The organism is Paraburkholderia sp. MM5496-R1, from assembly GCF_050436205.1.
GTDB classification, from domain to species: Bacteria; Pseudomonadota; Gammaproteobacteria; order Burkholderiales; family Burkholderiaceae; genus Paraburkholderia; species Paraburkholderia tuberum.
In genome coordinates this window covers 115,344-172,863 of record NZ_JBNDLT010000001.1, presented here as the reverse complement: position 1 = coordinate 172,863, position 57,520 = coordinate 115,344, and the positions used below count along the sequence as shown (strand labels likewise).

Annotated in this window: 47 protein-coding genes, 1 tRNA gene and 15 pseudogenes (2 of these 63 only partly in view); 20 read left to right on the top strand and 43 right to left on the bottom strand. The window is 61.1% G+C overall.

The genetic code is table 11. From position 1 onward, the window contains the following. Window positions 1–638 carry the end of a glycoside hydrolase family 15 protein gene (locus tag OKW38_RS00850; RefSeq protein WP_429359564.1) on the top strand. 1,813 nt of this gene lie to the left of the window's left edge, so only the last 638 of its 2,451 coding nucleotides appear in the window; its start codon lies beyond the left edge, outside the window; the stop codon is at window positions 636–638. Here OKW38_RS00850 and OKW38_RS00845 read toward each other — a convergent pair. From OKW38_RS00845 to OKW38_RS00820, 6 genes and pseudogenes are all read right to left on the bottom strand, one after another. Next, window positions 635–883, bottom strand: coding sequence for a hypothetical protein (locus OKW38_RS00845; RefSeq protein ID WP_429332383.1), 249 nt, complete (start codon window positions 881–883; stop codon window positions 635–637). The genes OKW38_RS00850 and OKW38_RS00845 overlap by 4 nt on opposite strands. Window positions 884–1,152: 269 nt before the next feature. Then, a complete protein-coding gene (locus OKW38_RS00840) occupies window positions 1,153–1,956 on the bottom strand; it encodes a transglutaminase-like domain-containing protein (protein ID WP_090811454.1) in 804 nt (267 codons plus the stop codon). A gap of 310 nt (window positions 1,957–2,266) precedes the next feature. Continuing rightward, complete coding sequence (locus OKW38_RS00835; RefSeq protein ID WP_184058717.1) at window positions 2,267–2,503, bottom strand: hypothetical protein; 237 nt, start codon at window positions 2,501–2,503, stop codon at window positions 2,267–2,269. Window positions 2,504–3,017: 514 nt separating this feature from the next. Beyond that, the gene (locus tag OKW38_RS00830; protein ID WP_429359562.1) at window positions 3,018–3,719 is read right to left on the bottom strand and encodes an IS6 family transposase; all 702 of its coding nucleotides are present in this window, start codon (window positions 3,717–3,719) and stop codon (window positions 3,018–3,020) included. A 37-nt stretch (window positions 3,720–3,756) separates the two neighbouring features. After that, window positions 3,757–4,782: an IS630 family transposase gene (locus OKW38_RS00825; RefSeq protein ID WP_429359560.1), complete on the bottom strand. Its 1,026-nt coding sequence runs from the start codon at window positions 4,780–4,782 to the stop codon at window positions 3,757–3,759. Window positions 4,783–4,857: 75 nt separating this feature from the next. Next, window positions 4,858–5,283 (bottom strand): annotated as a pseudogene (locus OKW38_RS00820) (IS110 family transposase); the annotation flags it as partial. A 950-nt stretch (window positions 5,284–6,233) separates the two neighbouring features. Here OKW38_RS00820 and OKW38_RS00815 point away from each other — a divergent pair. Then, window positions 6,234–7,259, top strand: coding sequence for an IS630 family transposase (locus OKW38_RS00815; protein WP_429359560.1), 1,026 nt, complete (start codon window positions 6,234–6,236; stop codon window positions 7,257–7,259). A gap of 42 nt (window positions 7,260–7,301) precedes the next feature. Here the strand turns inward: OKW38_RS00815 and OKW38_RS00810 are convergent, their stop codons facing one another. From OKW38_RS00810 to OKW38_RS00775, 8 genes are all read right to left on the bottom strand, one after another. Further along, window positions 7,302–7,664 (bottom strand): type II toxin-antitoxin system RelE/ParE family toxin, encoded by a 363-nt coding sequence (locus OKW38_RS00810; RefSeq protein WP_429359558.1) that lies wholly within the window; start codon window positions 7,662–7,664, stop codon window positions 7,302–7,304. Then, on the bottom strand, window positions 7,661–7,930 hold the full coding sequence (locus OKW38_RS00805; protein WP_429359556.1) for a type II toxin-antitoxin system ParD family antitoxin: 270 nt from the start codon (window positions 7,928–7,930) through the stop codon (window positions 7,661–7,663). Before OKW38_RS00805 ends, OKW38_RS00810 begins: the two co-directional genes overlap by 4 nt. A gap of 178 nt (window positions 7,931–8,108) precedes the next feature. Continuing rightward, the gene (locus OKW38_RS00800) at window positions 8,109–8,570 is read right to left on the bottom strand and encodes an SET domain-containing protein (protein ID WP_429360655.1); all 462 of its coding nucleotides are present in this window, start codon (window positions 8,568–8,570) and stop codon (window positions 8,109–8,111) included. A gap of 74 nt (window positions 8,571–8,644) precedes the next feature. Next, window positions 8,645–8,998 carry a hypothetical protein gene (locus tag OKW38_RS00795; RefSeq protein ID WP_429359554.1) on the bottom strand — a complete coding sequence of 118 codons (354 nt, stop codon included), beginning with the start codon at window positions 8,996–8,998 and terminating at the stop codon, window positions 8,645–8,647. A 38-nt stretch (window positions 8,999–9,036) separates the two neighbouring features. Beyond that, complete coding sequence (locus OKW38_RS00790) at window positions 9,037–10,071, bottom strand: DNA-binding protein (protein WP_429359552.1); 1,035 nt, start codon at window positions 10,069–10,071, stop codon at window positions 9,037–9,039. A 606-nt stretch (window positions 10,072–10,677) separates the two neighbouring features. Further along, window positions 10,678–11,559 (bottom strand): patatin-like phospholipase family protein, encoded by an 882-nt coding sequence (locus OKW38_RS00785; RefSeq protein WP_429348347.1) that lies wholly within the window; start codon window positions 11,557–11,559, stop codon window positions 10,678–10,680. Window positions 11,560–11,655: 96 nt separating this feature from the next. After that, the gene (locus OKW38_RS00780; RefSeq protein WP_429348346.1) at window positions 11,656–11,949 is read right to left on the bottom strand and encodes a hypothetical protein; all 294 of its coding nucleotides are present in this window, start codon (window positions 11,947–11,949) and stop codon (window positions 11,656–11,658) included. Window positions 11,950–12,329: 380 nt separating this feature from the next. Beyond that, window positions 12,330–12,611: a hypothetical protein gene (locus tag OKW38_RS00775; RefSeq protein WP_429348345.1), complete on the bottom strand. Its 282-nt coding sequence runs from the start codon at window positions 12,609–12,611 to the stop codon at window positions 12,330–12,332. Between the two features lie 728 nt (window positions 12,612–13,339). On the opposite strand from OKW38_RS00775, the gene OKW38_RS00770 reads away from it, so the two are divergent. Both OKW38_RS00770 and OKW38_RS00765 read left to right on the top strand, forming a co-directional pair. Further along, the gene (locus tag OKW38_RS00770; protein ID WP_429359549.1) at window positions 13,340–13,603 is read left to right on the top strand and encodes a pentapeptide MXKDX repeat protein; all 264 of its coding nucleotides are present in this window, start codon (window positions 13,340–13,342) and stop codon (window positions 13,601–13,603) included. A 66-nt stretch (window positions 13,604–13,669) separates the two neighbouring features. After that, entirely contained in the window at window positions 13,670–13,936 is a 267-nt protein-coding gene (locus OKW38_RS00765; protein WP_429359547.1) for a hypothetical protein, read from the top strand. Window positions 13,937–14,729: 793 nt separating this feature from the next. Here the strand turns inward: OKW38_RS00765 and OKW38_RS00760 are convergent. After that, window positions 14,730–15,432: pseudogene (locus OKW38_RS00760) on the bottom strand (YoaK family protein). Between the two features lie 391 nt (window positions 15,433–15,823). On the opposite strand from OKW38_RS00760, the pseudogene OKW38_RS00755 reads away from it, so the two are divergent. Beyond that, window positions 15,824–16,075: pseudogene (locus OKW38_RS00755) on the top strand (IS6 family transposase); the annotation flags it as partial. Window positions 16,076–16,104: 29 nt separating this feature from the next. On the opposite strand, the pseudogene OKW38_RS00750 reads toward OKW38_RS00755, so the two are convergent. Continuing rightward, window positions 16,105–16,494: pseudogene (locus OKW38_RS00750) on the bottom strand (DNA-binding protein); the annotation flags it as partial. Window positions 16,495–16,661: 167 nt separating this feature from the next. On the opposite strand from OKW38_RS00750, the gene OKW38_RS00745 reads away from it, so the two are divergent. From OKW38_RS00745 to OKW38_RS00720, 6 genes and pseudogenes are all read left to right on the top strand, one after another. After that, window positions 16,662–17,150, top strand: a complete 489-nt coding sequence (locus OKW38_RS00745; RefSeq protein WP_429359545.1) for a hypothetical protein — start codon at window positions 16,662–16,664, stop codon at window positions 17,148–17,150. Then, window positions 17,150–17,869 (top strand): IS6 family transposase, encoded by a 720-nt coding sequence (locus OKW38_RS00740; protein WP_429359543.1) that lies wholly within the window; start codon window positions 17,150–17,152, stop codon window positions 17,867–17,869. Before OKW38_RS00745 ends, OKW38_RS00740 begins: the two co-directional genes overlap by 1 nt. 256 nt (window positions 17,870–18,125) lie before the next feature. After that, a pseudogene (locus OKW38_RS00735) lies at window positions 18,126–18,548 on the top strand (NUDIX hydrolase). An 831-nt stretch (window positions 18,549–19,379) separates the two neighbouring features. Beyond that, complete coding sequence (locus tag OKW38_RS00730) at window positions 19,380–20,396, top strand: SDR family oxidoreductase (protein WP_429360653.1); 1,017 nt, start codon at window positions 19,380–19,382, stop codon at window positions 20,394–20,396. Window positions 20,397–21,119: 723 nt separating this feature from the next. Continuing rightward, window positions 21,120–21,250: pseudogene (locus OKW38_RS00725) on the top strand (Hsp20 family protein); the annotation flags it as partial. A gap of 45 nt (window positions 21,251–21,295) precedes the next feature. Continuing rightward, window positions 21,296–21,371: transfer RNA gene (locus OKW38_RS00720), tRNA-Lys, on the top strand. A gap of 120 nt (window positions 21,372–21,491) precedes the next feature. Here OKW38_RS00720 and OKW38_RS00715 read toward each other — a convergent pair. The 4 genes and pseudogenes from OKW38_RS00715 to OKW38_RS00700 form a co-directional block, all read right to left on the bottom strand. Then, a complete protein-coding gene (locus OKW38_RS00715) occupies window positions 21,492–22,523 on the bottom strand; it encodes a glycosyltransferase family 4 protein (RefSeq protein WP_429359541.1) in 1,032 nt (343 codons plus the stop codon). Between the two features lie 108 nt (window positions 22,524–22,631). Continuing rightward, on the bottom strand, window positions 22,632–22,820 hold the full coding sequence (locus tag OKW38_RS00710) for a CsbD family protein (RefSeq protein ID WP_429359539.1): 189 nt from the start codon (window positions 22,818–22,820) through the stop codon (window positions 22,632–22,634). A 505-nt stretch (window positions 22,821–23,325) separates the two neighbouring features. Continuing rightward, window positions 23,326–23,403, bottom strand: a pseudogene (locus OKW38_RS00705) (hypothetical protein); the annotation flags it as partial. Window positions 23,404–23,605: 202 nt separating this feature from the next. Then, window positions 23,606–23,851 (bottom strand): annotated as a pseudogene (locus OKW38_RS00700) (DUF4158 domain-containing protein); the annotation flags it as partial. A gap of 161 nt (window positions 23,852–24,012) precedes the next feature. Between OKW38_RS00700 and OKW38_RS00695 the strand changes: the two are divergent. Further along, entirely contained in the window at window positions 24,013–25,389 is a 1,377-nt protein-coding gene (locus OKW38_RS00695) for an IS4 family transposase (RefSeq protein WP_090812824.1), read from the top strand. 36 nt (window positions 25,390–25,425) lie between these two features. Here OKW38_RS00695 and maiA read toward each other — a convergent pair whose 3' ends face one another. From maiA to OKW38_RS00630, 13 genes are all read right to left on the bottom strand, one after another. Further along, window positions 25,426–26,073 carry a maleylacetoacetate isomerase gene (gene maiA, locus OKW38_RS00690; RefSeq protein ID WP_429359537.1) on the bottom strand — a complete coding sequence of 216 codons (648 nt, stop codon included), beginning with the start codon at window positions 26,071–26,073 and terminating at the stop codon, window positions 25,426–25,428. An 8-nt stretch (window positions 26,074–26,081) separates the two neighbouring features. Beyond that, window positions 26,082–27,041 (bottom strand): MBL fold metallo-hydrolase, encoded by a 960-nt coding sequence (locus OKW38_RS00685; protein WP_429359535.1) that lies wholly within the window; start codon window positions 27,039–27,041, stop codon window positions 26,082–26,084. 73 nt (window positions 27,042–27,114) lie between these two features. Further along, entirely contained in the window at window positions 27,115–28,512 is a 1,398-nt protein-coding gene (locus OKW38_RS00680; RefSeq protein ID WP_429359533.1) for an MmgE/PrpD family protein, read from the bottom strand. A 3-nt stretch (window positions 28,513–28,515) separates the two neighbouring features. Continuing rightward, a complete protein-coding gene (locus OKW38_RS00675) occupies window positions 28,516–28,776 on the bottom strand; it encodes a DUF2783 domain-containing protein (RefSeq protein WP_429359531.1) in 261 nt (86 codons plus the stop codon). Window positions 28,777–28,786: 10 nt separating this feature from the next. Next, window positions 28,787–30,451, bottom strand: a complete 1,665-nt coding sequence (locus OKW38_RS00670; protein ID WP_429359529.1) for an FAD-dependent oxidoreductase — start codon at window positions 30,449–30,451, stop codon at window positions 28,787–28,789. A gap of 98 nt (window positions 30,452–30,549) precedes the next feature. Continuing rightward, window positions 30,550–32,244 carry an MFS transporter gene (locus tag OKW38_RS00665; protein ID WP_429359527.1) on the bottom strand — a complete coding sequence of 565 codons (1,695 nt, stop codon included), beginning with the start codon at window positions 32,242–32,244 and terminating at the stop codon, window positions 30,550–30,552. A 195-nt stretch (window positions 32,245–32,439) separates the two neighbouring features. Next, window positions 32,440–33,759: a fumarylacetoacetase gene (fahA, locus tag OKW38_RS00660; RefSeq protein ID WP_429359525.1), complete on the bottom strand. Its 1,320-nt coding sequence runs from the start codon at window positions 33,757–33,759 to the stop codon at window positions 32,440–32,442. A gap of 2 nt (window positions 33,760–33,761) precedes the next feature. Then, complete coding sequence (locus OKW38_RS00655) at window positions 33,762–34,400, bottom strand: VOC family protein (protein WP_429359523.1); 639 nt, start codon at window positions 34,398–34,400, stop codon at window positions 33,762–33,764. A 20-nt stretch (window positions 34,401–34,420) separates the two neighbouring features. Next, complete coding sequence (locus tag OKW38_RS00650; protein ID WP_429359521.1) at window positions 34,421–36,241, bottom strand: FAD-dependent monooxygenase; 1,821 nt, start codon at window positions 36,239–36,241, stop codon at window positions 34,421–34,423. Between the two features lie 3 nt (window positions 36,242–36,244). Beyond that, window positions 36,245–37,762: an AMP-binding protein gene (locus OKW38_RS00645; protein ID WP_429359519.1), complete on the bottom strand. Its 1,518-nt coding sequence runs from the start codon at window positions 37,760–37,762 to the stop codon at window positions 36,245–36,247. Further along, window positions 37,759–38,925 carry an acetyl-CoA acetyltransferase gene (locus tag OKW38_RS00640; protein ID WP_429359517.1) on the bottom strand — a complete coding sequence of 389 codons (1,167 nt, stop codon included), beginning with the start codon at window positions 38,923–38,925 and terminating at the stop codon, window positions 37,759–37,761. The genes OKW38_RS00645 and OKW38_RS00640 overlap by 4 nt, the downstream gene beginning before the upstream one ends. Before the next feature lie 204 nt (window positions 38,926–39,129). After that, a complete protein-coding gene (locus tag OKW38_RS00635; protein ID WP_429359515.1) occupies window positions 39,130–40,245 on the bottom strand; it encodes a LuxR C-terminal-related transcriptional regulator in 1,116 nt (371 codons plus the stop codon). A gap of 356 nt (window positions 40,246–40,601) precedes the next feature. After that, the gene (locus tag OKW38_RS00630; RefSeq protein ID WP_429359513.1) at window positions 40,602–41,054 is read right to left on the bottom strand and encodes a cupin domain-containing protein; all 453 of its coding nucleotides are present in this window, start codon (window positions 41,052–41,054) and stop codon (window positions 40,602–40,604) included. Window positions 41,055–41,802: 748 nt separating this feature from the next. Here OKW38_RS00630 and OKW38_RS00625 point away from each other — a divergent pair. Together OKW38_RS00625 and OKW38_RS00620 are read left to right on the top strand one after the other, a co-directional pair. Continuing rightward, window positions 41,803–42,679: pseudogene (locus OKW38_RS00625) on the top strand (tyrosine-type recombinase/integrase). A gap of 23 nt (window positions 42,680–42,702) precedes the next feature. Next, a pseudogene (locus OKW38_RS00620) lies at window positions 42,703–43,614 on the top strand (IS91 family transposase); the annotation flags it as partial. 275 nt (window positions 43,615–43,889) lie between these two features. Here the strand turns inward: OKW38_RS00620 and OKW38_RS00615 are convergent. Continuing rightward, the gene (locus tag OKW38_RS00615; protein WP_429359459.1) at window positions 43,890–44,909 is read right to left on the bottom strand and encodes an IS110 family transposase; all 1,020 of its coding nucleotides are present in this window, start codon (window positions 44,907–44,909) and stop codon (window positions 43,890–43,892) included. 113 nt (window positions 44,910–45,022) lie between these two features. Here OKW38_RS00615 and OKW38_RS00610 point away from each other — a divergent pair. Beyond that, window positions 45,023–45,286, top strand: a pseudogene (locus tag OKW38_RS00610) (transposase); the annotation flags it as partial. A gap of 615 nt (window positions 45,287–45,901) precedes the next feature. On the opposite strand, the gene OKW38_RS00605 reads toward OKW38_RS00610, so the two are convergent. The 7 genes from OKW38_RS00605 to OKW38_RS00575 form a co-directional block, all read right to left on the bottom strand. Continuing rightward, entirely contained in the window at window positions 45,902–46,240 is a 339-nt protein-coding gene (locus tag OKW38_RS00605; protein WP_429359511.1) for a hypothetical protein, read from the bottom strand. A gap of 3 nt (window positions 46,241–46,243) precedes the next feature. Then, window positions 46,244–46,495, bottom strand: a complete 252-nt coding sequence (locus OKW38_RS00600; protein ID WP_429359510.1) for a hypothetical protein — start codon at window positions 46,493–46,495, stop codon at window positions 46,244–46,246. 674 nt (window positions 46,496–47,169) lie between these two features. Beyond that, window positions 47,170–47,607 carry a hypothetical protein gene (locus OKW38_RS00595; RefSeq protein WP_429359508.1) on the bottom strand — a complete coding sequence of 146 codons (438 nt, stop codon included), beginning with the start codon at window positions 47,605–47,607 and terminating at the stop codon, window positions 47,170–47,172. Window positions 47,608–47,892: 285 nt separating this feature from the next. Next, window positions 47,893–48,978: a helix-turn-helix domain-containing protein gene (locus OKW38_RS00590; RefSeq protein ID WP_429360651.1), complete on the bottom strand. Its 1,086-nt coding sequence runs from the start codon at window positions 48,976–48,978 to the stop codon at window positions 47,893–47,895. 116 nt (window positions 48,979–49,094) lie between these two features. Then, on the bottom strand, window positions 49,095–49,619 hold the full coding sequence (locus OKW38_RS00585) for a hypothetical protein (protein ID WP_429359507.1): 525 nt from the start codon (window positions 49,617–49,619) through the stop codon (window positions 49,095–49,097). Window positions 49,620–49,687: 68 nt separating this feature from the next. Beyond that, complete coding sequence (locus OKW38_RS00580) at window positions 49,688–49,948, bottom strand: hypothetical protein (protein ID WP_429359506.1); 261 nt, start codon at window positions 49,946–49,948, stop codon at window positions 49,688–49,690. A 153-nt stretch (window positions 49,949–50,101) separates the two neighbouring features. Continuing rightward, entirely contained in the window at window positions 50,102–50,575 is a 474-nt protein-coding gene (locus OKW38_RS00575; RefSeq protein WP_429359505.1) for a hypothetical protein, read from the bottom strand. 230 nt (window positions 50,576–50,805) lie between these two features. Between OKW38_RS00575 and OKW38_RS00570 the strand changes: the two genes are divergently transcribed. Beyond that, entirely contained in the window at window positions 50,806–51,153 is a 348-nt protein-coding gene (locus OKW38_RS00570; RefSeq protein WP_429353571.1) for a helix-turn-helix domain-containing protein, read from the top strand. A 197-nt stretch (window positions 51,154–51,350) separates the two neighbouring features. On the opposite strand, the gene OKW38_RS00565 is transcribed toward OKW38_RS00570, so the two are convergent. Continuing rightward, on the bottom strand, window positions 51,351–51,596 hold the full coding sequence (locus OKW38_RS00565) for a hypothetical protein (RefSeq protein ID WP_429359503.1): 246 nt from the start codon (window positions 51,594–51,596) through the stop codon (window positions 51,351–51,353). Between the two features lie 419 nt (window positions 51,597–52,015). On the opposite strand from OKW38_RS00565, the pseudogene OKW38_RS00560 reads away from it, so the two are divergent. The 3 genes and pseudogenes from OKW38_RS00560 to istA all read left to right on the top strand — a co-directional run. Then, window positions 52,016–52,423 (top strand): annotated as a pseudogene (locus OKW38_RS00560) (2OG-Fe(II) oxygenase); the annotation flags it as partial. 308 nt (window positions 52,424–52,731) lie between these two features. After that, window positions 52,732–54,663 (top strand): FUSC family protein, encoded by a 1,932-nt coding sequence (locus tag OKW38_RS00555; protein ID WP_429359501.1) that lies wholly within the window; start codon window positions 52,732–52,734, stop codon window positions 54,661–54,663. Window positions 54,664–54,728: 65 nt separating this feature from the next. Then, window positions 54,729–55,469, top strand: a pseudogene (gene istA / locus OKW38_RS00550) (IS21 family transposase); the annotation flags it as partial. Window positions 55,470–56,471: 1,002 nt separating this feature from the next. Here the strand turns inward: istA and OKW38_RS00545 are convergent. Next, window positions 56,472–57,038 (bottom strand): annotated as a pseudogene (locus OKW38_RS00545) (IS110 family transposase); the annotation flags it as partial. Window positions 57,039–57,378: 340 nt separating this feature from the next. Here OKW38_RS00545 and OKW38_RS00540 point away from each other — a divergent pair. Beyond that, window positions 57,379–57,520, top strand: a pseudogene (locus tag OKW38_RS00540) (aldehyde dehydrogenase family protein) (it continues 829 nt past the right edge of the window).

Sequence of the window (57,520 nt, the reverse complement as noted above, 5' to 3'; positions counted from 1 at the left end):
TCGGCGAGGACTGGTACGACGGCGCTACCTTCGGCGTTGGTCGACCCTGGCCGCTGCTCACTGGCGAACGCGGTCATTACGAATTGGCCGCCGGTGGCGACCCCACCCCCTACATCCGCGCTCTCGAGGCGTTCGCTGGAACGCGCGGTCTGCTTCCGGAGCAAGTGTGGGATCTGCCCGATCTGGCAAACCCGCCCTTCGTCACTGGCGGGCCGACTGGCTCTGCCATGCCGCTCGCGTGGGCCCACGCCGAATACATCAAGCTCGTTCGCTCCACTTCGGACGGTCAGGTCTTTAACCACCTGAAGGTCGTCGCCGATCGTTATCAGTCTCAGCCCGGCCAGGCGCCGCGCGCTCGCAGCAATATCGAAATCTGGAACTTCAACCGCCCGCTGCCGTCGATTCCGGCCGCCACGACAATTCGGATCCCTTTGGCTGCGCCTTTCCGCCTGCGCTGGACGATCGACGACTGGGCCACGTCGGAGGACAGCGAAGCCACCGCAACGGCGCTCGGCATCTACTACGTCGATCTGGTCACGCAAGCAGCCCAGGCCGGTTCATCGCTTGCATTCACCTTCTTCTGGACCTCGAGTCAGACGTGGCAAGGGCAGAATTTTTCCGTCGCCCTCCAATCCTAAGCGATGCGTCGCCAACGGCAGACAATTGCTTCTGTCATGGAGAAACACACGACTTCATCTAAGCCGTCCATGATCTCCATGACGCTGGAGAACCGCACGTAGGTACGCGGGTCATCGAACTGTTTGATATTCCCTTTGACGAGCAGCAGGTCCCAAGCGGGCTCGGTGTTGTCGAGGGCCAGATAGAACGCGCCGATGTGCGCGATGAAGTTGCGGGCGCTGGCCAGCCGGTTAAACCACTTCAAGCCCTGAGTCAGTCCGTCAAGCGTTTCGAGGGGGCCTCGCCGTCTCCGTCCAGGAGCACAGCGCTCATTCGCCGAGTAACTTTGCTGGACATACTCCGCCGCGCATCCGGTCGCCCATAGTCCACCGAACGACTGACGCGTGGAACGGGTGAACGACGCGGTGACGCTCAGGCGCGCAATCAATTAGGCCAGCGCGGTCCAAATGCTTACGTTACCGGGAGGGGATTCAAAAATTCCCCGTCGGCTCAGCAATGGCCAATTGCGCGCGGTTATTCCTGATCGCAATGCACCTTGAAGTGCGTTAGCACGGCGGCCCCAAACGCATTGCTTATCGCAACATCGGCGGCGTCGCGACCGTATGCCATCAAAACGCGCCCGATGCGCGGTGCGTTGTTACGCGGATCGAAGGTTTGCCAGCTACCCCCTACGTAGGCCTCAAACCACGCCGCGAAATCCATCGGCGCTGCGACGGGGGGCAAACCGACATCGCTGATATAACCGGTGCAGTAGCGAGCCGGAATATTCATGGCGCGGCATAGCGTGATGCCCAGATGGGCGAAGTCCCGGCAGACGCCTCTTCGTTCGCGGTAAACGTCCGCTGCGGTTTTGGTCGGCCGCGCATGCCGGTAATCAAATGCGATATGCCGGTGCACGAAGTCGCAGATTGCGAGAACAGTCTCGCGGCCCGGCGCGCACTGTCCAAAAACCTTCCACGCGACGTCGACCATCAAATCGGTTTCACAATAGCGGCTACCCAATAGGAAAACGAGCGTATCGTCGGGCAACTGCTCGACTGGATGGCCCCGACCGTCTTTCGGACGCGTTTCCATCGCATTTGGCACATTCAGAAGCGCGGTCGTGCTCAAGCCAACACGCCCGGCGGGCGCGATTATCCGCGTGCACAGGTTGCCGAACAAGTCGCGGTACTGCCTCGTCGCCACCGGCGGATCGGTAACGAGCAGATCTGCCTCGACAATATCCTTTGCATGCGAAAAGTGCGTGTTCAGCATCAGCATCATCGGCGTCGGTTGTGAGCACTCGTACGACAGTTCGTATCCGACGCGAAGCTTCATATATTTATCCTGTTCGTCTGATCCCGGAGGTGGGGGCTGGCAACTCAAAGGCGTGCGGCCCGAGACAGCCACAACAGATGATCCCACGACGCCGGGCGTCACGCTCGCATTCAAAAACAATCGCCGCTACCTGGCCTGAGCGGCCCTATCGTCTGTCGAAATGAAATGAACGCCGTCTCCCGGTGAGAGATTGGGCCTGACGCCAATGCTCTCAACGGCGACGACCGTCGTGCGTGTGACGTCGAACGCAGCTAGTGACCGTACTCGGCGGGACGAGTGAGTGTGTCGAGGCGGCGAAACAGGAATGGAATCAGCCAGTCGGGCCAAGCAGCAGGTCGATTGCGGCTTGACCGGCGACTTCCCCAACCAGGTAGGCCCATCGTTCAGTAAAAGGGCCGTTGCGCAGCGCGATCCGGCCCCCCCGCGCGCCGAGCACTTCGAGGTTGGTACCGCCTTTGATCTGGACAGTCACGTTGAACGTGTCCTCCGCAGCCGGAGTCAACTCGACGTGAATCTCGAAGCCACGATAGGTGATCACTCGTTGCATGAAAGCCTCCATGTCGTTATCGGAGACTAACACGCGAACGTTGCATGGCTCATACGGCTACAGCCGCTGATCCCGTACGAGGTCGGTAACCGGTGTCGTAATTCTGCTTGCAGAGGCGTTCGAGACGGCAATTGCCTATTGGTTGAACTGCGCCCCGAGTACTGATGGTCCTGACAGACGCGCCGAGCGTCGGGAAGGGACCGGGTGCCGCGAGATGCGTTCTTTCCGGCTGCACCAGATGCTTCAAGATTCCCCGACCCTTCGACCGTGAGCCGCTGGTACCTGAATTCGCAATTCCCGACTTTCGCACGCCCCGTGAAGGGCGGCTTGTGGCGCCCCAATAATGGATTGTAGAAAAGTATGCGTTCGCAATTGACGACGTCGCCCGGACATTCTGGCCTGTGCTGGCGCTTGGCAACACCTCGGCGTTCACCCTAGCCCTACTTTCATTGGGGAGGACGGTTCTGGTGCAAATAGGCTGTCTGGACGAGAAGGTCTCGATAAAAACGATACCTTATCGATAAGACAGGACCGCATTCCATACGGTAGGTACAGTGGCATCTTTGAGGCCGAGCTTTGCGAGGTTGAACTGGCCTTTGCGGATGCGATGCATCAACTCAATGCCGGCCAGAGTGATCGCGGCGTTCCTGAAACGCTTGAAGCCGAGCATGGCATTGGTCCGGGACTTGATGTGGCGATGGTCCTGTTCGATCAGATTGTTGAGATATTTCGAAGATCGAACCTTCGTGCCCTCTGGCATCAGGCCGTCGGCCTTCATCTCGCGCACAGCACGGTGTGAGGCGGCATAGCCATCGAGTGTAATGGTTTGCGGCGGCCGCCCCTGATGTTTGATTGCCTTGTTGAAAAAGGCTCTGGCCGCGTTCACGTCGCGTTTCGCCCTGAGCAGGAAGTCAACCGTCTGGCCCGCCCGATCTACTGCCCGATAAAGATAGACCCATTTACCGCGGACTCTCAGGTACGTTTCGTCGACGCGCCACGACGTTCCCGCAGGCGTGCCGAACCGGTTCCAGCGCTTGACGAACTCCGGCGTGTAACGCTTCACCCAACGCAGGATCGTTGTGTGGGCGAGCGACAGGCCGCGCTCGGCCATCATCTCGACGAGATCACGCAGGCTGAGCTTGTAGCGTAGATACCAGCGCACGCACTGAATGATCACATCGCGGTTGAAGTGACGGCCTGAGAACAGATCGCCCATGTTTTTACTAAGCCGAAACAAAGTAACCGGACATGGGTCAAGCCGCGTAGCGGACTGACGGATGTTGAAACATGGATCGGACCAAAGCCGGAATCTTTTGCAACGAGCGCAGAACCGCTCGAACACGCTGCTTGAGATGCCCGGGACCTTTGATGGCAAGCTTGCCGATCTTGTGATGTTTGAGATAACCCCATACCAACTCGTCCGGGTTCAGGTCTGGCGAGTAAGCAGGAAGGAAGAACAGACAAAGGCGCCCATCTGATTCCGCGGCAAGCTGCCGGATCGCTTTGCAACGATGTACCGGATGACCATCGGCAATCAGGAAGACAGGCGCATCGGCGGTGAGCATCAGCCGTTTGACGAAGTCGACGTATACGGAGATCTTGAAGCTGCCTTCGAAACACATGAAGCGAAGTTGGCCACGCGGGCTGATCGCTGAGATCAGGTTCACCTTGAAGCGCGCGCCAGTGACTTCGACTACCGGAGTTTGACCGACCGGCGCCCAGGTCGTGCCGCTGTGATAGTCCGATCGTACCGTCGATTCGTCGACGAAGAAGATCTGTGCCCCGACGTGTTTGGCCTGCCCGACAATGGCCGGGTATTCGTCCCGCATCCACGACTCGACCAGTTCAGGGTCGCGTTGGTACGCACGCGCAAGCGGTCGCTGGGGCGAAAGCCCGAGCTTGCGCAGCAGTCGACCGACCGACACCTCGGAGAGCCTGACGTTGAAATGTTCGCGAATCAACTCCCGCACCATGTCTCGCGTCCACAATGCAAACTCGAACTTCATCTGCATGGGGTTCTTCGTTGTGACCGTCTGATAGACGAAGCGGATAGCCTCGGACGACAGCTTCATCGGTCGACCAGGGATTGCCTTGGCTCGTAACGCCTCGATGCCCCCTTCGCGCCAGGCCGCCAACCACTCGTAAATACGCGCCCTCGAGAATCCGAGCGTGCGGATCACGTCCTCCGGCGACTCGCCAGCTTCGACGCGCTTGACCGCACGAATACGGATCTCTTCAAGCGTTGCATGTGAAAGCTGCCGGCCGTCGTCCTCTCGCATCTCGCCTCTCCCTAAACCCCTTAAAGCTTAGACCATGGCGTCGATTTATGTTCGCTTACTTACGCACTGGTTAGTAAGATCGTCCTTGGCGCTGACCCACGCGCGAGCCAGATCGCGGAATGCTTCGTCTTCCACGCTTGGCACGTACACCGCTGACAGGTCGCCGGCGCGCAGCGACCGCACCAGCTTGATCGCATCACGCCGGTCAGTCTTGACCCGATCGCCCGGCTTTTTCGGAATCAGCGACGGCGCGCACACCAGGCAGTCGAATCCCTTCTGCACGAGCTGACGATAAAGTCCATAGCCGCACGGGCCCGCCTCGTAGACGATGCGGATGTGCCGCGCCTTCGATTGCAGGCGCGTACACAGCCGATCAATATCCGTCTTCGTCGTGCCAATCTTGCCGAGCAGTTCGACCTCGCCTGTGCCCAGCGCATAGGCAACCGTGATCGAATCCTTGTGAACGTCGAGCCCTACGTACAGTGTGATATCTTTTTCCACGCTGGCCTCCGTGATGGATATCGCCGGGTGTGGCCCTGTCCACACCGTGCGGCTCTGGCAGAAATACTAACCCGCGTTTGAGTCCTCGCGGCGGGCCAGCCTCTACCTCGCGGAGTCATACTGACTAGCCCGCATTCAGTCCTCGGCACTGCCGGACGCGGCAAAAGCAGATGCGGGTGGAGAACGGCGCAGGCTAGGCAACCGTTTTTACTCGGACAAGGGGCTGGGAACAAATTCATGCAAAATTCGGGAACAAAAGTTTGCAAACCAACGGGAGCCCAGATCGATGCGAGTTCGTGAAGTGCGAATTTGACATAAAAGAAATGATCGATATTTGGTAGGAATCCTATATATCGTTCGGCCATGAACGTTCAATCAATGACGCTAGTGTCGGCCTTCACGTCTGAGCATGAGGCGCTCGGCTTGGGCCCACACACCCACAAACTTTTGCTGCATCGCAAAAGTTGCCCCTCCGCGACGATAGGCGAGCGTGCGGTTCCTGCGAGAAAATCCTTGAGTCGCGCTTCGGCGTGAAGTACCGCATGCAGAGGTGCGGGCGAGTTGCGCGTCATATGGCGCGCGCGGACCGAACTGGCCGCGAGCACGGCCCATTTGGTTCTTTCTACAACGCCGAGTGTTACGATTCAACGGACCATACAACCGCAGACAGAGTCGTTGCAAACACGGACGATGCATTAGCGGGCGAGGCTTGCGGTTGGTATGTCGACCGCTTTGAACGGCGTAATGGCGAATGGCGGGTCGCCCATCGTACTGTCGTACCTGAGGCGCTGTCGAGCTACGTTGCACAGGGCGGCCGGCGCATTGAAGGGCGGCGCTGGGGGCAACGCAACCGTTTGGACAGACTGTATGAAGTTACTAACCAGTGCGTAAGTAAGCGAACATAAATCGACGCCATGGTCTAAGCTTTAAGGGGTTTAGGGAGAGGCGAGATGCGAGAGGACGACGGCCGGCAGCTTTCACATGCAACGCTTGAAGAGATCCGTATTCGTGCGGTCAAGCGCGTCGAAGCTGGCGAGTCGCCGGAGGACGTGATCCGCACGCTCGGATTCTCGAGGGCGCGTATTTACGAGTGGTTGGCGGCCTGGCGCGAAGGGGGCATCGAGGCGTTACGAGCCAAGGCAATCCCTGGTCGACCGATGAAGCTGTCGTCCGAGGCTATCCGCTTCGTCTATCAGACGGTCACAACGAAGAACCCCATGCAGATGAAGTTCGAGTTTGCATTGTGGACGCGAGACATGGTGCGGGAGTTGATTCGCGAACATTTCAACGTCAGGCTCTCCGAGGTGTCGGTCGGTCGACTGCTGCGCAAGCTCGGGCTTTCGCCCCAGCGACCGCTTGCGCGTGCGTACCAACGCGACCCTGAACTGGTCGAGTCGTGGATGCGGGACGAATACCCGGCCATTGTCGGGCAGGCCAAACACGTCGGGGCACAGATCTTCTTCGTCGACGAATCGACGGTACGATCGGACTATCACAGCGGCACGACCTGGGCGCCGGTCGGTCAAACTCCGGTAGTCGAAGTCACTGGCGCGCGCTTCAAGGTGAACCTGATCTCAGCGATCAGCCCGCGTGGCCAACTTCGCTTCATGTGTTTCGAAGGCAGCTTCAAGATCTCCGTATACGTCGACTTCGTCAAACGGCTGATGCTCACCGCCGATGCGCCTGTCTTCCTGATTGCCGATGGTCATCCGGTACATCGTTGCAAAGCGATCCGGCAGCTTGCCGCGGAATCAGATGGGCGCCTTTGTCTGTTCTTCCTTCCTGCTTACTCGCCAGACCTGAACCCGGACGAGTTGGTATGGGGTTATCTCAAACATCACAAGATCGGCAAGCTTGCCATCAAAGGTCCCGGGCATCTCAAGCAGCGTGTTCGAGCGGTTCTGCGCTCGTTGCAAAAGATTCCGGCTTTGGTCCGATCCATGTTTCAACATCCGTCAGTCCGCTACGCGGCTTGACCCATGTCCGGTTACTTTGTTTCGGCTTAGTAAGCTTGCTCATTATCGAATCATGAGATCGGGGAAGCAGCACTCTAACCCATCACATTCACTGTTTGCACCAGAACCCGCGAAAGACGGTTCCCAGGCCCGTCCGCCGTAGAACACGCCAACGATTGACACCACCTCATGATCCACAAGGTAAGCAATCACGGCGCGCTGCCGGTAGTGGGTCACGCGCAGGCCAGGCAACAGATCATCGCGCGGCACGCCGCGCTCAGGGAACGTCTGCAGGCGCAGGCAGAAACTCACGATGGCGTCGACATATTGGGCCGCCGTGATGGGCGAACCCGCTTCACGGATAAACCTTTCGATGTCCTCAAGCTGGTCCCGCGCTTCCGGGGCAAACTGCACCCGGTAGTTCATGCGGCGCCCGAGCGCTTCTTCGCCAGGTGAGCGCGCACCTGCTCGGGCGTGAGCGCGCGCGCGGCCTCCGCGCGCAACGCTTCGGCCGCAGGCACCACCTCGTCACGCAACCAGGCCTCGATGGCCCTGTCGCGGGCCGCGAGGGTGCGTAGCCCGTCGCGGATCACCTCGCTTTCAGACGCGTATTCGCCGCTGGCGACCTTGGTGCGGATGAGCTCGGCCATCTCGTTGGGCAGGGTAATGCTGAACTGCTGTGTGGTACGCATGGCGCTCTCCAAGCTGACAGGATTTAATCCTACTCCGTCGACCGGGGTGCTGGCAAGACGCGCCGGGCTTGCACAGATGACGATAACGGCTGCGCGCGACGGGACGGGACGGGACGGCGCACAGCTTCATGGCCCGTCCGGCGCCGAACCATTTCGAAGGAAAAACTGGATGCGTCTGTCACGGGCGCACTTGATCTCCGCTCACCGGGGCCAGCATCGAACCGGTACACCGCTTCGTCCCACAGTAGCAGGCGTAGTCGGCGACCAATTCGGGAGTCATCGCTTCATCGATCGTGAGTCCGTAGGCGATAGAAAGCTCGTCGCCCGGCATGACGTCTTTGAGCGTTTCGATAAAAACCCGCCCCCGCTCGTCCTCGATCGCCTCACAGTTCGGCTGGCAGGAGTGGTTCAGCCAGCGGGCGCTGTTGCCGCCGACGCTACCGTCGATCACGCGCCCGTCAGCCAGTCCGAAAATGAACGTGTGGCCGCGCATCCCGAACCGCCGGTGTCTGGCAGAGGCCCGCCGCCACGAAGTGACCTCACCACGATGTTCGAAAATCCGCTGGCCGGCAGGGATTGCCTGTAGCGCGAAGACGCCTCGCCCATGAACTGATGACTGTCTGACCGTAACGCGCCGCACTTCGTGACTCACAGATTGGTTGAAGGTCTGGAGCATAGCGAGCGGCGCGCTGCGCGGCAACCGGAGACGTCGCGTCAGAACAGACTGGTCTGTCGGGCATCGCGCGCCGGGGGGCGGGATACGTCGGTCCGGCGGGCGCGCCGACTTCCACTGCTCCTGTTTCCAACCCGCTGCAGCCGGGCCAGCATCAGGCATTCGCCTCCACCATCGCTGAAGCGCAACTCGAACACGCCGGTTTCGCCAGATGGGCATGGCGCCGTCGCGCGGAACGACAGGCGCAGGCCCCGCCGTTTCGCGCGGGCCATCATCTGCGTGCGGCTCATGCCCTGCCAGCAATCCGACACAAAGCGCGTCACCGTCACGGGCAGCGACTCATGCGCGACGCCATGTGGAAGCGTCAGTCCAGTGAGCAGGTAGAGGTCAGCCATGCAGCCGGTTTCCTTAAGCGACGGGTCACATTCTGCGTTTATACCGCTTTCTTGCGACGCCTGGCTGGGCTGGCGGTCGGTACGACCCGGGACGAACGGGTCGAACGTGATGTCTTCCGGACGGCAGCAGGGACAGCTGACTGCCGGTCTTCCCGCGCACGCGTTTCCGCTTCCCGCAGCGTCATCACCTCCGTCTGCAGCCGGGCATTCTCGGCCTGAACGGCTTCCAGGCGCCCCTGCAGCACGCCCGCGTGATGACGCGCGTCACCCAGCTGCGCGCGCATGGTTTCCGATGCACGGCGCTGGTCGTCGTCCTTCCTGTCCGCACGACGGGAGGCCTCTTCCAGCTCCTTCTGCAGCTTTGTTGCAATACTTCGTTCGCGATCAATCTCCAGCAGGGCGCGCTTTTCGGAGGCCCGTAGCCGTTCCCCGGCGCGTTCAGCCGCTTCCCGCTGCTTCTCCAGGTCGCGCGAAAACCCTTCCCTCACTTCCGCGAGTTCGCGATCGCGCCCGATCAGCGCGTCCCTGAGTCGCCCGAGGTCCGCTTCGAGTGCCTGTCGCTGCGCGTGACCTTCAGCCTGCGCCTTGTCGAGCTCCCGTACCTCGACCTGCGCGGCCAGCAGCGCGGCGGTGCGCTGTTCGAGCGCCGTCTCGAGGCGACCCAGCTCATCGCGGGCGGCAACGACCGACTGTTGCGCCTCCGCCCGCTGCGCCTCGAGTTCGTCACGCAGTGCGTCCAGTGAGGCCGCAGCCGACGCGCTCGCGCGCGTCCAGAGGGTGGCGACCAGTTCGCCGGCGGCCGCACCGAGATCGGCGGGCAGGTCGGGATGGTCGATGCGCACCCGGCTTTTCTCGCGCAACTCGGTCCAGAACTCGCCCAGGACCTGGGTCGGCGTGCCCATGCTGCCCCGCTTCACGAGCTGGTACAGGCGGTTCGCGGTCGGCGTGATGCCGAAGCGGAAGAACAGCAGCGCGCAGACCTCGCGGTACAGCTCGCGGGTCTTCGGGAACCGGGCCTTGAGATGCTCGATCTCGGCGGCCAGCGCCGCGTCGCGGGACAGGACGTCACTCATGAGGGCTTTACGGATTTGGCTTCCGCTTATATTACTACGTAAACCGACCTATATCTAATGCGCTCTTCCTATAATTTTGACATTATCCCTATAATCAGCGCCGTCCGCGCCTGGCTCGCGCGCCTTGTCACCAGCGGCGTGGAATTCGATGAAAACGGACGGTTTCAAATTCACACTGACGAAGCGATAGCACGATCGCGCGATCAAGGGTCAAGCTCGTTCTGCGCCGCGACTCACCTCAGTGGCTAGTCCGCTGAGAATGCGGCAACTACAAGGGAAGCAGGAGAACGGAGCGAAGAAAAATAAAGAAGAACCAGGCTTTAGACAAACCGGGCCCCAAAGAAAATGAACCAAGAAAAGTCGGTTCCACGCGGTGAGTTTCACACCGTAAGTTTTTGACGACTTTCAGATCGCCAATGACACGCCTCGCGGGGTTGTCGTACTTTCCGTGCGAATCCTGCGGTTTGGTCCTAAAGGTTCTTACCGCTTATTGAGTGACGACCTGACAAATCGTCCGCTGTGCGACACACGTAGGGCCGTGGAGCCTTGCTGCAAGCGACTCTACGGGCGATCACCGCCCCATTTCGCACGGAAGGACGTTAGCCGCTAGTACGTTGCGGTGGTGTGCGCATGATCGCGCAGTTCGTCAGGAATGAACACGCGTTCGAGACCACCTTCGCCGAGCCACGCGCGCGTCTTCTGCGCAGCACGTTCGATCAACCGCGCACACTGCGAGTAGTCGTACGGTGACACATCGAGCGGACACAGCGGCGGAACGACGTAGATCTGCGCGCGTGCCGAGTAGAATTCCAGATCGCGAACGAGTTGTCGCGCGATGACGAGCGTCAGAGCGTGCATGGCCTGCGCAATCGCGCTGCCGGGCGGCGCATGCAACGCACAAGCGAAGCCGGCCGGCAGCACGATGATGCGCGTCGCGCCGAGCGCGACCGCCACCGAGACCGGCGTGTTGTTGGCCACACCGCCATCGACCAGAGCCACCCCGTCGATCCGCACCGGCGGAAACACGCCAGGTATCGCCGCGCTGGCGAGCACGGCGTTCACCACGGGACCCGATGAGAGCACGATTTCGTGGCCGGCGAGCATATCGGTCGCAACGATGTGAAGGGCAAGCGTCGCCTGCTCGATCCGCTCATACGACAGATGCTTTTCCAGCAGCCGCCGCAGCGCATTTGCCTCGACGAGATGCGCACGGCTACGCAGAATCATCGCGAGCAGCCCGAGCATCGACAACGGCATGATGTCCTGCCGCCTGATCGTGCACCACAGCGCTTCGAGCATCGCGACGCCGTCGCGGTCCGGACGGCCGGCGAAATACGCCGCGTTGATCGCGCCGGCGGAAGCGCCGACGACCAAACCCGGCCGCTCACCGCGTTCGATCAGTTCGCGCAGCATGCCCACCTCGATTGCGCCAAGACTGCCACCGCCTGCAAACACGAACGCGGTCAAGCCGGACGGATGGGATTTCATGGCTTTTCAGAAACACCGTATGCGGAAAGCCGGAGCTAATGCGCGTGGGCGCAGGGTCGTCGCGACCGCGCAGTCTCAGCAATTCGCGCTGCGACGTCAATGTCCCTTGAAGATATCCAGCAGTTGGGTCTGCAACTGCATCATGGCCTGCGCGTGCTTCATTTCCATTTGCGCCATCGCCTGCTGATGCTCCATGTCCATCTTCATCATCTTTTCCTGGATGTCGATGGCCTGGCTCCGTTGTTCGGGAGTCAACTTGTCCATCATCATTGCCCAGTCCGGCGGCATGGTGTACGTGCCGCTGCGTCCGATGCCCTGCGCGTGCGCCGCGCCGGCTGCCAGGACAAACGGCAGCATTCCGTACAGAATGACCTTTTGTATCGGTTTCATAGAACCTCCATTTCGCGTTCGCAGCCCGAATCAGAAGAGGGCCGCACAGGCGACGTCCACTCGCACAGCGCGGCAGGCTTCGGCGTATCCGTCGCACAAACCGCATCTGGGAACACAACACCAGCGCTCGCGACGGGATCGTGCGGCGCGGTGTTTCAAGCTTTCGTCGTGCGGGCGGCCGGGAAATGACAGGCGTTGGGCAGAATGAACGCGACGCGGCGCGCGGCCTCTGATTTTCCGCGCGCTCAGTGACCGGTCGTACCGTAATCGCGCGCCTTCAGCTATAGCGAACTGTCCGCAGGCCGCTTCTCCAGGTTCAACGTCCGTCGTAGAGGGTGGTGAAGCCGACGCCGTAACAATGCGGGTGCCAGATCGCCTGCCTACCGCTGCCGCTGGGTTGTTGCCGCTGCACCATTTCCACGATCTCCTCGGCCCTCTTGCATTCGCACCCGACAATGGATACGAACCAGCGCACTCTCTGCAACCGGCACAACGTTATCGACCGCCGTTGGCAGGTCGGGTGACGCGGCGTGCTGTGTTCTTTCGGCGTCGATCGTTGCAATCAGCCCCATCGAGCGTTGATCGACCATCGCGAGCAGCAATTCCCGGTTGTTCCGGATCTCGTCGGCATCCTGCGGGCGGACATTGGCGCAGAGCGGCATGAACCACCGGGAATCACTGCACGCGGACGGCCGCGTTGTTCAGCGTGTCAAGATCAAACCAGGGTCGGCAGTCCCACGGATTGCAAAATCTCGACGGCGACGGCAAATAGAGCCCCCGGTTGCACAGCGTGGCTTCGAGGTAGCCGGTCCAACTTTCGCCGTATGGCTGATAGTGGTACGGGGGCGACGCGCTGATTCGGAGGCCGTGACGGGAGGGCATCGTACCGTACGCGGGAAAGGGAATGGACACTGTATCAACCGGCCAGGGCGGCCGGCGATCCTTAAGCCGGCTCGCTGTCCCGTTGATCTCCGAACCCCGCAAAGCACTCGCCTCCCGGCGGCCATGTCCGAAAGACGAAGACACGTTCATCTTTCACCGCTGCACGGGTCCACCGTTCCCGTACCTCAAGCGTTATATAAAGCGACGCGGACGAGAATGCGAGCGGGCGGAGACAGGGATTGACGCGGGCAACCGGTCAGTCCGCGAGCGGCAGCGAAATGCGACGCGCGTTGGCGTCGGAATGCTGATGCCCGGGCGCGGTCACAGGAGGCCGGGGTACCTCATCGGGGCCCAGAAATAGCTGCCCCGACGGGTTACAGGATTGACCGGGGGAAATGCACAGAACTGACTTGGCGGTGCCTGAAGCGCAGAGGAACATGTAGAGGGCACCCCGGGAAGAACCGGTGAAAGCGGGTGATAACAAACCGGCGACCGCAGGATTCACGTCATGAAAAAGGAGCTCAAGATGAAACGTCTGATCATGGCTGCATGTTCAGCAAGCCTTCTGATGCTGGGTACTTCTGCATTCGCCCAGTCGAGCGGCGCGATGGGCAACAACTCGATGTCAAAGGGCGCAATGGCCGCAAGCGAACCCATGGCTGCAAGCGGTACGATGGCCAAAAAACCGATGAAGCATCAGAAGAAAATGATGAAGAAGGAAGATAGCGGGATGGGAATGGGTAACCACGCCTCGGGTACGAGTGCCAACTAGGAGAAAGTCTGACGTGAAGGGCGACGGACGACGTCAGCCCTTCCCGCATCGACCGACCCGGGGTGTGTGGAAACGTCTAAAGAACCGCAATATGACGCGCGGCTCTTGCGCCACCTGGCGCGTTTAGTAACTGTCGCCGGCAGCAACAAGGCAACAATGCGCCGTCAAACGGCTCGATTTGCAGACCACGGCGACTGGAAAGCACAGGACGCCAAGGTCTGCAGCAAGGGCAGCAAGATCCCCTACGCCTGCAACGAGGTGCGCATCAAGGGCGACGACCTGTACCTCAAGCGCGATAGCGGCGAGATCGTGCAATTTATCGAGGCCTATTAACCAGAATCGCGGATGACGTGACGGCCGGGGCCGGCCACTGTCTGGAGCGCTTTCGCGGTTGGGCAATCGCATCGTCGGTATCGGACCTGCATCGACGGCTCGTGGGCCACGAAAGCAGTGCCTGCCAAAGACCACCAAGGCGGCTCGACCCATGACGAGCACCGCAACACAAGGCTCGTACCGCCTGTCGTTGCGACGGGTTCCGTCATGAACAAACGCATGGGTTCTTTTCATCCCGGTTTCTGGATTCGGCCGTCAGGATGACTTTGGGCCTGGCTGCTGACGATCGCGTATCGCACCATGCCATCCGGCCCGCGCGTAATCGCTTCCCAAGGTCGTCGACGTCCCACCCGCCCCGGCGTCGCACAGCGGTTTTCTTTTTATTGCGCCGCAGACGACCAAAGCCGCCGCGATTCTCTATGTCGGCAGACACGGCAGCTTGCAACTGAACCTGTATGGAACGTTCGGTTGGGGCGAAAACACGTTTCTCGTCCGTACGTGTGATTCATTCAGAGTGAGCACGAAACGCGCACCCAGGATGTCAAATTCGACAACCCCATGATCGACGCGCTGCGCACAGTTAGCCGCGAGACGTACGACGGATCTAGAGCAAATGGCGGAGATGATCGAGGGCGTTGATTTTGACAGGATACCTGATTGAGCCGGAAAGACCTCGTTCCAAACTGCAGACGCAGTGATACCTCTGAGGGTTCAGGTTTACCCACATGTCTGTGAATGAAGCTGCGATTTTCTGCTTGTAAACGAGCGGATGCGATACTAACTTTGGCCATCCTCATGCACGCGGCGCTTGCGACCCAGTCTTGGACCCCGGCCAGACAACCAGCTGGACCATTCGCATTAGCGCGCCCACGAGAAGCAGAACCGAAATCCACAGCGCCCCGCTGTGCAACACGCGGGTGGAAAACGCCACCGAGCACCGCGCCCGCGAAAAAACTGAAGCCGGCCATTCCGAGCAGTGATGCATCCCGCAACGCTGTCCTGTCATATCTTGGAATCAGGCCTTCCAGCAGCCTCTTCGCAGCCCGTCGCAGATTCCCGGTCGTCATGACCGACGTATAGGTCAGATTCTCGAGATGTGTAAACGACAAGGTCTGCAGCGTGGCGACGAACGAAATGCCCGGAATAAGCCAGACTTCCGAAGCCCCGACCAGACCGCTCGATGCGATGGTCAGGAACACGATCTCGAGTAGCAGACAGATCAGCGCAGGACGCCGGATCGAACGCGTGACGGCGTCCAGGCGCAACAGGTGAACCACGAATACCGCGAACACGAACGCGACTAGTGGAGGGATGTGACGGGCCGCTTGCACCCAGTTCCCGGCCGCGACTTCGATACCAAGCAGTGCAACATTTCCCGTCATTGTGTTAGCAAACACGCCCCCGTGACCGACATAGGTAAATGCGTCGAGAAATCCGCCGGACAACGTCAACAGCACCGCCACGCCCCGGCTTCGGCTAGCCGCATCCAGATTCATCGCATCTTCTCCGGTCTTGCTTGTTCCGCCGAATATACCAGCGGATGACCGGACCGCGGGGCAGCAGCGCATCCACACAAGACGGACCCATGCCCACAGCATCGCCCCCCTCGTCTCTGTGAAACTGGTTTCGGCTGATTGTGCTCGCAAGGACTTCCCCGAGAGTCAAGCTCGGTTATTTGTGGATGTCAGCCGATGTGTGTCATAGACGCTAGTTGCCCCGGTGGTTGTTGTTCAACCACATCCTGAAGGCGCTGTACCTTGAGTGCCAGTGGCACATGTTGCCGATCGACAGGAATCAGCAAAGGTCGACGCGAAAGCCATCCGACGAGCATTTACCGAATCTTTCGTGGCTCTGTCGCGGTAAGCCAGTCCGGTTAAGCTGGAGTCCATAAAACCGCTCTATCTGCAGCTCGAAACATCGAACCTTCGAAAGGTTCTGAAGCGCCTTCACTACCCGCTGGATATCATGCTGGTGTGCGTGCGCTGGTATGCGGCCTACCCGCTAAGCCTGCATTAGCTCCACGAAATCATGGCCAAACGGGGTGTAGCCGTCGATCACGCTACCGTACATCGCTGGGCGCTGAAGATCCTGCCGGTGCTGGCCCGCGTGTTTCGCCAGCGCAGGCATCCGCTGGGGCGACCTCGACCTGCGCGGCCACCCGCGAATCGAAGGGTCGCCTCGATGCGGCCCAGTTCGTCGCGGGCGGCGGCGACCGACTGCAGCGCGCCGAGCGTCGCCCCGCTGACGTGGTGGCGCGCCTCCACAGGATAGCGACCGGTTCGCCGGCGGCCGCCGCGAGATCGGCGGGCAGGTCCGGATGCCCGATGCGTACGCGGGTTTTCTGGCGCGTTCGGTCCAGAATCCGCCGAGCACGTGCGCGGGCCGCTCATGCTGCCCCGCTTCACCAGCAGGTAAAGCCGGTTCGCGGTCGGCGTGATTGCGAACCGGAAGAACAGCAGCGCGCAGACCTCGCGGGCAGCTCGCGTCTTTGGGAAGCCGACCTTCAGGCGGTCGATCTCGGCGGTGAGCCGGGTTTCGTCAGGGACGACGTTGGACACCGGAGCGGTTTGCGCGGATATTGATTAGCAATGCAACGTAATTCGCGTCATATCCAACGCATCCGTCGACGCATTTAACACTAATCCTACAATGTTGAAATGATGCGGCACAGATGCGACAACCATCGCTTGACACCCCGAAACTAAGACCCGCCGCGCTCTCGACCATGAAAACGACCCTGATCGTACCGCGTCCGCTTGATGCGGTCGAATTGCCGGCCGAACTCGATGGACGACACGGCACCAACCGCGCGAACGGCCGCATGCAGATCACAGCAGTCGACGATCTCAATGTGATACGCGCATGGCTCGCACGCGTGGTCGACACAAAAACCACCTTCGAGAACTACCGCAAGGAAGCCGGGCGGCTGTTGCCGTGGGCGATCGTCCAGCTGGGCAAACCGCTATCGTCGCTTACGCACGAGGATCTGCTTCAACTAATGGAATGGACGCTCTCTCCGATCAGGTGGTGTTACGACACCGACCACTTTGGCACATTGATGCCGTTTCGGGTGGGGGCGTCCATTCCATTAGTTGAAGGCGTCACCACTTCGACGCCGGGCGCCGGGAATGACGTCTATCGCCTGAGCGGTTCTGGTGCAAACAGAGAATGTGATCGGTTAGAGTGCTGCTTCCCCGATCTCATGATTCGATAATGAGCAAGCTTAAAAACATGGGCGATCTGTTCTCAGGCCGTCACTTCAACCGCGATGTGATCATTCAGTGCGTGCGCTGGTATCTACGCTACAAGCTCAGCCTGCGTGATCTCGTCGAGATGATGGCCGAGCGCGGCCTGTCGCTCGCCCACACAACGATCCTGCGTTGGGTGAAGCGTTACACGCCGGAGTTCGTCAAGCGCTGGAACCGTTTCGGCACGCCTGCTGGAACGTCGTGGCGCGTCGACGAAACGTACCTGAGAGTCCGCGGTAAATGGGTCTATCTTTATCGGGCAGTAGATCGGGCGGGTCAGACGGTTGACTTCCTGCTCAGGGCGAAACGCGACGTGAACGCGGCCAAAGCCTTTTTCAACAAGGCAATCAAACATCAGGGGCGGCCGCCGCAAACCATTACACTCGATGGCTATGCCGCCTCACACCGTGCTGTGCGCGAGATGAAGGCCGACGGCCTGATGCCAGAGGGCACGAAGGTTCGATCTTCGAAATATCTCAACAATCTGATCGAACAGGACCATCGCCACATCAAGTCCCGGACCGATGCCATGCTCGGCTTCAAGCGTTTCAGGAATGCCGCGATCACTCTGGCCGGCATTGAGTTGATGCATGGCATTAGCAAAGGCCAATTCAATCTCGCAAAGCTCGGCCTCAAAGATGCCACTGTACTCACCGTATGGAATGCGGTCCTGTCTTATCGATAAGGTATCCTTTTTATCGAGACCTTCTCGTCCAGACAGCCTATTTGCACCAGAACCGTTTTCATGTCGTTTTCGTGCCAGCAAAATCATTTCGATTTTTCAGCTTACAACCATTTGCGAGATGCAACCGCCCAGGTTTTCTGTCATTTTTGAACCGCTAAGTGCGGAAGTCCCTGGTGGGCTATTCTGCACGTTGAAAACATTAAGCTGGTTCAGAATCGGCTCTATACACGGAAGCATCACCTCTAGACTGAAGAGCATGAAAGATCGATCCACAATCGTATGCGTACGAGACAGCAAGGTGCTTCTGGTCGCCCGCGCGCGCTCACGGTGGTCGCTGCCCGGCGGTACGATAAAGTAGTCCGAATCGCCGCTGGAAGCGGCTCGACGCGAACTGGAAGAGGAAACGAACCTCGTTGAGACGAGGTTGACGTACCTGTTCCAGTTTGGCGGCCTGAACAAACGGCATCATGTTTTTTCCGTCGACCTCGCGCGGGACGCGTCGCCTGAGCCCGGCAACGAAATCTCACAGTGTCACTGGTTCAGCCCGATCAAGGTAGCAACCTTGTCGGCCAGCATACCCACTCGCGCGATCGTTGATCTCTTTCTCCGATTTGAAAATCGTCGCAAGAATCCGTCCGCAATCGTCATTGAACAGGATTCGCAGGTTTGCGCGGACTGAGAGTAACCACCCCATGACACGTACATATGAACACCACGGGTTCACCCTCGAGGTGGGCGTCGAATCGGACTTTAGCTGGCCGCGGATCGCCAGTTCCGCCAACCGAGCGGGCTTTGTGGCCACGGTAAGGATTCCCCAGGCAGGCACGGCTGTCGCGTAATTTTCGCCGCTGCGCTTCGGTGACACCGGGGGCCGGCCGTTCGACACGGAGGCCGCCGCCATTATGGGAGGTTATAGTGCTGCGCGAAAAATCGTCGATGATCTTTTCAGCCAGCAGCCTCACTAATGCCTGCTCTAAACCTCTTGCGAGAAGGATAACGCGCGCTCGCCTTCACACACGGCCTGTGATGAATCTATGGTGTTCGATGCATGTAGTAAGCGTGACCGTCCGCTACATGCAGAGCCTAGGCCATTTGCTCCGAGTCCGCGAAAGTCTCTTGATGGCCGTACCGCGTCCGAGGACTAAGCGTGCCGGTTCACCCCGTGAACGGACGCAGACTATCACCGTAGTCACGCTGGATCGGCCGCCAGGCGGCCTCTTCGTCTCTGTACTTGGCTTCTCTCCAATGGAACGCCCCGCGCCAGGTGTCGAGAGTGGACCTTAACGGACCCAACGCCCCGCCGCAGAAGATTAAATCCACCGGGTCGGCCCCCACCAGCGCGCGCTGGAGCGTCCATTCGTTGGAGGCAGGTTCTCAATGCATAAGCGCGCACGCCCCCTATTCCGATCGGGAACTCTGTTTGCTGGTTTCAACTGCAGTCGCCCGGCGTTCAGGAGCCTGCGAGTCAGTATCGAAACTCCTGCAAGGTAACCGTAAACAGGAATCCACCATGCCTTCCGACAACACCCTCTCGCCGTCGCGCCGCAAGCTGATGCAGGGCGCCACCGCGGGTCTGATGACCGCGGTGGCCGGCCATGCTTTGGCGCAGTCCGACACCGCAAATGCAACCGGCACCGCGGGCACCACCACACTGACCGATCCGCGCGAACTCTATCCGCATCCGCCGTTTCCGGCACAGGAGCAACCGTGGCCGGGGCTCGCCGGACGCATGACGCCACGCCCGGATCACGGCGAGACGAGCTATCGCGGAACCGGCCGTCTTAATGGGCGACGCGCATTGATTACCGGCGGCGATTCGGGCATCGGCCGCGCGGCAGCAATCGCTTTTGCGCGTGAAGGCGCCGACGTGGCCATTGTCTATTTGCCCGCGGAAGAGCCGGACGCACGCGAAGTATTGCAGATCATCCGTTCAGCCGGACGCAAAGCCGTCGCATTGCCGGGCGACATTCGCAGTGAGTCGTTCTGCCAGTCTCTGGTCAGCAGCGCCGTGCAGGAGCTTGGAGGTCTGGACATCCTCGTGAATAACGCCGGGCGCCAGCAGAGTCACGATTCCATTCTTGACATCACGACCGAGCAATTCGACTGGACGTTGCGTACGAATCTCTATGCGATGTTCTGGATCACCAAGGCCGCGATTGCGCATATGCCGCCTGGCGCGGCCATCATCAATACGAGTTCTGTCAATGCCTACGAACCTTCCGCGAATCTGCTCGACTACGCGATGACCAAGGCGGCCATTGCGAATTTCACGAAGGGGCTGGCCAAGCAAATGATCAAGCGAGGCATTCGTGTCAACGCCGTGGCGCCCGGGCCATTCTGGACCGCGCTGCAAGTCACTGGCGGGCAGACTTCCGAGAATGTGCAGAAGTTCGGCCAGCAGGTGCCGATGGGGCGTCCCGGCCAGCCTGCCGAAATCGCACCGCTTTATGTGCAACTCGCTTCGGCCCAGGCGAGCTATGTGACGGGCCAGGTGTTCGGTGCATCGGGCGGTGCGGGCAACCCTTGATCTGAACGACCGAAAGTGGCCCGAGCCCGGTCCGATAGCAGACTTCGATAAGAGGGCTAGAGGGCTGAACACAGCCCTTTGCGGTCGGCGGCACCCGTAGGGGCGGTGTCAGAAACCAACGCCGACACCAACACCCACACCACCGCCGAAGCTTCCGCCGCCAACGCCCACGCCGATGCTGGTACTAGGCGCGTAATAGCCGGGGCCATATCCATACGGAGGATAGCTGGAATCGTACGGCTGGGTGGCAACGCATCCCGCGACGCCAGCCGCTAAGGCCAATATGCCGAAAAGCCTCATCATGATCGGTCTCCCGTGCATGAATTAGGCAGCAAGATTTGGTCCCTTGTGCGGCCGAATCGGCTGCTCCTTGTCGCAGGGATCTTCTTTGCGAAAGCGTTATAGAACTATGAAATCCTATGGTCAAAAAACGTAAGCTTTTGCGCGAGGTGAATGCTTCGAGGAGGTGCAGTTGCCAGGCACGGATATCTTCGGGCCCCAGCGTTGCTGGGGAGCAAGGAACAGCTTCACGACAGGCCGCATACCTGCATCGCACGTAATGTGCAACGCAGGTAAGGCAACAGGATCGTAGGGTCGGGCGCGCCACCTTTCCCGAGGAGGATGTCAGTCACGACCTGGTCGTTGCAGGGTGAGGCCGCAGGAGGGTCAAGCAGGATGGTCGTATAGTCCCCCGCCGCGTACTTTCCGTTGCCCTTCTGAACGGTAACACCGATCCAGATGCCGGAAAACGCCGATCCCGACCATGCCCTGGCAAAGTTCGACGGCGTGCTCACGTTGCCGTGCCGAAATCGGAGCCATCGCGATCCGCGACCCGCACGATCGATATCGGCTAGAGGCAGGCAGGTCGTGCCGGGTGGCAGATCGATATCGGGCGCACCGGGCCGTTAGCTCAGCTGGTAGAGCCGCGGACTTTTAATCCGTTGGTCACTGGTTCGGATCCAGTACGGCCCACCAGACGGCTGGCGGTCCGTCTGAGTCTCGACCGGCGCAAAGACGTCGAGTTCCGCCGCTCCAGCCAGAGAAGACGGCCTCCGGTCCGCCGGCTGATGCAGAAGCCATGGAACCGTCTGCCAGTCAGGGGATCCGGGCAAGCGTTTTATAGATATTCACGTATTCCCACGCCATGCGTCGCGACGTGAAACGGGCGACGAACTGCGCCCGGATCTCCTTGCGGGAAAGAGAACCGAGTCGCGTCAGCGCTTCGACCGCGCTCTGGACACCGTCAACGACGTAGCCCGTCACACCCTCTGTTATCACCTCCGGCACGGATCCCCGGTTGAACGCGACCACCGGCGTCCCGCATGCCATCGCCTCGATCATCGCCAGGCCAAACGGCTCGGCCCATTCGATCGGAAACAGCAGGGCGCGGGCGCCCGCCAGAAAAGCCGCCTTTTGCGTTTCGTCAATTTCGCCGACGAATTCAACGTGCGGCTGCGACAGCAGGGGCGCGATCGCGTTTCTGAAATACGTTTCGTCCGCCCGGTCCACCTTCGCGGCAATCCTCAGGCGTTGCTTCGCCTTTGCCGCGATCTCGATGGCCAGATCAACCCGTTTTTCCGGGCAGATCCGGCCCAGAAATGCCAGATAGTCCGGCCCGCTCTGCGGCTGCGGCTCCAGCAGGTATTCCGGCAGACCGTGATAGATCGTGCCGAGCCAGTTGGCCCGCGGTAGCTGGCGGCGTTGCGAAGTCGAAATCGACACGACGGGGGCATGGGGGAACGCGTCGAACACCGGCTGCAACTCCGGCAGGTCCAGCCGACCATGGAGGGTGGATAAAAACGGTACGGCAAGTTGCGAAAACGTCGGGAACGGGAGATAGCTGAGGTGAAAATGCAGCACGTCAAAGCGGGAAGCCACGCACCGGACCTTTTCGAGCAGCAGCAGGTGCGGGGCTAGGGTGTCGATGATGGACGGATCGAGGCGCATTGCGCGCGGCCACGCCGCTTCGAGATGCGCCCGCGTGCGCGAGTCGCCGCTGGCGAACAGGGTCACGTCGTGTCCCTGTTCGACCAGCGCCTCGGTCAGATACGACACCACGCGCTCGGTGCCGCCATACAGTTGCGGCGGAACGGCTTCATGCAGTGGCGCAATCTGCGCGATCCGCATTCGTTGTCTCCATGTCTGCCGCGCAAAGTTACCATTCACCCGCTGCGAGTCGCAGCCCGCAGCGGGCACGTCGCGTTGTTCTTCTGCGCGCGTTCGTCACGCCGATCGTTAAACCGGCTTTTTCGTCGAGTCCTTGACCGCTTCCCTGACATCCCCGGCCGTCTTGCGCGCTTCGCCGGCTGTCTGCTGCACGTCGCCTTTGACCTCCTGCTTTGTGTTGCCGGTCACCTTGCCAACCGTCTCGTTGACCTTCCCCTTGACCTTCTCCGTCGTACCTTTGACCTGATCCTTGTTCATATAAGCCTCCAATGACCAATGTCCGACGCTGGATGTCCCTTCCGGGGCCGACTGCCTGCGGGGGCAGCTCCAGTGGCATCGAGCAAGGCACGTGCCGGAGTTCCGTAGTTCTGAGGAACGCGATTAGGTGTAGCGGCCCGATAACATCCGACGCAGGAACCGATTACATCGGGTTTTGCGGGACCACATTCGCTGAGAATATCGGCCACGCGTGGAACCACATTGCGTGAGAAGGGGCCCCACATTCTGTGATAACAGCCCGATAACATCGGCCAGGAACCACATTAAGCGAGAATGCCCGGAGCGGCTCAGCCAAGGTGGGTGTCAACGTCAGCTAACGACCCGTTGCCGTCGTTCAAGTCGATGCGGTGGCTACGACTGTTCCTGGAGTCCAACGGTCACTCGTTCACCCGGATTGTCCTGCCGCGTGTCGGCCTTCCCCGCCGTTCGTGCATTGAAGTGTTCGAAGCGCTGGCAGAGTTAGCGCTGCGCGGAATCACGCGGGTCAATTAGTCCGTGGCGGCGATGATCGCGCGAGCCTGCAATGCGGACGACGGGAGCGGTCGGCCAGAGCGTTCTCGCCGTACGTCTTGTGGCGTACAAGCCATTTGTGCCCGCTCTGACGCTGATGTTAAAGCGCTGGCATAACTCGCTGAAGGGCAACGCCTGTGCGGCGGCCAGATAAACGAACTCATATCTCTAAGGCTCATGGTGTCTTTTACGTTCGAGGGCATGGAGGAATCCGGCGTTCGATTACACAAAAGTGTCAACCGTGTCCCCATAAGTGGGCGCAGGTTCAGCGCCGCCTGCAGTTCGAGGAGGTGTTCGCGGCGCGTCTGGTCGCGCCGCGCGTATTCCTTCCAGAGCGCAGGATCAATGTCGAGCTCCCCAGCAACGTACTGCAGCAGCGCGAGTGGAGGCTCGACACCAGCGGTCAGGGTGATGCCCGGATAGCGCATACAGCAGAACTGGACGGGAAATCCCAGACGGTTAGCCGCCCCACGATGCTGGCCGGTCAGCGACAGCTCAGCTTCGCTGAAAGTGCACCTCTAGTCCGAATGGCACTTACTTAAGCCTACATGGAGGAGAAGACGCGGGTAAGTGCTTGAAGAGAAAGGGAGGGGGCTGATCCAGGGATTGATACGATGGTTGTTACCAGGCAAACACCGTCTCATTCCAAAGATCAGCCCCCATGGATCGTAATGCACGAAGTCATCACAGGCAAACACGAAGCAGGGTTCAAAGCCGGGCGTGCAGGGCCCAGGCGGTAGACTACTTCAACATACTGACGAGCCCGGGGCTGTTGGGCATAACGGAAGCGTATTTGCCAGAACATCGGGAACGGCTGTATCCGCCGACGGTGACACTGTCGATGTTCATGCGCCAGGCGCTGGAAGAGGACGCCTCCTGTCAGAAGGCAGTCAACGGGTGGGCGGCGCAGCGAGCTGCCGACGGGCTGCGGCCCATGAGTGTGCGTACGGGAGGCTACTGCCGCGCTCGCCAGAGACTGCCGCTGACGATGGTGCGGGAGTTGGCGCGCGAGACGGGGCGCCAACTGCATGAGCAGGCCGAGGCTGCCTGGAAGTGGCGCGGGCGCCCGGTCAAGCTGGTTGACGGCACCGGGATCTCGATGCCCGATACGCCGTCGAACCAGGCCCGTTTCCCGCAGTCCAGTGCTCAGGCCGAAGGAGTGGGCTTTCCATTGGCCTATCTGGTTGCGGTGATCTGTCTGGCAAGCGGCGCAGTACTGGAGTCGGCGGTCGGAACTTACGCGGGCAAAGGCAGCGGGGAGCTGACGGCGTTTCGCATGCTGCAAGGCACGTTTCGCAAAGGTGACGTGATCGTCGCCGATGCCTTGTACTGCCACTACTTTCTGATGGCCTCAATGATCGCCGCCGGGGTGGACGTCGTGATGGAACAGCATGGGGCACGCCGCACCGACTTTCGGCGAGGCCGGTCCCTGGGCACGCGCGATCACATTGTGACGTGGCCCAAACCCCGGCAGCGTCCCGACTGGATGACGCATGAGCAGTACCAGGCCTTCCCCGATGAACTGATGGTGCGCGAGTCCAGGCTGCATCACCGGGTGCTGGTCACCACGATGCTTGATGCACGCAAGACCAGCAAACAGGACCTCTCGCAGTTGTACGCCAGGCGCTGGAACGTGGAACTGGATCTACGTAACATCAAGACGACGATGGGCATGGATGTGCTGCATTGCCAGACTGCCCACATGAACGAAAAGGAGATCTGGGTCCATCTGCTGGCCTACAACGTGATTCGGCTGCTGATGGCTCAGGCCGCCAGTCACCATGCCACTGACCCGAGAACACTGAGTTTCAAACACACGGTGCAGTTATGGACTGAATGGCTGGCCAGAGGTCTGACGGCAACTCACAACCAGAGTCTCCTGTTCAACCTGATCACGCAGTCTTGCGTTGGGAGTCGCCCCGGTCGCATCGAACCACGAATGCGCAAACGAAGACCGAAGTCCTACCCATGGCTGAAAGAGCCTCGTCACATCGCACGTGAGCGCGTCCAAAAATATGGGCACGCTCCACGGGCTTAAGTAAGTGCCATTCCCTCTAGTCCGCCAATCTCGATTTCACGCCGCATCGGGCTGGCGATCCGGCGCCGCCTGGGCAAACGCTTCAAGTTGCAACGCGTTCGCATTGATTCGGGCGAGCGTCGGATAGCGATTCACATCGATCGAGAAACGCTGCGCATTGAACACCTGGGGCACGAGGCACAGGTCGGCCAACGTCGGGGCATCGCCATGGCAGAAAGTACCCGTACGCGCATCACTGGCGAGCCGTGCCTCAAGGGAACTGAAGCCCACCTCCACCCAGTGGCGGTACCACGTGCTCTTGGTTTCCTCGTTCAGACCAAGGCTCTCGGTCAGATACTTGAGTACACGCAGGTTGTTCAGCGGATGAATCTCCGACGCAATCTGCAGCGCCAACGACCGCACATACGCTCGGTTAGCCGGTTCGCGCGGCAGCAGCGGTGGCGTAGGATGAGTTTCCTCGAGGTATTCGATGATCGCGAGCGACTGCGGAATCGGCGCTCCCGCATCGTCAAGCAGCGTAGGCACCAGCTGGTCGGGGTTGATTTCCCTATATGCCGGCGCGAGCTGTTCACCGCCGTTGCGCACCAGATGCACCGGCAGGTACTTGTACGGGATCCCCTTGAGGTTCAGCGCAATCCGCACGCGATAGGACGCCGAACTCCGGAAGTAGCTATAGAGCTTCATGTCCGCTCTTAGCCCTGAAGCTGATCCCACATTTCCCTGTCTCGTTCAGCCGTCCAGATACGTGGATGGCTGATACCGCTGGCCTCGTCGTAGGCTCGCGACACGTCGAAGGGCAGGCAGTGCTCGTAGATGAAAACATGCCCGAACTTCGGGTCCATGACCTTGCGCGTGTGCGCCATCGCACCCTTCAGATCAAGCTTCTGCGCGACCGCATCACGACCACTCTGAAGCAGAGTGGTCACGAAGTCCTTCGTATAGTTGAGCCCTTGCTCGATATTTTCGCGTGTCACCAGTGCCGGTCCACGGCCCGGCACGAGCTTTTCCGCACCGAGAGCACGCAGCGCTTCGAGCGTCGCCGGCCACTCGGCCAGCTGAGCGTCACCGCAGTAGCAGGCCGCCCCGTATTCGACCAGATCACCGGAGAACAGCACCTTCTGCGACGGCAGCCAGACCACCGTGTCGCCCTTGGTATGGCCCGCGCCGGGATGTGCGATCTTGACTTCAAGCTTGCCGAGGAAAAGCGTGATTTCCTTTTCGAAAACAAGCGTTGGCCAGGTCAGCCCAGGCACCGTCTCCACATCTACGAACAACCTCGGGAAGCGTTCGATCTCCGACTTCATGTCCGCTTCGCCGCGCTCTACGATCAGCTCATAGGTACCGCGGCTGGCGATGATCTCCTGGGCCCCTTCCTTAAAGTAGGCCGACGCGCCCAGGACGCGCACGGCGTGATAGTGCGACAGCACCACATACTTGATCGGCTTGTCCGTCACCGACCGGATTTTTGCGATCAGTTGCTGTGCCATTGCGGGCGTACCGGTTGTGTCGATGATCAATACACCATCATCACCGATGATCACGCCCGAATTCGGATCGCCCTCGGCGGTGTACGCATAAGCGTTCTCCGACAGTTGCGTCCATGTAATTTCTTTGACTTCCAGGTCCCCTTGGGATGCGAATGCCTTTGCCATGCCAACTCTCCGTGTTCTGTAACGGATATCTAAGATGGGAAACAGCTCTTTTGTGCTAGCGCGGACCCCGAGGTCATGCGCCGCCGCGCTCCACCTGCATATGAGACAGGATGGCGTGCGCGTCGTCCTGCTCCTGGATAGTGTTCACGATCTGCACAAGCTGGTCAGCCTGCTGACCTGAGACCGGTTTAGCCGCATACTGCAGACAGTCCGTGAAACGCGCCAGATGGGCTTGCTCGGGCAGAGCGTTGCCTGGAAAACCCGGAGCAATATCGAGCGCCAGCTTCAGCCGACGGCCGTCGGCCGCTTCGACGTGAAGCTCGACTGCCGTATGGTGAAGCGCCTGCATGGTCTCATCGGAAATCACGTCGACCCGACCGGTGAATGCAAGTACCTCGGGATCGCGGATGCTCGACTCGACGAAGTGCTCGAGTCGCGATGCGCCCCGAACCAACGCATTAGCGACGCAGTATTTCGCACTGAACTGCGCGTTCACGCGAGGGTTCTCGCCTATTACGAAATCATGGCCAACAAGGCGGAACGCATACGGCGGCAGTCTGACCTCAATGCGACCGACGTTACCCGGTCCGATATCGAGTTCCTTGCGTGCGCGCAGCGCCAGCTCGGTCACCCCCTGCGTCAGGCCGCAACTGGGGTATTTTTTGAATACGGTGCTCATTACCTGCCACTGTTCTCCGAGTCCCTCGACAAACTCGTCGGCCTTGCGAAGCCCTCGGGCAAATTGGTGCGCATATCCGTAGACACCCGACAGGAAGCGGCCCGGTCCGGTGATACCGCGTTGCGCGAGCTGCGCGCACGTGACCCCGGTCTCGGCCACCCACCCCTGAATCAGTCGCACCGCGAGTGAGCCGTCGATATTGCTCTGGAAGCTGCCCGCTGCCCGGTTGAACGCCAAGGCCAGTGAGTGCAGGGTTTGCTGACGGTCCAGGCCGAGTATCCTCGCCACCGCTGCGGTCGCGCCGAAGACCCCGGCCACGCCCGTCGGATCGGCGCCATCGTAATCCGCCTCTGCCAGATTCATCCGGGAGGCAATCTCCGCCCCGATGAGCAGCGCGGATAGGAAGTCCCGGCCCGAGCAACCGCCGGCGAGCTCCACCGCGGCCAGTGCCGCGGGAATGAGCGAGGAACCGATATGCAACCCGGGCGCCATCGCATCGCAAAAGTCCAATGCCCGACACATGACGCCGTTTACCAACGCGGCACCGCTGGCTGATACGGAATCGCCATGAATGAACACTGTGGCACCGCCTGATCTGTCACGTTCCCTGACGAAGTCCAAAATCGCTGCGCAACCGTCCTCGGAGGCACCCGCGATCGCCGTGCCCAGGGTCGTCAAAAGCATGTTGCGCACGACTGCGAGTGCCTCTTCCGGTGCATGCGAGGCATCAAACCCATGCACAAAATCCGTCAGACGCCATTCAGCCTGCATCAAATCATTGGATCCGCTCATGGATCAACGCTCCGCGGAAGGTCCGAGGTTGCCGGTGGTCTCCACTTTTCCCCTCGCGATACCAAGCGCCTCGCGCAGCACCGATAAATCACCGATGTGGTTGGCCAGCAGCAGGATCAGCCGCGCGTTGAGCGTTGAACTCTGCTCATCGGTGAGGTCACGATGAGCATCGATGAGCGCCTCGTAAAAATCGTCGCCCGGAACGAACGAATAGAAATAGCGTTTGCCGGGTTCAGCAAAATTGGGCTGTGTAGTCAGTGCCATTCTGAGTCCTTCAATCGTTGCACGTCGCGCGGGCAATCGCACTCCGTACCTTCATCGGGTCAAGCTCGCGCCAGCGTGCCGCGACATGCTGGTCGGGCCGCACAAGATAGACGCTCCCGGGAGCGAGATCGTATCGCTCGCGGACGCGCCCCTTGACGTCGATGAGCGTGGGAATGCCGCCAGGGGCGCTGCCACCTTCCGCCACCACAACTGCCTCGACCGGAATCGGCGCGTCCGAAAGTTCGGCGAGCGCCTGAACAGTCGCCGCATCGAGCGCTGATGCGTCCTTCGTGAAAAGGAGTAGCGCGAAGCGGTCACCGAAGGCACCGAGCAGCCATGATTGACCGCCACCGGTCACCGGCGCATCGGCCATCGGCGCCCCCGGCACCATGTTGCCGGCGAACGTCGACGCATCCGGCGTGTTAAGACTCGAGTCGATCAGGATGGTGGGCACCGACAGACGGCCAGAGTCCACCAGCGCCCGTGCAAAAGGCTGCTCCCCGGCCAGCCCCAGTAGAGCATCACGGAACGTTTTGCTGATGTTGCTTTTCGGGGTAATGAAATCCGTCGAGCGCGTCGAGTTCCTGATGTTGTCGTCAGCAGCCAGCCCGCGCTCTTCCGTGTAGGTGTCGAGCAGCGCCGACGGCGCCTTGCCTTCCATAACGAGCCTGAGCTTCCATACCAGGTTGTCGGCGTCCTGTATGCCCGAATTGGCACCCCGCCCGCCAAAAGGAGAAACCTGATGCGCGGAATCGCCGACAAAAAGCACGCGACCATGGTTGAAGCTGCCCATGCGCCGGCACTGGAACGTGTAGATGCTCACCCATTCGAGCTCGAACTCGCGGTCGTCGCCCAGCATCGCTTTGATGCGCGGGATCACATTCTCTGGCTTCTTTTCCTCTTCGGGGTCGGCCTGCCAGCCAAGCTGGAAGTCGATCCGCCAGACGTTGTCGGCCTGACGGTGTACGAGCGCCGACTGATTACGGTGAAACGGCGGATTGAACCAGAACCACCGCTCCGTGGGGTAGTCGGCGTTCATGACCACATCGGCAATCAGGAACCGATCCTTGAAGATTTTCCCGTCGATGTCCAACCCAAGAAGGGTGCGGATCGGGCTGCGCGCGCCGTCCGCAGCGACGAGCCACTCCGTATCCAAGGTGTAGTCACCCGCAGGGGTCCTGACCTGTAGCGTCACCTCATGACCCTGCGGCATAACGCCGATGACCTCGTTCTTGAAACGGATCTCGAGATTCGGTAACTCGCGAGCGCGTCGAAGCAGAAACTCTTCGAGGTAGTACTGCTGAAGGTTAATCATGCCGGGCCGATGATGGTCGGGCTCCGGGCTGAGATTGAAGTTAAAAACTTCCGTCTCGTCAAAGAATGTACGGCCGACGTTCCAGGACACGCCCTTTTCCATCATCGGCCCACTGCAGCCGAGTCGGTCGAAGATCTCGAGCGTGCGTTTGGCGTACGCCACCCCGCGTGAGCCGAGTGAAACAGTATCGTCGTTGTCCAGGAGAAGCACCGGCGTCCCCTGGGCGGCCAGGTCAATAGCGGTAGTGAGACCAACCGGGCCGGCGCCGACCACGACCACCGGGTAGCGCCCATGGGGAACGCCATTGAGCTCAGGCGGGCGCACAAATTCGAATTTCTCGTACTGATAGGTACTATGCACTGTCAATGTCTCCAGATTACAACCTTGCGTAACCGCGCCGCCAAGTCCACGCCATGCAACGCCGACCCGGCGCCCGCCCGCCACGCCAACCCCTCGTGTCACGTCTCGTGCTTCAGTCTTCCCGTGCGTGTCGCCAGCATGAACGCCACGACAAGGATTGCGCCGATCAGGGCGGCCACCCTGGGATAGGCCAATCCTGCATACATGTTCCCGTTCGCCGCGACGATCGCGAAAGCCGCTGCAGGAAGAAATCCTCCAGTCCAGCCGAAGCCGATGTGGTAGCTCACGGAAAGCGCGGTGAAGCGAATCCTGGCTGGAAACAGTTCAGTCATGGCCGCTGCTAAAGGTGCGTAGGTCATGGCTGCAAAAGTGGCAAGGGCGACCAGCAGCAGGAAGACCATTGGCCGGTTCACACCGTGCGGCGGGGCCTTCTGCGGGTATCCGGCGGAGTCCAGCGCACCGCGCAGCGAGGCGGCGAAAGCTTTAGCCTTGACTGGGGCGTCCGTCCCGCTGCCGTCGTAAGAAGCGACGACCTTATCGCCCACCCTGATGATTGCACCGGCACCCGCGCTCGCTGTCTCATTCGTGTAGCTGATGCCGGCGCGGACAAGCGCACTCTTTGCGAGATCGCAGGACGTATGGAACTTCGACGTTCCGAGTGCATTGAATTGCGTCGAGCATTCGTGCGGATCGGCCACGACCACGACGGGCGCCGTCTCAATGGCGCGTTCCAGCGCCGGATTGGCAAAATGCGTCAGGCCGCGGTAGATCGCCGGATAACAAAGGACAACCAGAATGAACCCTGCGCAGATTACTGTCTTACGCTCGATCTTGTCGGACAGCACGCCGAAAGCGAGAAAGATCGGAACCGCCATGACGAGCGAAAACATTGAAAGCAGATTGGCCGTTGCGGGCTCAACGCGCAACACCTCGGTCAGGAAAAATGGCGTGTAGAAAAATGCGCTGTAAAAAGTCACCGCCGCGCCGGGTCCAAGAGCGAACAGCGAACAGATCATTGCGACGATGTTGCGACGACCGGTGAACGCTTCCCTGAGCGGCGCGCGCGAGACCTGGTGTTCGTTGCGCAGGCGTTCGAATTCAGGTGATTCGCCCATGCGGGTACGCATCCACAACGACAACGCCAGCAAAACCAGCGATAGCACGAACGGCACACGCCAGGCCCATTCAAGAAAAGCCGCCTCGCCAAATGTAGAACGCGTGCCCTGCACGACCAACTGAGAGAGAATCAGACCAGCGATCGGTGCAATCTGGAGCCACGAGGTATAGAAGGCGCGCCGATTTGCCGGAACGTGTTCCGCGACGTACACCATCGCCCCTCCATTTTCGCCGCCCAACGCGAACCCCTGCACAAGCCGCAGCCCGACGAACATAACGGGGGCGAGGACGCCGACGGTTGCGTATGTCGGCAGCAGACCGATGAGCACGGTCGCGAGTCCCATCAGCGCGACCGTCACGACGAAAACCTGTTTTCGACCGAGCCGGTCGCCTATGCCGCCGAAGACCATCGCGCCAAGGGGCCTGACGAGAAAGCCTGCCGCAAATCCGAGCAACGTAAAGATCAGCGACAGCGCGGGATTGACACCGGAAAAAAACTGCTTGCCAATCACGGCAGCCATAGTGCCGACGAGGAACAAATCGTACGCCTCGAAGCACGATCCAAGCGATGCAGCAACCACAATCTGGTAAAGGCTCGCGCCCGAGCGCTTCCCTGCGAAATGTTCAGGCAAAGCTGTGCCTGCCGCGAGGCTCGCGGCGGTTTGATCGGATCTCATTGTGTCTCCTCCATCCGGACGATGGTGGACCGGCTTTGGACCAAACCCTTTGGGCATGTCACTGGGTTGCCTTGTCCTTCACCGATCCAGGTGATTCCTGGGTAGCCGCTTATCTCTTACGGACAATGCGGTTCATGTTTTCCTGGCAGCGGTGGGCCAAGGCCACCGCCGCTCCTTACATCCTCACGTCACCTATCACGGCCGGCGCGCGGGAAGCACCGTCGCGCGGCACTCACCGAACCCGATGCGACGATAGCCGTCTCGTTCGCACCATCCGCGCATGATGACTGTGTCGCCGTCCTCCAGGAACGTGCGGGTTTCTCCGCTCGGCAACGTGAACGGATGCTTGCCGCCTTCCGTGAGTTCAAGAAGACAGGCGCGCGAAGCCGGATCGGGGCCTGAGAGCGTCCCGCTGCCGAGCAGGTCGCCTGGGCAAAGATTCGTCCCGTTCGATGTCTGATGTGCAATCAGTTGTGACATTGCCCAATAAGCGTCCGGATAACGCGAGACGGACAAGCTCGCCGGGGGTGCGCCGCTGGTTCGCATCTGCGCTGACTGCAACAGGGTCTCGACACGAATATCAATCGAACCGCGTGTCGCCAGCTCCGGACTCCAGAAGTGCGGCATTGGCGCAGGATCACCTTCAGGACGAGAGAAGCCGGTGCGGTACGGCTCGAGCGCCTCGAGCGTCACGATCCACGGCGACAGGCTGGTGAAAAAGCTTTTCGCAAGGAACGGCCCCAGCGGCTGATATTCCCATGACTGAATGTCGCGCGCGGACCAGTCGTTCAACAGGCAAATGCCGAATACATGCGCGTCAGCATTCTGGATGTCAATGGCCGTGCCGAGTTCGTTTCCTTGTCCGATGAGTACACCGAGCTCGGCTTCGTAATCAAGTCGCCGGCTGGGCGCAAACTCCGGCTCGGCGCTGCCCGGGTCCTTCAGTTGACCGATTGGCCGGCGGAAATCCTGTCCCGACACACGAATCGAAGACGTACGGCCGTGATAGCCTACCGGCAGCCAGCGATAGTTTGGCAAGATCGGATTGTCGGGCCGGAACAGACGGCCGACGTTTGTTGCATGGCTGAGCGATGAGTAAAAGTCGGAAAAGTTCTCGATGCGCGCCGGAAGAGCGTATTCAGCGTCCGCCTGCGGAACGAGGCATTCGGAAACCTCCTTCCGCTGAGGACAGTCCTCAGATAGCAGGAACGACACAGCCGAGCGCACAGCGCTTCGCTTGTCGGACGGTAGCGCCATGTAATCGTTGAGCGGCGCACGTGCAGCCGAGTGCGCTGCCTCACGCGCTTCTGCCGGAAAAAGATTCCTTGCCAGAACAGCGCCTACATCGAGGATTTGATCGCCGATCGCGATGCCGCCGCGGAAATTTTCATTTCCCGAAGCCCGCCGGAATACGCCGTGGGGCAGGTTCTGAATTGGAAAATCCGTCGCGCCGTCATTGGCTGAGCGGACCCAGCTCTTCCGTGAAGCGTCATGGGTGTGATTGGAACGGGTCATGTTCAATTATTTCCTTCCGCAGAGGTCTCGTAGCGCTTGCGCTTGATCTGTCCGATCAACTCAATCATGGCGGCGGAGACGTCCCGACCTTCGGCTTGCGCCGCTGCTTTCGCGGCGAGCCAATGATTAAGATCTTCCTGCGCCTGGGTAGTGTGCTGGTTCCATGCAGGATCGATCGGCGTCGTCAACTCAAGCCGATATCCGTTCGGGTCCCTGAAATAGATGCTCTGAATAATGCCTTTGTGATCGACAGGGCCAAGTACATCTACGCCCTCGCTGACCAACCATTCCTTCCAGCGCATGAGCTCGGCCGTATCGCTCACCTCAAGCGCGATGTGGTCGAAGACATCGTAGGCGGGATGCGACGGAGACGAGGGCAAAGGCAAATCGGTGCATTCGAAGAACGCCATCGTTGACCCGTCCGCCATCCGGAAGAAGATATGGAAATAGGGAAAGGCATCACCCGTGGACGGCACGTGATCATCCATGATCGTGCTCGCGAGTTCCATTCCGAGGATGCGGCCGTAAAAGTCGGCAGTGGCCCCTACGTCATGCGTGACGCGTGCATAGTGATTGAGCATATTCGGCCGCAGTCCCAGCTCGGAGGCCGAGCGGCGCGATTCTAGTGTGGAAGTTTGCATGTGGACTCCATCTGTCGAATTTAGGCCAGTGCGGGGGCGCGATCGATGACTTGTGCCAGCACGTCCGTCAGGCACTGCGCGAGATCGACACCTACTGGAGCGGTTGCACAGCGCCACGCGACGTGCTGATCCGGGCGTAGCAGGATTGCGCCGTCATCCCCGATTTCGCGTACGTTGCGCCATTCGCCCGAAGGATCGCTTACCTGTGCGTCGTCGGCGATGACGACCACCTCGACGGGCATACCAAGCCTGTCAGTGGTCTCCTTTGCCGCCGTTTCCCAGACGTCCGGCCGGCCGGTAATAAGCACAAAGCGATCAGCCCGTGCGAGATCAAGGCTGGAAATTCTCTGCGAACCGCGCGCGAGCCACGCGTGCGCGATGCGATGGCCGGGGCGCGTGGTCGGAACGAAGCGTTGGCCCAGCGGGTCGCGGGCCGGAGGCGACGTGTTGTCGCTGACGAGCGCACCTCTGTCGTACCGGATGCCGATTTCGAGGTCATGCGCCTGATATTCTGTCCGGTGCACCTTCATCAGTTCGTTGAATCGGGCACGTCGTGCCTCTGCGTCGTCGCCCTCGGCGAGCAAGGCCTTGAAGTTTGCCTCGCTGCCCTGCGGATCGCCCGGCACGATTCCGATGGCTGCATTCGTCACCTGATAATTTCCGAACGTGAACAGTGCCCAGTTGACGTTGCGCTCGGCGACCGGGCGACGTTCGCTCTCATAGCTATCAAGCAACCCGGCTCCGGCCCGGCCGCCAATCACGGCAGCCAGTTTCCATGCCAGATTCTGTGCGTCGTGCACGGCGGAGTTCAGGCCAAGCCCCGTCGTGGGCGTATGTCTATGTGCGGCATCGCCTGCCAGAAAGACGCGGCCAAACCGATAGCGATCAGCCAGCACACCTTGCACGATCCACTTGCCGACGCTGAGCACGCTAACGTCGAGATCAGGAATCTTCAACAATGCGCGGATGCGAGGCACGAGCGTAGCCACCTCGTAATTTTCGCTGCTGCCGGGCTTGAAACTGAAGTGGAACATCCATTCTTCTGAGCGACGGTCGAACCGCGTCGGGCCCAGCTTACCCAGCACGCCGCTACCCCATGCTTTGGTGTCGCCTTCGGGATTCGCAAACCAGAACGTGCTGACGTTGTCGTCGTCGATATAGGCCGAGAGATCTGCCGCGAAATACACGGTGACCATCTCCAGCAGTTCGGGCGTACCTTCAAGACGCGCACCGACGCACGGACCGACCGTTTTACCACCGTCGGCAGCGACGACGTATTGAGCGCGAACCTGATAGGTTTCGTCAGCGATACGGTCACGCACGGTCGCGATGACCTCGGTCTCGCTTTGCTCGATCGACAGCAACTCGTGACCGAAGCGCATCTGCGCACCACCCATCTGCTCCGAATGCGCCTTGAGTAGCGGCTCAAGGCGCACTTGCGGATAAACGGTGCTCTGGCACGGACTATCTTTCTGATACGTCGACGCCAGGGAACCGCCGCCCCAGGCTTCGAGTTCGTAAAGCGTCTTGCGGTCCCAAGGGCGATCGCCGCCCAGACTCGTGCACCAGCGCATCTTGCTGACGTATTCGATCGGCAACGAGCGCGCGTAGATTGCGTCGGCAAGGCCGTATTGACGAAACACCTCCATCGTGCGCTGATTCAGGTACCGCGCCTTCGGCATCGGCGACTGCTGCGGGTGCCTCTCGATCAGCAACGATTCAACGCCAAGGGTGGCCAAAAAAATAGATGTGCTCAGCCCGCAACCGCCTCCACCGACGATCAGTACCGGTACATTGACTTGTTTCAAGATTGCTCTCCTCATCTTCAGAAGCTTGCGCAACGGCTACTGGCCGAGCCGGGCGCGCAACTCCGTTTTCAATACCTTGCCGTAACTGTTTTTTGGCAACTCATTGGTGAACCGGTAGTGTTTCGGGCGCTTGAAGCGTGCAATGTGCTGCACACACCACTCGTCCAGTTCGTCGCGGGTCGTTTGACGGCCCGCGTGAAGCACCACGAAAGCCACGGGCACCTCACCCCATTCGTCGTCTCGCTGTCCCACTACCGACACTTCCGACACCGACGGATGAGCCAGCAACGTTTCCTCTACCTCTCGAGGATAGATGTTGGAGCCGCCCGAAATGATCAGGTCCTTCGATCGGTCCTTCAGCGTGAGAAACCCGTCCTCGTCGAGACTGCCGGTATCGCCCGTGTAGAGCCAGCCGTTGCGGATCGCGTCGCGTGTAGCGGACGCATTGTTCCAGTAGCCAGGCATTACGGCGGCGCCGCGCACAACGACCTCGCCTGTTTCTCCTTTCGGGGCGGAGCTTCCATCTCGCGCCACGACGTCGACTTCGACGAGCGACTGTGCGACACCCACGGAAGCGGCACGGGCCAACCAGTGAGCATGCTTCCGATCTGAGAGGTGGTGACGTCCGAGTGCAGTAATTGTCATCGGGCTTTCGCCCTGCCCATAGATTTGCACAAGGCGCGGACCCAACACTTCCAAAGCCTGCTGCAGGTCATTCACGTACATCGGTCCGCCGCCATAGATGATCGTCTTGAAGCCGGCGGGATCGGCATCGACCGCGCGGAAGTGATCGACAAGCCGTTTGACCATCGTCGGTGCCGCGAACATCGCGAGGGGTCCGACACGCGCAGCCAGAGCAGCAAGCTCCTCGGGCTCGAATCCACCCGAGCGCGGCACCACGTGACGCGCGCCTCGCAAGATGTACGCATAGTGGTAAAGTCCGGCCCCGTGGGACATCGGCGCTGCGTAGACCATCGCGTCTTCGGGGCTGACGTCGTCCACGTCAATGCAATAGCACGCGGTCATCGCCATCAGGTTCCGGTGAGTTTGCATGACGCCTTTCGGTCGCCCAGTTGTTCCGGATGTGTAGAACAACGACGCGAGATCGTCGGGCTGACGGTGATGCAGGTCGGTCGGTGCATATTCGACCGCATGCAGGTATTCGTCCGAGCCGAACACGACGCAGCGCCGCTTACCGCATTGCAGGTCGCCCAATGTCGACAGCAACTCGCTCGAAACGAACAGCACGTCGGCCCCGGCGTCATCCAGGATGTACTCCAACTCTCTGGGATGCAGCTTGCAGTTAGCAGGCACGGAAACGGCACCTGCCCAATAGATGGCCTGAAGCACCTCCAGATATTCGGGACGGTTGGCGGAGTAGATGGCAACCCGAGCACCAGGCTGTACGCCGCATTGCTCGCTCAGGAAACCCGCTAGCGCCGCCACGCGTGTTGCAAGTTGCCCGTATTCGAGCCAGGGTTCGTCGCCGTGCAGAACCGCGAGCCGCTTGGGAAAGATCGCTGCGGTGCGCTGCAGCCACCGCGCGATGTTCATCGGCTGCGCTCCAGAATGCTGACATAGCTCGCCACCGCGGAGCCTCCCATGTTGAAGACGCCTGCGAGGGAGGCATCGGGAACCTGCATTGCGCCTGCCGTATTGGTCAGTTGCATCGCAGCAATCACGTGCATGGACACGCCTGTGGCGCCGATCGGGTGGCCTTTCGCTTTGAGCCCGCCAGAAGCGTTGACCGGAAGTCGCCCTCCACGGGCAACGACCCCTTCTTCGACAAGACGATGGCCCTGGCCAGCAGCGGCCAGGCCCATCGCTTCGTAGCTGAGCAACTCAGCGATGGTGAAGCAATCGTGAACCTCGGCGAACGACAAGTCGTCAACCGCGCAACCGGCACGCTCGAGTGCGCCGCGCCAGGCACGCTTCGGACCTTCGAACGACGCAGCATGGCGGCGCCCCAGCGGCAGATAGTCGTTGACCTGCACACGAGAACGAATTGATATCGCACGAGGAAAATCTGCGGCCGCATCGCTCGAGGCAAGCACCAGTGCCGCAGCGCCATCGGAGATCAGCGAGCAGTCTGTCTTGCGCAGCGGTGGCGCAATCATCGGATTTTTTTCAGATACGGTATTGCAGAACTCAAAGCCGAGATCTCGCCGCATATGCGCCCACGGATTGTCGACGCCGTTCGCGTGATTTTTTGCGGCTATACGCGCGAGCGCCGACGAATGGTCTCCGTACTCCGCGAAATAGTCCTGCGCGATTGAGGCGAAGATTCCCGGGAACCCCCCCGGTGGATTTCCCGCCTCGCCCGAGTATGCGCAGTTACCAAGAATGCGCGTAACATCTTCGCCGGATACATCGGTCATCTTTTCGGCGCCGATTACCAGCGCGGTACGCGCACGCCCCGCCTCAATCGCATCGCATGCCGAGTAAATTGCGGCGGCGCCCGACGCGCAGGCGTTCTCAACACGCACCGCCGGCTTCCATCGCAGCCCATCGCTGCAATTCAGCGTCAGTGACGAAGCGAAGATGTCCGGGACCAGACCACCATTCAAATTGCCCAGCCAGGTGCCGTCGATTTCTTCGCCTTGCAGGCCTGCATCCTTCACGGCTTCGCGACCGGCCCGCACGATCAGATCCTCAAGGCTTGCGCCGTCGAACCGGCCAAACGGCAAGTGCGCCCAGCCTACAATCGACACTCCCATCGCGTTCTCCCATCAGTGTGCTTATGGGAAATTTACCCGCGTCATCACCGAGATGGCAGTCGTCGAATTACATTAGGGTGAACACCGGTAAGATGCGTCTTAACTTCCTTTCATTAATCCGCGTTTCTCCGGGCATAGAACTTACAACGTGGCAATGTGGCAATGTGGCAATGTGGCAATGTGGCGCAGAGGTAGTGCAGAAGGTCACCGATCGCGCCCGAGTAGCTTGCCGATCAGTTCTCCCGTCGTCATGGCTGCATACTTGCGCATAAGCCGGGCACGGTGTGCTTCAACCGTTCGATGACTAATTTGCAGCTCGCGCGCGATCTGCTTGCTGCTTTTTCCCGTCACCAGCAGTTGCGCGACCTCGCGCTCGCGCCGGGTCAGGTCGCGGGTCACCCGACGGACCGACGAAATATCCTCGAATGCCCAAATCGCAGTTGCAAATGGATCGTTGCGGTTCATTGAGCGCCCGGAAACGTGGCACCAGAACGGGCTGCCATCAAGCCTTTGCATGATGCGCTCATCGGAATAAAAGCCCGTCTCCTTCATTGCCAGCCATGCGCGCTCGCCGATGTGCCGAAACTCGTCCTGGGAGGGGTAGAGGTATTCCAGCGAGCGTCCAGCCAGTTCGTTGGGCGCACACCCAAAAATTTCACCGAACGTGTAGTTGCAAGACACGATGACTCGCTGCCTGGACAGGAGCAGGCCAACGGGTGCCATGCGAAACGCCTGCGCAAGATCGTCAGGCAGATACGGCGACTCACCGGAACCCACGTCGGTAGCCAGTCTGTCATCACTGGAACCCTGTCCTTCCTGGTTGACGGTGGGGGGCACCGCCTTTATGGAAACGACTTCGGATCCAGCAGAAGGATGCGCGGTACGGGATTGTCCGTGGGATCCGGATCGTTTTACCGGCCTGTCCATGTTCTGCCATATCCGGCCGACAGTGGAGGCGGAAACGTTAGACTCTCGTGCAACGTGGCGGGCAGTGCTTACTGCCGTGACACCGTCGGGCTTGCGAGATGCAATCGCAGCCACCGTCGCTTCGCCGATTCTTTGGGGAGCCCCGCTGCGAGGAAGATCCGTCAAGCCCTGCAGGCCATCCATGAGGAACCTTCTGCGCCATTTGGAGACTGTGTGCGCCGTCGACTGAACGCGAGCGGCCACAACCGCATTGTCCAGTCCCTCTGCACAGGCCAGGACGATTCGGGCGCGAAAAGCCAGCGCTGGACTATTGCCGCCGCGCTGCGCGAACTCGTTGAGCGCGGCTCTGTCCTCTGGACTCAACGACAGATGCAGTTTCGGCCTTCCTTTCATCGCCTGGGCTTCAGCCGCCGGACAGGTCAATCGGCCAGACGACTTATGTAACGAACATACCAGGCATCATACCCGTTGAACTGATACATAGACTCCGTCCAGCCGTCGGACTTTCGCGGTCTCTGTTGCGTGCACCGTCGGCTTCGCCAAGGAAAGCAGGACAAGCAGAACAGTGGTCGCTGCGGCATGCCGCGTGGTTGGTTAGAACCTTTAGCTTCCAGGACAAGGACTGTACGGGCAGTAAAGGGCGGGCAGTAAAACAACCAGCGCAAGCGCTCTTGACTGGTAAGCACGACTTCAGGTCATGCTTACTGCGTCTCAGTGCGCATTGCGAGCCAAGCGGTACGTCGGGAAATTCAGTCGAGGATCTTTAAACCTTCAGGAGGCTCGCACGGTATTGTTCCCATCCTGGCCGGCACTGAAATTTCCAGGAACTCGAAATCCTCCGAAATTGCCGTTTCATTGTGTTTGAGACCAGGTGGAATATAAAGCGATTCGCCAGCGCCAACCCGAATAACTCGACCATCTTCGAACTGCAGATCTATCCAGCCTCGGAGGGTGAAAATAAACTGCGTTTCGCAAACATGGTAATGCCAACCGGTCTGCTGCATCACGCCTGTCGCCACGGTCACCTGCGCCCTCATCCGACCGTCCGTGGCGTCGGAAACACCGAGATCCCGATAATTGAAGAATGTTCGGCGACCTGCTACTAGTGGGGCTGTTTCCGTCGTAGCGTACGCGAGTTTCTCTAAAAGATCTGCGGAGACCTTTGCGGCCTCGGGGGAAAGGGTACCGCTGTAGTGTTCCATTGAATGTCCTTAATTTAGCCGGTGGGTGCCCAGGTGTTTTCGTCAAAGCGAGGCCAAGCTTTCGCGACTCTAAAGCCAGCGCAAGAGTGTGAGTGGCTCACAGGGCAGCGCGTGTCTCTTCATTGAGCCTCCATCGAATTTACTGGCTTGGGTGGAAGGCAAACAGTCGCAGAATTACATCAGGGCAAACCCTATAATTCTTGCGTGACCCGCTACAGGAAATCGGTGTGCTTCGTCGGAACGTCGAATGGATGTGCGACGGAAGGGCATTTGCTGTTGAGGAAGGGGCGTAACATTGGACGCGTGAGCGCTCGAAGGTCGCCTGGGCGACGGCGTCCCCTAAGCGTTGACGAAGGGGAATTCGGGGATTCAACTCTTGGAGCATCGGTTCCGACTTCGGACATTTCTGCCGATTCCGTCGCTGGGTGTGCACACGGGATCGACTGCTTAGCCCTGGGAAACGGGCGTCCGGGCTGAGAGACGATGGATGGCGGCTCAGGGTCGGGAGTACGCGTTCGCCCGCCGCGAGTGCGACATTCACAAACCCCGGCATCCGAAAGTCGGGAATGGGACTGAGAGCTGCCTTGCAAACGCCGACAGCCGAACGTCGGCTTTGGCCGAAAGGACTAAACCGCTCGCGCGGTAGGGGGCTGCGGCCCGTCTCTGGCGGCGAATGGGAGGCCAGTGGCGCCGGCGCTTATGTTGGTGGTTGAGGCAATCCGCCTCGTCCTCCAGCAGGAGCCCCATCATGACCTCCTCCGATCCGGGCATCAGCCCGCTGCGCCGCCGTATGCTTGAGGACTTGCGGCATGCGCAAGTTCGCACCCAAGACCCAGGCCGCCTACCTGCGTGCCGTACGTCAGTTCGCCCGATACCTCGGGCGTTTACCCGATACCGCCACGGTCGAGGACCTCCGGGACTATCAGCTGCATCTGGTCGATCACGGCGCGTCGCCGGTGTCGCTGAACGCCGCGATCAGCGGTCTGAAGTTCTTCTTCGAAGTCACGCCCGGCCGGCCTGAGCTGATGGCGCGGATGCAGCCGGTATGCGTGCCTCGCACGCTCCCGGTTGTGCTCAGCCCCGAGGAGGTGCGCCGGCTCATCGCGGCAGCCGGAAACCTCAAGCATCAGACCGCGCTGTCGGTCGCCTATGGCGCCGGGCTGCGTGCGAGCGAAGTGGTCGCCCTCAGGGTCAGCGACATCGACAGCCAGCGCATGACCCTGCGCATCGAGCAGGGCAAGGGCCGCCGTGACCGCTACGCGATGCTCTCGCCGGTCCTGCTCGAACGTCTGCGCGTCTGGTGGCGCGTTGCCCGTGCCCAGGGCTGCATGCTCGATGGCGGGTGGCTCTTTCCGGGCCTCGATCCGATCGACCCGCTCAGCACGCGGCAACTGACCCGCGCCATCCATGCGGCCGCCGAGACCGCAAACATCGACAAGCGCGTATCCATGCACACGCTGAGGCATTCCTTTGCCACGCACCTGCTGGAACAGAAGGAGGATATCCGCGTGATCCAGGTGCTCCTTGGACACAGGCAGATCGAGACCACCACGCTCTATACCCAGGTTGCCACTGACCTCCTGCGCAAGGTGGTCAGTCCGCTGGACCGCCTGCCCGCCGGCTAGCCCGGCCGCACGCGGAGCACCCCGTGCTGGAGGTCGCGGATATCTTCCGCGCCTGCGGGCCGGCGTGGCGGCGCACGGTAGCGCTGAGCCTGGGGCAGCTGAAGGTCATGTCGGCCATCGAACAGTGCCGCAGTGCGGCACTCGGGGGGCATGTGCTGCGCTGCGCCGGCTGCGACCGGATCGAGGTTGCCTACAACTCCTGCCGCAACCGTCATTGCCCGAAGTGCCAGGGCAGTGCTGCGCATCGCTGGCTCCAGGCACGCCAGGCCGATCTGCTTCCGGTCGGGTACTACCATGTCGTCTTCACGCTGCCCGCGCCCATCAGTGCCATCGCCTGGTACAACAAGGCCGTCATCTACGGGCTGCTGTTCGATATCGCCGCCGAAACGCTACGCACCATTGCCGCTGATCCGAAGCACCTCGGCGCCCAGATCGGCGCGACGCTCGTGCTGCACACCTGGGGCTCGGCACTCACGCATCATCCGCACGTACACGGTATCGTCCCCGGTGGTGGGCTGTCGCCCGATGGTCAGCGGTGGATCGGATGCCGGCCCGGCTTCTTCCTGCCGGTACGTGTGCTATCGCGCCTGTTCCGCAGGCGCTTGCTCGAAGCGCTCACGGACGCGCACCGGCACGGCCACCTGCAGTTCTTCGGCCAGTACGCTGAACTTGCCGACCCAGCTGTCTTTGACGTGTGGCTTGCGCCGCTGCGTGCCTGCGAATGGGTCGTCTACGCAAAGCGTCCCTTTGCAGGACCCGAAGCAGTGCTCGCGTACCTGTCGCGCTATACGCACCGCGTCGCGATCTCCAGCCAGCGCCTGCTTGCATTCGATGAACGCGGCGTGACCTTCCGCTGGAAGGACTACCGTGCGAAGGGGCACACCCGCTACAAGACCATGACCCTCGAAGCCGGCGAGTTCATGCGCCGCTTTATATGAACGCGTCCCGTTTGCAACAGTTTTCGTGTGTTCAGACAGACAGGATGGGCTGCAGCTTTATATCCGGCCTTGTTGCAGCCAGTATTGCTGCTGCGGGCCTCTATGAAATACGCTGACTCGCACCTCATTTCCTGCGCGAGCTCGAAGCTCGACGGCGCATTCAGGTTTAGCGAGTCCCGGTCCTACCTGGTTTGTCATCACACTCGATTGCTGCGCAACCTTTCGACGTTCACCCTGTGTTAAGCGTTGATCTTCTGCTTGGCGTGAACCATTCAGGCGGGCTTCACGCTCACGTAGGCCTTCTGGTACGGCTGGTCATGGGCCAGCACGGCCCAGATCGTCCGCGCCATCTTGTTCGCCAATGCAACCACCACCACATTCTTTGGCCGCCGCCTCATCATCTGCTCGACCCACTCGCCGGGTTCTTTTGCGTGCTCTATTACGCTACGCGCGCCGTGGATCAGCAGTGTGCGCAAATAGGTATCGCCTCTCTTGCTGATCCCGTGCAGGTTCACTTTTCCGCCCGAGCCGGTCTGCTTCGGCACGATGCCAACCCATGCGGCAAACTCCCGCCCCGAACTGAATGCTTTCGGATCACCCATCATTGAGACGGCTGCCGTTGCCGTCAGCAGCCCGACGCCGCAAATTTCGCTAACCGCTTTCACCGCCTTGTCGTCCTTCTTCCACTCGCGCATCCGGCGCTCGATCTCGGCAACCTGTTCGTCCAGCTTCGCCAGTCCATTCCACCGCTCGCGAAACGTATCGATCAGCACGGCAGGCAGGCGCTCCGCGATCCGTTCGAGCACGACCGGTATCTCTTTGTTCAGCTTGTTCCGGCCCTTGCTCATGATCTCTCCATATTCCATCAGCAGTCCACGCAGGTTGTTGATCTGCATCGTGCGAAATTTGATCAGCTGCTGCCGCATACGGTGTAGCGCCAGCATCGCCTGCTGTATCTCGGTCTTCACCGCGACGGCCTTGCCGGGTTGCTGCACAGCCATCCAGATTGCACGGGCGTCTGCCGCATCGTTCTTGTTGCGGATGTTGAACGCCTTCACAAACTTCGCCGGCATCAGCTTTACCACGTGACCCATGTTCGTAAGTTGCCGGGCCCAGTGGTGCGATCCGCCGCACGCCTCCATGCCGATCAGGCACGGAGCCCGGTTCGCGAAGTACTCGAGAAACTTTGCCCGCTTGATCGGCTTGTTCACGATTTCTCCGGTTTCCTGATCGACGTAGTGGACCTGAAACACCGACTTTGCAATGTCAATCCCAACTGGCGTAAGCTTCACGACGGATCCTCCGGTTTGCCTGGAAACTTCGTATTTTCCACGTAGGCACATCGGCCTGTGAGGATCCAGCTTCCTTTGCGCTCATATACTCGGGTGGGACGCGTTCATTTCATTTCCTGCTCCATGTGCTGCCCGGTGGCTTCCATCGTATCCGTCACTACGGACTGCTCGCCAACCCGGTGCGCCGCGCCAGTCTCGCGAAGGTCCGCGAACTGCTGCACGTCGCGACCGACGTCAACACATCAGCTCACCAAACCGTCATCGAAACGCGCCCCGCCTTCATCTGCCGGCACTGCGGCGCGCCGATGATCGTCATCGATATCCTTGCGCGCACTGCACCGATCCGCGCACCACCCACGCGCCGGGGCGAGATATGAGCGCCACTGTTCCAGGACGAACAACCCGACCCTCGGCTTTGCGGCAACGCGGCCCACGAGCAGACCTTTGCGTCTGTCGCTTCGCACAGGCCCTTGCACGTCCGTTCCGCCATCACGATGGCGCCACTGCACCGCTTCGGCACAACCTCAGCCCTCAGCCGGCCTCCCGCCTGACCACGCATCCCGCAACACCGCTCGCCATCCCGGGCAATCAATCGCCATAGCCCCGAAGACTCCATTGCATCAGAGCACTCCGCGGTTTCCTCCCTTCAGGTTTATTCAACGCCTGCCCGCACGCGCCGGCGCGCACCCCGAGTCCACGGACATGGGCAGGCATCGAACAAACCTCAAGAGCGAACAAACCTCAAGAGCTGCTGCCTCTGAGGCGCCGTCATGAACGACCGGTCCATCTTGTTACCTGCGCTTGAACTCCCAACGTCGCACCGGCGGCGATGCGGTCGACAAGACTCGTTCAGCGATAAGGCTAACCTGTTCAACCGAAGGTAACGAGCCGCCTGAGTGTCGCGACGGTGAGTTCGGGATGCCCCGTGAGAAACGGCAATCCATGATCGGCAGTCTGAGCGACGCGCGGAGCCGCATGGGGCGGTAAGCCCTCTAGTCGCGCTCGTGAAATTCCCCGGGATTCATCCTGTCGACCGATACCGGCGCATTGGGTCGGGGCACGACGCCCTTCAGGGCTTGCATTGAGCCATCCGGTCCGGACGGCGGATCGACGCGAAGCCAACGCCCCAGCGTATCGCGGACACACTGCTGGCAAAGGTCAAGGCTCACATGGACGCCGTCGCCGAAAATCGAGCCAAAGCCGCCACGCCAGTCGAGCGCCATCTTTTCGTACCACTCCCCCTGGTCGTCAACGGGCGTCATGCGCCGGCCGCAGCGGTCGCATGTGCATGCCGCGACCTCCTGCACCGTCCTGTCCCGGTATTCGCGCATGACCTATCCTTTTGCCCAGTCCGACTTTTCCCAGTCCGGCGGCACCAGACCAAGCTGCTTCGCGGTGTCGACCGGCAGGCGCAACAGCACCGCGCCCGGGCCGCGCTCCATGTTGCCGAGCATCGTGACTTCAGCGGCTACACCGTCGAGCTCGAGATACACGACGTCGTCCGGCTCAAGAATCTCGGTGTAGAGATCCCAGCCGGGCTGATCACCCTCTTTCGCCTGATACCTGATGTGGTTCCTGGTACTCATGAATCCCTGTCCCTTTTGCGAGCGTTTCGCCGATGCCCTGATTGTCGGCGGCCAATCGCTGCAGATACTGGATGCGGTCCGCGGCGTCACTGACAGCCGCCTCTCATTTCACTGTTCATCATGCGATCCCGGTTGGCCAGAAAGGTTCGCGAGGTGCTCCGGCCTTATTCCTTCTTCCCGATGGAGCAGCCGATCTGAATGCGGCCATGACAGACTCGAGTCGATAACCGCAATATGCTCCAGGGAGCGCCATTGTCGCAATCTCCGATGCCCGGCGTATAGGGTGTATGGCGAGAAGCAGGTTGGCCGAGCGGCCGTGCTGCCTGACGCTTATAAAATTTACAGCGCATTCCAGAACGCCATCATCGCTCATCACTGACCGTGCACCGCACTCGGGTTCCGGAGAGCCTTTCACTATGGGACAATCGATCCCGTTGCTGCAATGGCGGTACAGGAATGGGAGCGAGAGAACGGTGCGTGAGAACTGTCAGGCATCCTGCGGGCAAAATACCCGCTCATCTTCGACGTCAACCCGACAGTCGCTGATGATCTGGATACCGTCCCAACGGCTTTCACCCTGTGGGGTTTCGAGTGCGGCGACGGCTGGTTGATCTGGTCGACATGTTGTGCGCGAGGCTGCAACTTGCTACAAAGCACGGCGCACCGCTCTGGCATCAGCGCTGGCCGTTGAGAAAGTCTAACCAGTCGTGCGCGAAAGCACAGCCGTGGTCAGGAATGCCCGAACCGGCCAGCTTCCTGTCGAAGTACGTTCTGGCCGGCTCGGGAATCTCATCCAGACGCACGTAACGGTAGCCTGCGTCATTCACGTGAACCGTCACCTGCGGTGGCGCCGGTCGCGGTGGCAGGGCTTCGCGGCCCTGATTCAGCGCAGCGGCAACACAGCGCGCCACGAGATCCCATACGCTGCCCGCCCATCTCGGATAGCCGCGCACCGTGGCCCGCTCGCCGACCTGCCCGAGCACCGCATCGTCCAGGGCCACCCTGTAGTCCGCGAGTGCGCCGCCACTCACGCGCGCGATGTCCGCCGTCGCGATGACCCGCTTTCCGTCTTCCCGTCCACCGGGCAGCAATTCAATGGTGATTCGAAGCATTCGCCTTTCCTTGTGATCTTGTCATCCGGTACCGCAGTTGCGCGGACGCGCATCGGGTCGAGGTCCCGAACCTGCGCCGCGATCGCCTGCGCCCCAGCAAATCAGGCCGTCCCGGTGGCTCCGCCCGGACAGCAGAACGCTCCGTCAGAACTTCCAGTAGCCGTCGCGTGGAAGCCCCTGCTGCGCCACGCAGGCGTTCTCGCTTTCGATGGCTTGCGCGTTCTCCTTCCGCGATACCCCGCCCTGCCGCCCGGGCGCGACGCGGGCTACGCCCCCTTGCGCCGCTTACGACCTGTCGAGGCGATGTTCCATCGCAATACAGACGACGTCCGCGGCCAGCGAAGGGTTCGCCGCTTTCACCGGCCTGCGGGTGCCGGCCACCGCCTTGCCAGGATCCGCACCGGTGATCCGCCGGGACAGTATTTCGCCGGCGAATGCCGCAGCGTGCTCCATGGACAGCGAAGGCCCCAGCAGGTCACGCATGCGACCATCGGCAACGGCGGTCGTGAACGAAAAGCCCGCCGCGCCCACCGCCAGCATGGCATCCAGCACCGCAATCCTGAAGGCGAACCCGGCCGCGCGCGCGACCATGCGCGCGACGGTCTGGCGTGCGTGCGACGGATCGATCCCGTATGAGACGGCCACGTCGACCAGTGGCCAGCGATGCGCGCCCACCCCATAGCGGTGGGCCAGCAGGTCGGCATCGCGCGCGGCCTTTGCATCGAGCGGCTGCTCCGGTTGGAGCAGGTTGCGTCCGCGGGTGGCGAGGCACGCCGCGACGCGATGGATGGCAGGCTCGAGCGTTTCCGTGCCGATCGTCACGCGCCAGCGGCCATCGCCTACCCCGGGATGCGACGCCGGCGGCGCCAGCAGGTGCCCGGGCGCGAGCAGCAGGGCGCGCTCCCAGCCGCGAAGGCGCGCCACGGTGAGCGCCTTCGGAAACGTCCCCTGTTCCCACCGCAACAGCGTGGAATCGGACACGTGACAGGCGCGCGCCACCTCCGCAACGCACAGGCCCAGTTCACTGCGCAGCCGCCGCGCGTGAGGGCCGATCTCGCGGCACCGGGCGGCGGGGATCCGTGACTGAAGATCGCCGTCTGCGCGGGCGACGGCATCCGCTGCATTGAACACGGGGTCCGGCAACGGTTGCGTTTCAGGATCGGGCAGCCATCCCGGCGGCACCTGCAGGGCCGCCTCCAGCGCGTTCACGGTGGCGGCTGCGACGGTGTGCGGCCACCGTCCCTTCTCCCAGCGCTGCAGGGTCACTCTCGCCACCCCCGCCCTGACCGCGAGATCGCGTTGTGTCATCCCTGACGCCTTGCGTCGGTCCCGCAGGCGCTGGGCTATCCGCGGCACCTCGGATCGTGGCATCCACTCACGCGACCCGGCCATCCTGATCCCCTTCATGAGGCTGTTTCTGTCTGAGCGAAGAAATGCGTCCACCCGTCCGGAAACCGGACGAGGGCCCGGCCGGCAGCCGCCCGGCTTCAACCGGTGCACGCATAGGCATTGGCGCGCGCGTCATGCAGCGCATGGTGCTCGCCGCCATGGCGCGCGTAGTAGGCGGCGCGTCGCTCCGGGTTGCGCGTGCCTGCGATGTTCTCGAGCCGCCAGCCACGCGGCAGCGGGCCGCCCAGCAGGAACCGCAACAGGGCCAGGTCCGTCTCGTAGTCGTAGCACAGCACCGGCCCGGAGTCGCCCGGCACCGCCACGAGCCATGCGCGCAGTGCCTCGCGCAGCGCTGCAAACGGCATCGCGCGCCCCTCGGACTGGCCGAGCTGCGGCAGTACCACGGCGCGGACAAAGTCGCTGCACAGCGCCGGATCGAAATCGGTCCGCTCGCCGTAGAACTCGTACCCGTTCTCGCCCACGAGGGCGAGACTGAGCAGCTGGCACTGCCGGAAGTCGGTGAATTCCGTGTCGAGGAAATACCGGTTGTTCCAGCCGGCCTGTGGCTCGGGTTCAGCCGGCAGTGGCCAGCGCATTGCGCCGTGAAAGTGTGTATCCGTCATGTCCGCTACTTCGTCATTTTGCCGTCGGCTCGCCCCGTGTCATCCAGCGCGACCCCGCCCGAGGCTGATCAGGGTTTGTCGCCGTCTTCCCTGCGCGCGTCTAACCCAGCCCGCACCTCCGGCACCGACACCATGCGGTGTTCGCGCGCGCCGCGGATCCGCCGCAGCGGCCCGGCGAGCACCGTCACGTGGGTGGGAAACGGGATCGGGACGGCCTCGGTCGCCCCGGTCACGTCGTCGCGGGTCGCACGCACGAAGCGCCGTAGCCGCGCGCGCAGCGTTTCGGAGGTCTCGTCTGGAAGCGCTATCGCCCGCCTGCGTCTGCTCATACCGATCCCTTTCTGAAGCCGCAGCCGATGCGCCGGTGGTGCGCTGGCCGCGATAAGTAGCGGATTATCACGGCCAGCCTTCGTCCGGCCGGTGCATCGCGGTGATAGTCGTACCCGGCCCCACGTCCGGACGGCGTCCACTGCGAGCCAAGGTCAGCGACCAGCAGCGGCTGGTGCCTTCGCGCGCCAGAGCCGCCTGCCGCGCGCCGGACGCGTCGCCAGGGCAACCGGCACGGAGAACGTGCGCCCCGCCGCGGTCGTGAACCGGGTCACCGTCACCAGCCGCTCGCCCTGGCTGTACTGTTCGGGCTCGGTGACTCCCACCCGGATCTCGCTCAGCGGATCGAGCCTCCACCGGTCGACCTCGCGCGCGAATTTTGTGCTCAGCACGGCGGCGCCACGGAGAACGACATCCCCGCCGACAAACTGCTCCAAGTGCGGCGCCGTTGTGGACAAATCGAGCATCACGATCGTGGGGACCACCCGCGAGCGTGGCGGCGACACCCGCAGGATCAGCACGTCCCGCGGAATCAGCTGCTCGATCGCCGCCCACGCGGTCGCGCCTTCGGACTCGCCGAACGGCAGCGCGTACGGCGGCAAACGGTTTCTTTCACTCGTCACAAACATACTGCCAACTACCTCATTGTTTTCTCTATCAACTAGCCGCCCTGTGGCCGCGCCAGCCTCCCGAAGAGGATCAAACACCCTCCCGCGAACAAATCACTACCACGAAAAATCCGCCAAACCCAGACTGCATATAGGTTTCAGCCTGATATTTCCCGTTTTATTCCCAGTGTACTGGGAAGACAAATTATAGCGCCAACTGGAGAGTGCTCCCATTTCACTGGGAGAAAAATTTGGAGTTGGCCGAAGTCTTCGGGGCGGTCCTGCGCGAGCACCGTATCCGCGCCGAGCTAACACAGGAGCAGTTCGCTTTTGAAGCGGATATACGGCGCAATTACGTCAGCATGCTGGAACTTGGCCAGCACCAGCCAACTCTGACTATGCTGTTCGCGCTTGCTGCCGCTTTGAAATGCTCTCCCAGTGAACTTCTCGCCGAAGTCGAACGGAAGCTCAGAAAATCTCGTCGCTCGACCAAGAAAGCGCCGAATGCGGTCAAAAGGCGCGTGACAACTGCCACCGACCATTCGCGTGACAGCGAGGCGACCGATCGCTCACACCGGCGGTCCCGGCGCAGCAGCTAAACCAGCATCCCTGCTCTCCAAGTGAAGGACAGGATTTCGCGGCCTCAGAGCGGGGACGAGGTTCATCCGATTAGCCTGCACGCTAGCGAGTCCACTTGCCTCCACTTCTTGGCGCCCGTGCCGCTCGTCACATCTGCCAAGAAGTGAAGAGGCTGCAGCGTCAGATCTCGTTCAATATCGTCGACCCGCTGGGCCAGTTAACGATCGTGGGCATAGAGCCGGTGGATCAGTTGGACTAGCTTCGGCGGCCGATCGTGCATCGCGAGAACGTCGGCCAACCAGCATAGCGTGGCCCTCGCCAGGGGAACGACGGCGCCGAATTCGGGCAGGCTGGTGTGGGGCCGGTTGATGGTGGCCGAGCGTTCGGTGATCAGCCCTTCGCGGGCTCCGCACAATGCCGCCTGAAGCTGTTCTGCTTCTGTCTGTGGTTCAATGAAGCGCATCGCGGGACGCGAGGCCGTCTGGCAAATCGCCTCCGCGTCAATGTAAACGTTCCTGTTGCTAAATGGTGGACCGGGCGATGCACGACGCGAAGGAGCACAGCCGGGCGAAACGCTTGCCATCGATGCCGGGTGAGCTTGCCGCGTGACGCAGACGCAAGGTACCACGGTCGCTAGAAAAGCTTGAACGTACGTTTAGACATCCTGATTAATTAAAAATTCGATCATTTCTTTTATGTCAAATGACGACGCGCAATGAGGGGTATTCGTCCTTCCCGTGCAAAATCTGGCGGTAGTCTCCCGGAGAGTCGCGCCCAGTAAGGCTTGCCGTTTCCGCGTCCGTTACGCCCAGCTGGATCTAGCAAACTATTGAAAAGTCACTGCTTTTCGGAGCGAAGCGCCAGATTTTGCACGAAAGGTACGACTACCCCTATCCGGCCGCGCATGCGGAATTTATCGAGCGCTGCCACGCTGCCGGCCAGACGCGCCCCACGCCCTTGATCCTTCAGTACGCCACCGACGACTACAACTGCCTGCATCAGGATCTCTACGGCGAACACGTGTTCCCGCTCCAAGTCGCGATTCTGCTCTCCGAGCCGGGCGAGGATTTTACCGGCGGCGAATTCGTGATGACGGAGCAGCGTCCGCGCATGCAGTCGCGTACGGAAGTGGTGCCGCTCGGCAAGGGCGACGCGGTGGTGTTTGCGGTACATCATCGTCCGGTGCAAGGCACGCGCGGCCCATACCGGGTGAACTTGCGGCATGGTGTGAGCCGTCTGCGGTCCGGCCAGCGGCATACGCTCGGGGTGATTTTCCACGACGCGGCCTGACGGGAGCGCGGCGCGGCTCAGCGCGACGCAGCGCAGCCCTGCTGCGCCGCGGCAAAAAATAGGCGATCGTAATTTTGACCAAGTATCATCCGGGAAAACCCGAACCCGCCGAACACGCTGCCCCACCCTTTGCAGCGAGTCCGGCGCGTCTGTTCGAGTGTTATCGCCCGTCGTCGGATGGGACGCTCAGCCGGTGATCCCGGCATGGCGGCCCAGTTCGGCGATACGAAGGCGGCGGGCCCGCGCGCCCGCCCTGTCGCAATCGGCCAAAAGCCGGTCGCGGCCATTTAGCCTGGATATCATCGATCATGATTGCTGCCGCGTTTTCGCGCGTCACCGACCGTCTGCTGGCTGCGGACCCGGGGCTCGTACGTCTCCATACCGCGCTGCGCGTTGCGCTTGCCTGCCTGCTAACCGGCGTGGCCAGCGTCGCGTGGACCGTCTTTCAGCGCCAACCCATTACGCTCGCCGCGCCCGGCATCCTCTTCGCGATGGTCGCGCCGCTGTTCGTGCGCGACGTGCGGCGGCCCGCGTGGTTCGGCACGCTCTTGCGCCTCTATCTCTGCGCCTGTGCGTGCTTCGCCGCGGCGAGCATGTTGGCCCGCTGTCCGCTGGCTGGAGACGCCGGCTTTCTCGTCGTGATGTTCGTCGGCATGCTGTGCCAGGCGTGCGGTCCGCGCGCACTCGGCGGCGCGATCCTGGGCGTGGTGTGCTTCTACCTTGGGCTATATCTGCATCCTTCCGCGATGCATCTCGTGCAGTCGCTCTTGCTGTCCGCGTTCGGCCCGTTGATGGTTGCACTGGTCGGCCGCGTGATCGTGCCGACGCGAATCGCAGCCAGCTTCAGGCTTGCCGTTCATACGGTGACGCTGCGCGCGGCGCGTGTGCTGCATGCTCCGGGTGCGGCGCACCTCTCTGCGTTGAACGAAGCCGCGCTTTCGCTCGAAGAGCAACTGGCGTTGCTGAATCCGCCCGATGCCGAGACGATTCGTGAGCGGATCGTTGAAGTAGAAGTGGCGGCTGGGCAGTATGCGTTTGCGCGTGAGCCTGCTGACGGCAGCACACGAGCCGGCGCGGATGTATTGCATCACGCGATTGCACGGCTCAGGGAGATGGCGCATCGACGCACTGCGCGGCGGCCTTCTTTTGCGTCTGTCGGCGGGGTTGTGCCGCTATCGGCGGCGCAGCGCCTCGCCGACCTGCGCACCAAACTCTGCTGGCTACCCGCCACGCGCGCCACGACTGCCGCGTTTCTCGCGATGCTGATCGGCCACTCGCTTTCTCCAGAGCGCTGGTTCTGGGCCGTCATCACGACGTTCGTCGTGTTTCTCGGCACGCGCTCGCGCGCCGATACGGTCTATCGCGGCGCGCAGCGTCTGGCAGGTACGTTGGCCGGCGCGCTCGTCAGCGTGTTGCTGGTCGCGCCGCTGCACGACTCGCCGGTGTTACTGGTGGCCGCGATGGTGTTGTGCGTGTTCGGCTGGGCGTACTACATCCTGAGCGCGTATGCGCCTGGCGTATTTTTCATCACCGTGCTCGTCGGGCTGGTTTATGGCGAATTGGGTTTCGCGGTGACGCCGTTGGTCGAATTGCGGATCGAAGAAGTGCTGGTGGGTTGTCTCGTGTCATTTGCCGTGGCGATCTTGATGATGCCGCTGGCGGCGACTCGGCATGTCGAGACGAGACTTGGCGCTGTGCTCAGTGCGTTGCGCGAGGTGGTGCGGCTCGCCGGGTCGAGTGGACAAGTGTCCGGAGCGATTCCGGCCATGCGCAGACTCGATCGCAGTTGGCACGATCTGCGGATCGCGCTGAGCCCGCTGCAGACGCAACGCGTGGTGGTGTGGAATCCCGCTGTCGAACTGGCTACCGGTTCGCTACTGTGTTGTCTGCACTGGGCGCGGGTGTTGAGTGATCCTGCGCGAAGCGGCGGGTTTTCAGAAGAAGTAGCGCTCAATGCGGCGAAGGTAGGCGCTGCTCATGTCGAATCGATCGTTGCACGGCTTGATTCGTTGGTTGCGCGGTACAGCGGTGGGGTGGCGAGATCTGCGCATGGTGGATTCGGTGAGCGTGTGCCGGCGGTAGTGGCCGTTGATTTCGATCCGGCTAAGGCGCCGGCTCTCGTTCAGCTCGATGGCGCCGTCGCGCAGTTGTTTGATCGGTTGACGCAGCCGGTTTCGGAAACCCGGAGGGTGTTTACGCCGACCGAAAATTCAGCCACTTGTAGGGATCGCGCCGACTGAAAACTGAGCCGGGCAATCAACCTATCCTGCTAGTTTTTCTGGCAGGGTGTTTGGGGATGATCCCGATGACGATGATTGGCAAGGTGCGGCGGATGTTCCACCGCCAGAACAAGTCAGTACGCGAGATAGCGCGTCTCACAAGCCTGTCGCGCAACACGATAAGTAAATATCTGAACATGGAGGTTCTGGAGGAGCCCAAGTACCGGCGGCGCTCCCAGCCGACCCGGTTGACGCCGTTTCATGAGGTGCTGGTGCAGGCGCTCAGTGTCGACGCGCGGCGGCCAAAGAAGGAGCGGCGCACCGCCTGGATGCTGTTCCAGGAGATCAAGGCCGGCGGCTACGACGGCTGTTACTCGCGGGTTACCGATTTCATCCGCGCATGGCGGGAAGGCGAAGGCAAAGCGGTTTCGAAGTCGGCGTTTGTGCCACTGCACTTCGAGCTGGGCGAGGCGTTCCAGTTTGACTGGTCCGAGGAAGGACTGGTTGTCGGCGGCATTTACCGCAAGCTGCAGGTGTCGCACATGAAGCTGTGTGCGTCGCGGGCGTTCTGGCTGGTTGCTTATCCGAGCCAGGGGCACGAGATGCTGTTCGATGCCCATACGCGCTCGTTCGCGGCCTTCGGCGGGGTGGCCCGAAGGGGCATCTACGACAATATGAAAACGGCCGTAGACAAGGTTCACAAGGGCAAGGGTCGCACGGTCAATCCGCGTTTCGCAGTGATGTGTTCGCACTACCTGTTCGATCCGGACTTCTGCAACGTCGCCAGTGGCTGGGAGAAAGGCGTCGTCGAGAAGAACGTGCAGGACGGGGTAGTCGTACCTTTCGTGCAAAATCTGGCGCTTCGCTCCGAAAAGCAGTGACTTTTCAATAGTTTGCTAGATCCAGCTGGGCGTAACGGACGCGGAAACGGCAAGCCTTACTGGGCGCGACTCTCCGGGAGACTACCGCCAGATTTTGCACGGGAAGGACGAATACCCCGATTCGGAAGAACACAGAACTCGATGCTTCGACCACCGCCGTGATTCGGCCACTTAAAAACGAACATCATTAGTTGCCGGGAGCTCCTCAACGCTGCTTGCCACGAAGCCGCTCACAAAATGATTCACGGACGTTTTTTGGTGGCGTGGCGACGCGATCGTGCGGTCGCCCCTGTCCGCAGGAGATGCGAACGAGTTTTGTTCGCCGATATTTCGTTCATATCGTTGCGTTGTCAGTTCTCGAACCATGTGTGCGATGACCCCAAGTCGACCGGCTCGACCGACCGGACATTCAGCCCATAGCATCGCGCTTCGTATCCATCACAGAGCAAGGCTAATTCCTGTTGATCAACGTACGTGTCGCCTCAACAATTTAGTGATCTCGCTACACCGGCGCAGGGATTTGTCCTGCGGGTAGTACTCGAATCCCCATGGTGTCCGAGCAGTCGCGTTGCCGCATATAGGGCATTGCTCGTCCCACCGCCGCCCGACTCATCAATAGTCTCTGCAACAAACAACTGGTTGAACGTCAACCGGGCACATCGGAAGGCAGAGGGTGGTATGCCCGTCCGACTGAGGCGGGCAAAGCCCTTGACAGGCCGATCAATGCTGCGCGCTCGGAGATCGCTAGAGCGATGCGTGCGGAGCTTGGAGTGGAGATGCTCGAATCCGCTGTCGCCAGCATGGAGCGCTCGGAGGTTGCTTTCGGAGAAGCAAATTTTCACATCGGTAAATTGTTTTCTCTCTATCTGTCGAAGATTGGATGAATCAACACCGATCACGCGCCAGCATGTTCGAAGGGGAGGCGCGACGTCGTTAAAGTCTCTTCGGGTCGCGTTCGCCGGCCACGATCGCGCGGATGATCGCCTGTCCGGTCGTACCGATCACGTCCGTGAGTACCTCGGTGAGCTGGAGGTTCATCTGCAGCAGTGCCTTCTGCATGCGCTGCACCCAGCTACCTTGTTCGGTGAGCAGCAGCTCGCGCTGCCGCACCACCGCGCGCACCACGCAGACCTCGCCAGCGGGGCGCCAGGCCGCACGCAGCAGTCCGAGACTCATGAGCTTCTGCGGCCACTGGCAGTCCTGTACGTCGCTCTTGCGCCCCGGCACGTACTTCATCTGCCGCGCATCGACGAGCCAGACTGTCAGCCCGCGCTGCTCGAGCACCTCATACACCGGGATCCAGTAGACGCCGGTGGATTCCAGCGCCACGGTATCGACGCCGCACGCGAGCAGCCAGTCGGCCATCGCGTGCAGGTCACCGGTCATCGTGCCGACCTCGCGCACCGGCTGGTCGTCGGCCGTCCGGGGGACTGCCACCCAGTGGCTGGACGCGCCCACATCGATCCCGGCGGCGTTCGGATACACCTCATCGTCTTCCCGCTTGCGCATGGCCATGACCTGCTCCTGGCTGGTTGGTTCAGGGCAGCACCAGGGGGAAGCGTCTGAATCGACTCGATCTCTCAAACGGGATGCAGCTCGCGCCGCTCACCAATGTCACCGACGATTCCCGGACCATGCTATGTACCGGGCTCGCCACACGGCGTCCGGGGACGTCGCATGCGCGCACCAGTGATCTTCCGGTCATCACGGCGCTGCCGCCTGTGTTATAGCCCATCATCGTTTCTTCCGGAACACCGGGGACGATTGGCGGCCTTGCGAAGCTATGAAGCATCCAGGTCGTCGACTGGCTAACGCCTAAAATCGGCGTACCGAGGTTTGCTCACGGGAGAGCATCATGCGTACAGATCAGGGATACACGCGTACTGAGGAACCGGCGCTGGCGGTGTCGCTCGAACTCGCGCGGCGAAGTGGAAGGTAGCGTTGCACGACGGGCAGCGGGAGCAGCCGGCGGTGTACACCGTAGCTCAACCGCAAGC

Coding starts and splice junctions, on each gene's coding strand:
- OKW38_RS00740 (WP_429359543.1), top strand. CDS start 17,150: ATGAGCAAGCTTAAAAACATGGGCGATCTGTTCTCAGGCCGTCACTTC.
- OKW38_RS00715 (WP_429359541.1), bottom strand. CDS start 22,523: ATGCGGATCGCGCAGATTGCGCCACTGCATGAAGCCGTTCCGCCGCAA.
- OKW38_RS00685 (WP_429359535.1), bottom strand. CDS start 27,041: ATGGCAAAGGCATTCGCATCCCAAGGGGACCTGGAAGTCAAAGAAATT.
- OKW38_RS00695 (WP_090812824.1), top strand. CDS start 24,013: ATGGATCGTAATGCACGAAGTCATCACAGGCAAACACGAAGCAGGGTT.
- OKW38_RS00555 (WP_429359501.1), top strand. CDS start 52,732: ATGATTGCTGCCGCGTTTTCGCGCGTCACCGACCGTCTGCTGGCTGCG.
- OKW38_RS00630 (WP_429359513.1), bottom strand. CDS start 41,054: ATGGAACACTACAGCGGTACCCTTTCCCCCGAGGCCGCAAAGGTCTCC.
- maiA (WP_429359537.1), bottom strand. CDS start 26,073: ATGAAGCTCTATAGCTACTTCCGGAGTTCGGCGTCCTATCGCGTGCGG.
- OKW38_RS00815 (WP_429359560.1), top strand. CDS start 6,234: ATGCGAGAGGACGACGGCCGGCAGCTTTCACATGCAACGCTTGAAGAG.
- OKW38_RS00585 (WP_429359507.1), bottom strand. CDS start 49,619: ATGACGGATACACACTTTCACGGCGCAATGCGCTGGCCACTGCCGGCT.
- OKW38_RS00785 (WP_429348347.1), bottom strand. CDS start 11,559: ATGAAATCCCATCCGTCCGGCTTGACCGCGTTCGTGTTTGCAGGCGGT.
- OKW38_RS00640 (WP_429359517.1), bottom strand. CDS start 38,925: ATGGGAGTGTCGATTGTAGGCTGGGCGCACTTGCCGTTTGGCCGGTTC.
- OKW38_RS00600 (WP_429359510.1), bottom strand. CDS start 46,495: ATGAGTACCAGGAACCACATCAGGTATCAGGCGAAAGAGGGTGATCAG.
- OKW38_RS00635 (WP_429359515.1), bottom strand. CDS start 40,245: ATGAAAGGAAGGCCGAAACTGCATCTGTCGTTGAGTCCAGAGGACAGA.
- OKW38_RS00665 (WP_429359527.1), bottom strand. CDS start 32,244: ATGAGATCCGATCAAACCGCCGCGAGCCTCGCGGCAGGCACAGCTTTG.
- OKW38_RS00835 (WP_184058717.1), bottom strand. CDS start 2,503: ATGCAACGAGTGATCACCTATCGTGGCTTCGAGATTCACGTCGAGTTG.
- OKW38_RS00580 (WP_429359506.1), bottom strand. CDS start 49,948: ATGAGCAGACGCAGGCGGGCGATAGCGCTTCCAGACGAGACCTCCGAA.
- OKW38_RS00645 (WP_429359519.1), bottom strand. CDS start 37,762: ATGAACATCGCGCGGTGGCTGCAGCGCACCGCAGCGATCTTTCCCAAG.
- OKW38_RS00655 (WP_429359523.1), bottom strand. CDS start 34,400: ATGCAAACTTCCACACTAGAATCGCGCCGCTCGGCCTCCGAGCTGGGA.
- OKW38_RS00730 (WP_429360653.1), top strand. CDS start 19,380: ATGCCTTCCGACAACACCCTCTCGCCGTCGCGCCGCAAGCTGATGCAG.
- OKW38_RS00810 (WP_429359558.1), bottom strand. CDS start 7,664: ATGAACTACCGGGTGCAGTTTGCCCCGGAAGCGCGGGACCAGCTTGAG.
- OKW38_RS00770 (WP_429359549.1), top strand. CDS start 13,340: ATGAAAAAGGAGCTCAAGATGAAACGTCTGATCATGGCTGCATGTTCA.
- OKW38_RS00745 (WP_429359545.1), top strand. CDS start 16,662: ATGAAAACGACCCTGATCGTACCGCGTCCGCTTGATGCGGTCGAATTG.
- OKW38_RS00595 (WP_429359508.1), bottom strand. CDS start 47,607: ATGCTTCGAATCACCATTGAATTGCTGCCCGGTGGACGGGAAGACGGA.
- OKW38_RS00795 (WP_429359554.1), bottom strand. CDS start 8,998: ATGGCTGACCTCTACCTGCTCACTGGACTGACGCTTCCACATGGCGTC.
- OKW38_RS00790 (WP_429359552.1), bottom strand. CDS start 10,071: ATGAGTGACGTCCTGTCCCGCGACGCGGCGCTGGCCGCCGAGATCGAG.
- OKW38_RS00830 (WP_429359562.1), bottom strand. CDS start 3,719: ATGGGCGATCTGTTCTCAGGCCGTCACTTCAACCGCGATGTGATCATT.
- OKW38_RS00775 (WP_429348345.1), bottom strand. CDS start 12,611: ATGCCGCTCTGCGCCAATGTCCGCCCGCAGGATGCCGACGAGATCCGG.
- fahA (WP_429359525.1), bottom strand. CDS start 33,759: ATGACCCGTTCCAATCACACCCATGACGCTTCACGGAAGAGCTGGGTC.
- OKW38_RS00825 (WP_429359560.1), bottom strand. CDS start 4,782: ATGCGAGAGGACGACGGCCGGCAGCTTTCACATGCAACGCTTGAAGAG.
- OKW38_RS00680 (WP_429359533.1), bottom strand. CDS start 28,512: ATGAGCGGATCCAATGATTTGATGCAGGCTGAATGGCGTCTGACGGAT.
- OKW38_RS00565 (WP_429359503.1), bottom strand. CDS start 51,596: ATGCGCTTCATTGAACCACAGACAGAAGCAGAACAGCTTCAGGCGGCA.
- OKW38_RS00840 (WP_090811454.1), bottom strand. CDS start 1,956: ATGAAGCTTCGCGTCGGATACGAACTGTCGTACGAGTGCTCACAACCG.
- OKW38_RS00675 (WP_429359531.1), bottom strand. CDS start 28,776: ATGGCACTGACTACACAGCCCAATTTTGCTGAACCCGGCAAACGCTAT.
- OKW38_RS00805 (WP_429359556.1), bottom strand. CDS start 7,930: ATGCGTACCACACAGCAGTTCAGCATTACCCTGCCCAACGAGATGGCC.
- OKW38_RS00780 (WP_429348346.1), bottom strand. CDS start 11,949: ATGAAACCGATACAAAAGGTCATTCTGTACGGAATGCTGCCGTTTGTC.
- OKW38_RS00605 (WP_429359511.1), bottom strand. CDS start 46,240: ATGCGCGAATACCGGGACAGGACGGTGCAGGAGGTCGCGGCATGCACA.
- OKW38_RS00590 (WP_429360651.1), bottom strand. CDS start 48,978: ATGCCACGATCCGAGGTGCCGCGGATAGCCCAGCGCCTGCGGGACCGA.
- OKW38_RS00710 (WP_429359539.1), bottom strand. CDS start 22,820: ATGAACAAGGATCAGGTCAAAGGTACGACGGAGAAGGTCAAGGGGAAG.
- OKW38_RS00575 (WP_429359505.1), bottom strand. CDS start 50,575: ATGTTTGTGACGAGTGAAAGAAACCGTTTGCCGCCGTACGCGCTGCCG.